The sequence below is a fragment of the Stutzerimonas stutzeri genome (genome assembly GCF_002909485.1).
In the GTDB taxonomy this organism is placed as follows: Bacteria; Pseudomonadota; Gammaproteobacteria; order Pseudomonadales; family Pseudomonadaceae; genus Stutzerimonas; species Stutzerimonas stutzeri_AH.
Window position 1 is genome coordinate 339,643 of the sequence record NZ_PPXG01000005.1, and the last position, 53,191, is coordinate 392,833.

At 60.4% G+C, this 53,191-nt stretch carries 61 protein-coding genes (1 of these 61 cut by a window edge); 29 read left to right on the plus strand and 32 right to left on the minus strand.

Annotated features, from left to right (window positions below; translation table 11 throughout):
• The 4 genes from kdsA to ispD all read left to right on the plus strand — a co-directional run.
• Positions 1-262 carry the final stretch of a 3-deoxy-8-phosphooctulonate synthase gene (gene kdsA, locus CXK91_RS14285; protein WP_103456781.1) on the plus strand. It extends 584 nt beyond the left edge of the window, so only the last 262 of its 846 coding nucleotides appear in the window; its start codon lies off the left edge, out of view; its stop codon occupies positions 260-262.
• Positions 263-295: 33 nt separating this feature from the next.
• Positions 296-1,585: a phosphopyruvate hydratase gene (gene eno, locus CXK91_RS14290; RefSeq protein WP_103456782.1), complete on the plus strand. Its 1,290-nt coding sequence runs from the start codon at positions 296-298 to the stop codon at positions 1,583-1,585.
• Between the two features lie 136 nt (positions 1,586-1,721).
• Positions 1,722-2,009 (plus strand): cell division protein FtsB, encoded by a 288-nt coding sequence (gene ftsB, locus CXK91_RS14295; protein WP_103456783.1) that lies wholly within the window; start codon positions 1,722-1,724, stop codon positions 2,007-2,009.
• Positions 2,006-2,722: a 2-C-methyl-D-erythritol 4-phosphate cytidylyltransferase gene (ispD, locus tag CXK91_RS14300; protein ID WP_103456784.1), complete on the plus strand. Its 717-nt coding sequence runs from the start codon at positions 2,006-2,008 to the stop codon at positions 2,720-2,722. The genes ftsB and ispD overlap by 4 nt, the downstream gene beginning before the upstream one ends.
• A 32-nt stretch (positions 2,723-2,754) precedes the next feature.
• On the opposite strand, the gene CXK91_RS14305 is transcribed toward ispD, so the two are convergent.
• From CXK91_RS14305 to CXK91_RS14315, 3 genes are all read right to left on the minus strand, one after another.
• A complete protein-coding gene (locus tag CXK91_RS14305) occupies positions 2,755-3,921 on the minus strand; it encodes a hypothetical protein (protein WP_103456785.1) in 1,167 nt (388 codons plus the stop codon).
• Between the two features lie 77 nt (positions 3,922-3,998).
• On the minus strand, positions 3,999-4,313 hold the full coding sequence (locus CXK91_RS14310) for an HPF/RaiA family ribosome-associated protein (protein ID WP_103456786.1): 315 nt from the start codon (positions 4,311-4,313) through the stop codon (positions 3,999-4,001).
• A 136-nt stretch (positions 4,314-4,449) separates the two neighbouring features.
• The gene (locus CXK91_RS14315; protein ID WP_103456787.1) at positions 4,450-5,349 is read right to left on the minus strand and encodes a LysR family transcriptional regulator; all 900 of its coding nucleotides are present in this window, start codon (positions 5,347-5,349) and stop codon (positions 4,450-4,452) included.
• A 166-nt stretch (positions 5,350-5,515) separates the two neighbouring features.
• Between CXK91_RS14315 and CXK91_RS14320 the strand changes: the two genes are divergently transcribed.
• Positions 5,516-6,631, plus strand: a complete 1,116-nt coding sequence (locus tag CXK91_RS14320) for an S-(hydroxymethyl)glutathione dehydrogenase/class III alcohol dehydrogenase (RefSeq protein ID WP_103456788.1) — start codon at positions 5,516-5,518, stop codon at positions 6,629-6,631.
• Between the two features lie 69 nt (positions 6,632-6,700).
• Positions 6,701-7,546, plus strand: coding sequence for an S-formylglutathione hydrolase (gene fghA, locus CXK91_RS14325; protein WP_103456789.1), 846 nt, complete (start codon positions 6,701-6,703; stop codon positions 7,544-7,546).
• Positions 7,547-7,687: 141 nt separating this feature from the next.
• Here the strand turns inward: fghA and CXK91_RS14330 are convergent, their stop codons facing one another.
• On the minus strand, positions 7,688-8,737 hold the full coding sequence (locus CXK91_RS14330) for an alkene reductase (protein ID WP_103456790.1): 1,050 nt from the start codon (positions 8,735-8,737) through the stop codon (positions 7,688-7,690).
• Between the two features lie 38 nt (positions 8,738-8,775).
• Positions 8,776-9,078: an ArsR/SmtB family transcription factor gene (locus CXK91_RS14335; RefSeq protein WP_103456791.1), complete on the minus strand. Its 303-nt coding sequence runs from the start codon at positions 9,076-9,078 to the stop codon at positions 8,776-8,778.
• Between the two features lie 186 nt (positions 9,079-9,264).
• Between CXK91_RS14335 and ispF the strand changes: the two genes are divergently transcribed.
• The 8 genes from ispF (at position 9,265) to CXK91_RS22735 (ending at position 15,817) form a co-directional block, all read left to right on the plus strand.
• Complete coding sequence (gene ispF / locus CXK91_RS14345; RefSeq protein WP_103456793.1) at positions 9,265-9,738, plus strand: 2-C-methyl-D-erythritol 2,4-cyclodiphosphate synthase; 474 nt, start codon at positions 9,265-9,267, stop codon at positions 9,736-9,738.
• Complete coding sequence (gene truD / locus CXK91_RS14350; RefSeq protein ID WP_103456794.1) at positions 9,735-10,775, plus strand: tRNA pseudouridine(13) synthase TruD; 1,041 nt, start codon at positions 9,735-9,737, stop codon at positions 10,773-10,775. The genes ispF and truD overlap by 4 nt, the downstream gene beginning before the upstream one ends.
• A complete protein-coding gene (surE, locus tag CXK91_RS14355; protein WP_103456795.1) occupies positions 10,775-11,524 on the plus strand; it encodes a 5'/3'-nucleotidase SurE in 750 nt (249 codons plus the stop codon). Before truD ends, surE begins: the two co-directional genes overlap by 1 nt.
• Positions 11,525-11,562: 38 nt before the next feature.
• On the plus strand, positions 11,563-12,198 hold the full coding sequence (locus CXK91_RS14360) for a protein-L-isoaspartate(D-aspartate) O-methyltransferase (RefSeq protein ID WP_103456906.1): 636 nt from the start codon (positions 11,563-11,565) through the stop codon (positions 12,196-12,198).
• A 19-nt stretch (positions 12,199-12,217) separates the two neighbouring features.
• Positions 12,218-13,153, plus strand: a complete 936-nt coding sequence (locus CXK91_RS14365; RefSeq protein ID WP_103456796.1) for a DUF368 domain-containing protein — start codon at positions 12,218-12,220, stop codon at positions 13,151-13,153.
• Between the two features lie 67 nt (positions 13,154-13,220).
• A complete protein-coding gene (locus tag CXK91_RS14370; RefSeq protein WP_103456797.1) occupies positions 13,221-14,033 on the plus strand; it encodes a peptidoglycan DD-metalloendopeptidase family protein in 813 nt (270 codons plus the stop codon).
• A 99-nt stretch (positions 14,034-14,132) separates the two neighbouring features.
• Positions 14,133-15,125, plus strand: coding sequence for an RNA polymerase sigma factor RpoS (rpoS, locus tag CXK91_RS14375; protein ID WP_103456798.1), 993 nt, complete (start codon positions 14,133-14,135; stop codon positions 15,123-15,125).
• A 554-nt stretch (positions 15,126-15,679) separates the two neighbouring features.
• Positions 15,680-15,817 (plus strand): hypothetical protein, encoded by a 138-nt coding sequence (locus tag CXK91_RS22735; RefSeq protein WP_181003955.1) that lies wholly within the window; start codon positions 15,680-15,682, stop codon positions 15,815-15,817.
• A gap of 9 nt (positions 15,818-15,826) precedes the next feature.
• Here the strand turns inward: CXK91_RS22735 and CXK91_RS14380 are convergent, their stop codons facing one another.
• Entirely contained in the window at positions 15,827-16,678 is an 852-nt protein-coding gene (locus CXK91_RS14380) for a GNAT family N-acetyltransferase (protein WP_103456799.1), read from the minus strand.
• A gap of 153 nt (positions 16,679-16,831) precedes the next feature.
• On the opposite strand from CXK91_RS14380, the gene CXK91_RS14385 reads away from it, so the two are divergent.
• On the plus strand, positions 16,832-18,766 hold the full coding sequence (locus CXK91_RS14385; RefSeq protein ID WP_103456800.1) for a sodium:solute symporter family protein: 1,935 nt from the start codon (positions 16,832-16,834) through the stop codon (positions 18,764-18,766).
• Between the two features lie 102 nt (positions 18,767-18,868).
• Here the strand turns inward: CXK91_RS14385 and CXK91_RS14390 are convergent, their stop codons facing one another.
• The 3 genes from CXK91_RS14390 to CXK91_RS14400 form a co-directional block, all read right to left on the minus strand.
• Entirely contained in the window at positions 18,869-19,660 is a 792-nt protein-coding gene (locus CXK91_RS14390; protein ID WP_103456801.1) for an SIR2 family protein, read from the minus strand.
• Positions 19,661-19,666: 6 nt separating this feature from the next.
• Entirely contained in the window at positions 19,667-20,215 is a 549-nt protein-coding gene (locus tag CXK91_RS14395; RefSeq protein WP_103456802.1) for a non-canonical purine NTP pyrophosphatase, read from the minus strand.
• 186 nt (positions 20,216-20,401) lie between these two features.
• Positions 20,402-20,842, minus strand: coding sequence for a group II truncated hemoglobin (locus CXK91_RS14400; RefSeq protein WP_103456803.1), 441 nt, complete (start codon positions 20,840-20,842; stop codon positions 20,402-20,404).
• 134 nt (positions 20,843-20,976) lie between these two features.
• Here CXK91_RS14400 and CXK91_RS14405 point away from each other — a divergent pair, with 134 nt between their 5' ends.
• A complete protein-coding gene (locus tag CXK91_RS14405) occupies positions 20,977-21,408 on the plus strand; it encodes a universal stress protein (protein WP_103456804.1) in 432 nt (143 codons plus the stop codon).
• 24 nt (positions 21,409-21,432) lie between these two features.
• On the opposite strand, the gene CXK91_RS14410 is transcribed toward CXK91_RS14405, so the two are convergent.
• Entirely contained in the window at positions 21,433-21,777 is a 345-nt protein-coding gene (locus CXK91_RS14410; protein ID WP_103456805.1) for a YajD family HNH nuclease, read from the minus strand.
• 48 nt (positions 21,778-21,825) lie between these two features.
• On the minus strand, positions 21,826-22,524 hold the full coding sequence (locus CXK91_RS14415) for a YebC/PmpR family DNA-binding transcriptional regulator (RefSeq protein ID WP_103456806.1): 699 nt from the start codon (positions 22,522-22,524) through the stop codon (positions 21,826-21,828).
• Positions 22,525-22,738: 214 nt separating this feature from the next.
• Between CXK91_RS14415 and CXK91_RS14420 the strand changes: the two genes are divergently transcribed.
• Positions 22,739-23,623: an EamA family transporter gene (locus CXK91_RS14420; RefSeq protein WP_103456807.1), complete on the plus strand. Its 885-nt coding sequence runs from the start codon at positions 22,739-22,741 to the stop codon at positions 23,621-23,623.
• Positions 23,624-23,660: 37 nt separating this feature from the next.
• Here the strand turns inward: CXK91_RS14420 and CXK91_RS22920 are convergent, their stop codons facing one another.
• From CXK91_RS22920 to CXK91_RS14430, 3 genes are all read right to left on the minus strand, one after another.
• Positions 23,661-23,795 (minus strand): hypothetical protein, encoded by a 135-nt coding sequence (locus CXK91_RS22920; RefSeq protein WP_256055732.1) that lies wholly within the window; start codon positions 23,793-23,795, stop codon positions 23,661-23,663.
• Between the two features lie 156 nt (positions 23,796-23,951).
• Positions 23,952-24,560, minus strand: a complete 609-nt coding sequence (locus CXK91_RS14425; protein ID WP_256055731.1) for an MOSC domain-containing protein — start codon at positions 24,558-24,560, stop codon at positions 23,952-23,954.
• Positions 24,561-24,661: 101 nt separating this feature from the next.
• Positions 24,662-24,859 (minus strand): hypothetical protein, encoded by a 198-nt coding sequence (locus CXK91_RS14430; RefSeq protein ID WP_103456809.1) that lies wholly within the window; start codon positions 24,857-24,859, stop codon positions 24,662-24,664.
• 107 nt (positions 24,860-24,966) lie between these two features.
• On the opposite strand from CXK91_RS14430, the gene dgt reads away from it, so the two are divergent.
• A complete protein-coding gene (dgt, locus tag CXK91_RS14435) occupies positions 24,967-26,463 on the plus strand; it encodes a dGTPase (RefSeq protein ID WP_103456810.1) in 1,497 nt (498 codons plus the stop codon).
• Positions 26,464-26,504: 41 nt separating this feature from the next.
• Here the strand turns inward: dgt and CXK91_RS14440 are convergent, their stop codons facing one another.
• Entirely contained in the window at positions 26,505-27,437 is a 933-nt protein-coding gene (locus CXK91_RS14440; protein WP_103456811.1) for a 2-hydroxyacid dehydrogenase, read from the minus strand.
• Positions 27,438-27,560: 123 nt separating this feature from the next.
• Here CXK91_RS14440 and CXK91_RS14445 point away from each other — a divergent pair, with 123 nt between their 5' ends.
• Positions 27,561-27,797, plus strand: a complete 237-nt coding sequence (locus CXK91_RS14445) for a DUF2789 domain-containing protein (protein ID WP_103456812.1) — start codon at positions 27,561-27,563, stop codon at positions 27,795-27,797.
• 82 nt (positions 27,798-27,879) lie between these two features.
• Here CXK91_RS14445 and CXK91_RS14450 read toward each other — a convergent pair whose 3' ends face one another.
• Positions 27,880-28,275, minus strand: coding sequence for a DUF3597 domain-containing protein (locus CXK91_RS14450; RefSeq protein ID WP_103456813.1), 396 nt, complete (start codon positions 28,273-28,275; stop codon positions 27,880-27,882).
• A 258-nt stretch (positions 28,276-28,533) separates the two neighbouring features.
• On the opposite strand from CXK91_RS14450, the gene CXK91_RS14455 reads away from it, so the two are divergent.
• The 3 genes from CXK91_RS14455 (at position 28,534) to CXK91_RS14465 (ending at position 30,537) form a co-directional block, all read left to right on the plus strand.
• On the plus strand, positions 28,534-29,352 hold the full coding sequence (locus CXK91_RS14455) for an inositol monophosphatase family protein (protein ID WP_103456814.1): 819 nt from the start codon (positions 28,534-28,536) through the stop codon (positions 29,350-29,352).
• Between the two features lie 185 nt (positions 29,353-29,537).
• On the plus strand, positions 29,538-29,798 hold the full coding sequence (locus CXK91_RS14460) for a hypothetical protein (RefSeq protein ID WP_103456907.1): 261 nt from the start codon (positions 29,538-29,540) through the stop codon (positions 29,796-29,798).
• 325 nt (positions 29,799-30,123) lie between these two features.
• A complete protein-coding gene (locus tag CXK91_RS14465; RefSeq protein ID WP_103456815.1) occupies positions 30,124-30,537 on the plus strand; it encodes an HPF/RaiA family ribosome-associated protein in 414 nt (137 codons plus the stop codon).
• Positions 30,538-30,580: 43 nt separating this feature from the next.
• On the opposite strand, the gene CXK91_RS14470 is transcribed toward CXK91_RS14465, so the two are convergent.
• Together CXK91_RS14470 and CXK91_RS14475 are read right to left on the minus strand one after the other, a co-directional pair.
• Positions 30,581-31,042, minus strand: a complete 462-nt coding sequence (locus CXK91_RS14470; RefSeq protein WP_103456816.1) for a DUF3597 domain-containing protein — start codon at positions 31,040-31,042, stop codon at positions 30,581-30,583.
• A 97-nt stretch (positions 31,043-31,139) separates the two neighbouring features.
• Positions 31,140-31,508: an STAS/SEC14 domain-containing protein gene (locus CXK91_RS14475; protein ID WP_103456817.1), complete on the minus strand. Its 369-nt coding sequence runs from the start codon at positions 31,506-31,508 to the stop codon at positions 31,140-31,142.
• Between the two features lie 294 nt (positions 31,509-31,802).
• Here CXK91_RS14475 and CXK91_RS14480 point away from each other — a divergent pair, with 294 nt between their 5' ends.
• Positions 31,803-33,398: a methyl-accepting chemotaxis protein gene (locus CXK91_RS14480; RefSeq protein ID WP_103456818.1), complete on the plus strand. Its 1,596-nt coding sequence runs from the start codon at positions 31,803-31,805 to the stop codon at positions 33,396-33,398.
• A 103-nt stretch (positions 33,399-33,501) separates the two neighbouring features.
• On the opposite strand, the gene CXK91_RS14485 is transcribed toward CXK91_RS14480, so the two are convergent.
• Entirely contained in the window at positions 33,502-33,783 is a 282-nt protein-coding gene (locus CXK91_RS14485; protein ID WP_103456819.1) for a peptidylprolyl isomerase, read from the minus strand.
• 208 nt (positions 33,784-33,991) lie between these two features.
• Between CXK91_RS14485 and ppk2 the strand changes: the two genes are divergently transcribed.
• The gene (gene ppk2 / locus CXK91_RS14490) at positions 33,992-34,906 is read left to right on the plus strand and encodes a polyphosphate kinase 2 (protein WP_423833968.1); all 915 of its coding nucleotides are present in this window, start codon (positions 33,992-33,994) and stop codon (positions 34,904-34,906) included.
• Between the two features lie 23 nt (positions 34,907-34,929).
• Here ppk2 and CXK91_RS14495 read toward each other — a convergent pair whose 3' ends face one another.
• The 9 genes from CXK91_RS14495 to CXK91_RS14535 form a co-directional block, all read right to left on the minus strand.
• On the minus strand, positions 34,930-35,892 hold the full coding sequence (locus CXK91_RS14495; RefSeq protein WP_103456821.1) for a PstS family phosphate ABC transporter substrate-binding protein: 963 nt from the start codon (positions 35,890-35,892) through the stop codon (positions 34,930-34,932).
• 20 nt (positions 35,893-35,912) lie between these two features.
• Entirely contained in the window at positions 35,913-36,140 is a 228-nt protein-coding gene (locus CXK91_RS14500; RefSeq protein ID WP_103456822.1) for a hypothetical protein, read from the minus strand.
• A 21-nt stretch (positions 36,141-36,161) separates the two neighbouring features.
• Positions 36,162-37,322, minus strand: coding sequence for a Na/Pi symporter (locus tag CXK91_RS14505; protein ID WP_103456823.1), 1,161 nt, complete (start codon positions 37,320-37,322; stop codon positions 36,162-36,164).
• A 187-nt stretch (positions 37,323-37,509) separates the two neighbouring features.
• The gene (glpD, locus tag CXK91_RS14510) at positions 37,510-39,045 is read right to left on the minus strand and encodes a glycerol-3-phosphate dehydrogenase (protein ID WP_103456824.1); all 1,536 of its coding nucleotides are present in this window, start codon (positions 39,043-39,045) and stop codon (positions 37,510-37,512) included.
• 354 nt (positions 39,046-39,399) lie between these two features.
• Positions 39,400-40,158 carry a DeoR family transcriptional regulator gene (locus CXK91_RS14515; RefSeq protein ID WP_103456825.1) on the minus strand — a complete coding sequence of 253 codons (759 nt, stop codon included), beginning with the start codon at positions 40,156-40,158 and terminating at the stop codon, positions 39,400-39,402.
• 133 nt (positions 40,159-40,291) lie between these two features.
• Entirely contained in the window at positions 40,292-41,800 is a 1,509-nt protein-coding gene (gene glpK / locus CXK91_RS14520) for a glycerol kinase GlpK (protein WP_041013583.1), read from the minus strand.
• Between the two features lie 12 nt (positions 41,801-41,812).
• Positions 41,813-42,694, minus strand: coding sequence for an MIP/aquaporin family protein (locus CXK91_RS14525; RefSeq protein WP_103456826.1), 882 nt, complete (start codon positions 42,692-42,694; stop codon positions 41,813-41,815).
• A gap of 226 nt (positions 42,695-42,920) precedes the next feature.
• A complete protein-coding gene (locus tag CXK91_RS14530) occupies positions 42,921-43,685 on the minus strand; it encodes a YoaK family protein (RefSeq protein ID WP_103456827.1) in 765 nt (254 codons plus the stop codon).
• Positions 43,686-43,752: 67 nt separating this feature from the next.
• Positions 43,753-46,113: an SUV3 family DEAD/DEAH box RNA helicase gene (locus CXK91_RS14535; protein WP_103456828.1), complete on the minus strand. Its 2,361-nt coding sequence runs from the start codon at positions 46,111-46,113 to the stop codon at positions 43,753-43,755.
• 284 nt (positions 46,114-46,397) lie between these two features.
• Here CXK91_RS14535 and CXK91_RS14540 point away from each other — a divergent pair, with 284 nt between their 5' ends.
• On the plus strand, positions 46,398-46,835 hold the full coding sequence (locus tag CXK91_RS14540; RefSeq protein ID WP_103456829.1) for a hypothetical protein: 438 nt from the start codon (positions 46,398-46,400) through the stop codon (positions 46,833-46,835).
• A gap of 48 nt (positions 46,836-46,883) precedes the next feature.
• Here CXK91_RS14540 and CXK91_RS14545 read toward each other — a convergent pair whose 3' ends face one another.
• Positions 46,884-47,672 carry an ion transporter gene (locus CXK91_RS14545; protein WP_103456830.1) on the minus strand — a complete coding sequence of 263 codons (789 nt, stop codon included), beginning with the start codon at positions 47,670-47,672 and terminating at the stop codon, positions 46,884-46,886.
• A 91-nt stretch (positions 47,673-47,763) separates the two neighbouring features.
• Between CXK91_RS14545 and CXK91_RS14550 the strand changes: the two genes are divergently transcribed.
• Entirely contained in the window at positions 47,764-48,495 is a 732-nt protein-coding gene (locus CXK91_RS14550) for a DUF72 domain-containing protein (protein WP_103456908.1), read from the plus strand.
• A 15-nt stretch (positions 48,496-48,510) separates the two neighbouring features.
• Here CXK91_RS14550 and CXK91_RS14555 read toward each other — a convergent pair whose 3' ends face one another.
• Both CXK91_RS14555 and CXK91_RS22615 read right to left on the minus strand, forming a co-directional pair.
• Positions 48,511-49,107 carry a hypothetical protein gene (locus tag CXK91_RS14555; protein WP_103456831.1) on the minus strand — a complete coding sequence of 199 codons (597 nt, stop codon included), beginning with the start codon at positions 49,105-49,107 and terminating at the stop codon, positions 48,511-48,513.
• Positions 49,108-49,111: 4 nt separating this feature from the next.
• Complete coding sequence (locus CXK91_RS22615; RefSeq protein ID WP_146048131.1) at positions 49,112-49,432, minus strand: hypothetical protein; 321 nt, start codon at positions 49,430-49,432, stop codon at positions 49,112-49,114.
• Between the two features lie 259 nt (positions 49,433-49,691).
• Between CXK91_RS22615 and CXK91_RS14560 the strand changes: the two genes are divergently transcribed.
• From CXK91_RS14560 to CXK91_RS14570, 3 genes are read left to right on the plus strand one after another with little or no spacing between them, the layout of a single operon-like run.
• Positions 49,692-51,221 carry a flavin monoamine oxidase family protein gene (locus CXK91_RS14560; RefSeq protein ID WP_103456832.1) on the plus strand — a complete coding sequence of 510 codons (1,530 nt, stop codon included), beginning with the start codon at positions 49,692-49,694 and terminating at the stop codon, positions 51,219-51,221.
• Between the two features lie 18 nt (positions 51,222-51,239).
• A complete protein-coding gene (locus tag CXK91_RS14565; protein WP_103456833.1) occupies positions 51,240-51,650 on the plus strand; it encodes a c-type cytochrome in 411 nt (136 codons plus the stop codon).
• 27 nt (positions 51,651-51,677) lie between these two features.
• Positions 51,678-52,148: a RidA family protein gene (locus CXK91_RS14570; protein WP_103456834.1), complete on the plus strand. Its 471-nt coding sequence runs from the start codon at positions 51,678-51,680 to the stop codon at positions 52,146-52,148.
• 52 nt (positions 52,149-52,200) lie between these two features.
• Here CXK91_RS14570 and CXK91_RS14575 read toward each other — a convergent pair whose 3' ends face one another.
• A complete protein-coding gene (locus CXK91_RS14575; RefSeq protein ID WP_103456835.1) occupies positions 52,201-53,064 on the minus strand; it encodes an SDR family oxidoreductase in 864 nt (287 codons plus the stop codon).
• Between the last annotated feature and the right edge of the window lie 127 nt (positions 53,065-53,191).

Here is a 53,191-nt window from a genome sequence, read left to right on the forward strand (position 1 = left end):
CTTCGACGTCACCCACGCCCTGCAGATGCCAGGAGGCCGGTCGGATTCAGCCGGTGGGCGTCGTGCCCAGGTCACCGATTTGGCCAAAGCTGGCCTTAGCCAAGGATTGGCTGGCTTGTTCCTCGAGGCGCATCCGGATCCGGACAACGCCAAGTGCGACGGCCCGTGCGCCCTGCGCCTGAACAAGCTCGAGCCTTTCCTTACCCAGCTCAAGCAGCTGGATGATCTCGTCAAGAATTTCCCGCCAATCGAAACTGCTTGAAGCCTTGCAGCTATCTACGGAGTGTTAACAACAATGGCAAAGATCGTCGACATCAAGGGGCGTGAAGTTCTGGACTCCCGTGGCAACCCGACCGTGGAAGCCGACGTGATCCTGGACAATGGCATCATCGGCAGCGCCTGTGCGCCGTCTGGTGCGTCCACAGGTTCCCGTGAGGCTCTGGAGCTGCGCGATGGCGACAAAAGCCGCTACCTGGGCAAGGGTGTACTCAAAGCCGTGGCCAACATCAACGGCCCGATTCGTGACCTGCTGCTAGGCAAGGACCCGCTCGATCAGAAAGCGCTGGACCACGCGATGATCGAGCTCGACGGTACTGAGAACAAAGGCAAGCTGGGCGCCAACGCAATCCTCGCCGTGTCCCTGGCCGCTGCCAAGGCCGCTGCACAGGATCAGGACCTGCCGCTGTACGCACATATCGCCAACCTCAACGGTACGCCGGGTCAGTACTCCATGCCGGTGCCGATGATGAACATCATCAACGGTGGCGAGCACGCCGACAACAACGTCGATATCCAGGAATTCATGATTCAGCCGGTCGGCGCCAAGACTTTCGCCGATGCTCTGCGCATGGGCGCGGAGATCTTCCACCACCTCAAGGCAGTGCTCAAGGCGCGTGGGCTGAGCACTTCGGTTGGAGACGAGGGTGGCTTCGCGCCAAACCTGGAGTCCAACGAGGATGCCCTGAGCGCGATTGCTGAAGCCGTCGCCAATGCTGGCTACACCTTGGGCGACGACGTCACTCTGGCGCTGGATTGCGCATCGAGCGAGTTCTACGCGGACGGCAAGTACGATCTGGCCGGTGAGGGCAAGGTGTTCGACGCCGCAGGCTTCAGCGACTACCTGGGCGGCCTCGCCGAGCGCTACCCGATCATCTCCATCGAAGATGGCATGGATGAATCCGACTGGGCTGGCTGGAAGGTGCAGACCGAAAAGCTCGGCGGCAAGATGCAACTGGTCGGTGACGACCTGTTCGTCACCAACACCAAGATCCTCAAGGAAGGCATCGACAAGGGCATCGCCAACTCGATCCTGATCAAATTCAACCAGATTGGCTCGCTGACCGAAACCTTGGAAGCCATTCAGATGGCCAAGGCTGCCGGTTACACCGCAGTCATCTCGCACCGTTCCGGTGAGACTGAAGACAGCACCATCGCTGATCTGGCTGTGGGTACTGCCGCTGGTCAGATCAAGACCGGTTCGCTGTGCCGCTCGGATCGCGTATCCAAGTACAACCAGCTGCTGCGTATCGAAGAGCAGCTGGGCGGCAAGGCTCCTTACAAGGGTCGTGCTGAATTCCGCGGCTGATTCTCGGCACTTAAAAAAGGGCGGCGCGAGTCGCCCTTTTTTGTTTCAATCGGCACCGTGCACCTGTGCAGTTGGTTAATCGCCCGTACATTGCTAGTGCTGTTTGCCCATACCGAACTATTGTCGAAGTCGTTTCATGCCTTCTACGCGTCGCCCCTACTGGTTGTTCATCGTGCTGATACTGCTTCTTGGCGGTCTGCAGTATCGTCTCTGGGTGGGCGAGGGCAGCCTGGCGCAGGTTAATGGCCTGAACAAGCAGATTGCCGATCAACAGGGCGAGAACGAGCGGCTTCTGGAGCGCAATCGAATTCTCGAAGCGGAGGTCCTGGAGCTCAAGCAGGGCATGGAGACCGTCGAGGAGCGTGCGCGACAGGAACTGGGCATGGTCAAAGAGGGCGAGACCCTCTATCAGCTGATCGAATGACCCCCCGCCAGCCGCCGTTGTTCTGGGTAGTCATCCCCGCTGCCGGCGTTGGCAGCCGCATGCGCGCCGATCGCCCCAAGCAGTACCTGCAGTTGGGCGAGCGCAGCATTATCGAGCACACGCTCGATTGTTTTCTGGATCATCCCGCACTGGCCGGGGTTGTGGTCTGCATTGCCCCTGATGATCCCTACTGGCCACGTCTACCCTGTGCGAGCAATGTCCGCATTCATCGTGCTGCGGGTGGTCGCGAGCGCTCCGATTCCGTGCTCAATGGCCTGCAGTGTCTCCACGAACTTGGCGCGGATGCCTGTGACTGGGTACTGGTGCATGACGCAGCCCGGCCCAATCTGGCGCGCGAGGATCTGGACAAATTGCTGCTGGAGCTGGCCGGCGACTCGGTCGGTGGTCTGCTGGCAGTTCCGGCGCGCGATACGCTAAAGCGCGTGGGGGCGGACGGGCGCGTGCTGGAGACGGTTGATCGCAGCGTGGTCTGGCAGGCTTTCACGCCGCAGATGTTCCGCCTCGGAATGTTGCGTGAGGCGCTTGAAGCGGCGCTCGAGACAGGTGTGCAGGTTACTGACGAAGCTTCGGCGATGGAGTGGGCTGGTCAATCACCCAGGGTGGTGGAAGGGCGGGCAGACAACCTCAAGGTGACTCGGCCTGAAGATCTGGAGTGGTTGGCGCAGCGTTGGCACGCTGATCGCACGCAATGAGATGCGGGCAGAGGGCTGCCCGCACTTGTTCGTCAGAAGCGATAGATCGCCGCCGCCCCGGTACCGGTCGGCATGCGTTCGGTTGGCACCACGACGACTTCTCCGCCTTGCTCGAGCGTCCAGATTGTTAGCTCGTCAAGCACGTCGGGCGTATTGACGTCGTCTTCGTTCGTGGGGGTTGCTGTTCCGTCAGCTTTGTCGACGTGTCCGGGGATTTGCCGCTCGGCCTCCACCAGCAGCGTGGCGACCCGGCCTTGGCGAGTGGCCTGGCCGATGTCTTCCAGGTGGTCGGATGCAAGCCCCTGCCCGTGGGATGCCCCAAACTGATTGAGCAGCCCTTCCAGTCGCTTGAGATAACGCGGCTGCATCACCATCCAGCTTTTTTCGCGCAGCTCGTTGACGTTCACGGCGCTCTGGCCGGTCTCAATGCCTTCTGGCAGCAGGCACTCGTTGTGGCTGAGCCGGCGGAAATGTGACTGTTGTTCCGGTAGCGCGGCGAGAATAAGGGGCAGGCCGGAGGGCTTGGAGTGGTGCTCGATGATGGCGCGATCCACTTCGCGGAAGTAGCGATCACGGTCGCGGTCGATCTCCGCCTGCTTGCCACTTCCACCAGACTCTACCTGCATCGGGTCACCCCGTTCGCTGGCCCGGCCGTAGCCTTGGGGAAAGCCACTCTGACCTTTCGCGGTCAGGTCGCTGCCCAGCGCGTCGGCAAGGGTTTTGGGCACTGCATCGTGCAGCCTGACCTCGTCCAGTGCATCGCGGTTGCCTTCGAACAGGCGTACCGAGTCGCGCGATAGGCAAAGAATCTGAAAGCGGTCGGCCGATTGCGCAATGCGTACCAGCGGCTTGAGGTGCATGCGTGCATTGGCTACGGCCATCTCTGGCACGCTGCGTTGCAGACGATAAACCTGGAAGTAGTCCTTTGCAGCGAACGCTGCCAGCCCATCGAGGCTGTGGTTCCAGAAGTCGCTGTTGTCGATCAGGGCATAAAATGGCTGGAGCAGGGCTGGCGCCTGGTCGGCGTGGCCTTGTCGCTTGAGGGAATCTTCCAATTGCTTGACCAGATGCTTGAAGCGAATTGGGTCTTGCTGACGTTCCGGGAAACTGCGATGAGTGGGTTGGTATACGGATAGACAGGGTCCATCGCGCTGTGACAGCAGTTTGGTCAGGGTTTCTCGATCGAGTAGTCGGTTCATGCGTGGCCTCCAGGTGGCTGTGGTTCGGTCCCTCGCAGAGATGTCGATGGCGCCCTCAATAGCCATCGGGGGCCAGGTCAGTGGCGGTTGAGTTTGTCCAGTGCGTGACCTAGTGCGTGGTTCAGCTTTTCCGCTGCGCCGTTGATTGCCAGATCAAGTGTTTCGGCCTTGTGGGTGGTCGAGATTGGGTCGTGGCCTTTAACGCGCGCTTCCATCTGGCAGCGCTTGTCCTGCGGCCCGCTCTTGTTGCTGTTTTCATCGTTGAGATGCACCTCGACTCGGGTCAGATGATCATCGAAACGCTCAAGCTCGGTCTCCACCGTCGCCTTTACCCGCTCTTCAAACTCACTGGTAACGCTGATGCTGTGGTTGCTGTTCACCAGAACCTGCATGGTTTCCTCCTGATTGCAGCGCCGCACCCTCCAGCACATTCGGCTCGTAGAGTTGCAGCTACACAAGGTACGACGTAGGGCGAGTCCGGCGGGTTCCTCCGCCTGAGCGGCCTCGGACGCGCGGTTCAAGTCCTGTTCAGCTTTGTCTGCCGGCGTATTCGTTGCGGATGGCAAGACCGGCCTTGAGGGCTTCGACGAGCAGGCGAACCTTCGGCAGCGGATAACGGCGTTGCGGGTACACCGCCCAGACGGCCGTGTCCGGCGGCTGATTGCTTTCCAGCAATGAAACCAGCTCGCCCCGCTGCAGCGGCCCTTGCACGTAGTAGTCCGGCAGCTGGCACAAACCAAAGCCACGCAGTGCGGCGTCCAGTACCGCCTCTCCGCTGTTGCAGCGCCAGTTGCCACTGGGTTTGAAATGCTGCTCGCGACCTTCGACCTGGAAGGACCAGACGTCGCTCGTGCCGATCAGGCAGTTATGCCGCGCCAGTTCCGACAAGGTGTGCGGTCGTCCGTAGCGCTCCAGATAGCTTGGGGCTGCACATAGGTACATGGCCCTCGGTGCGATGCGGGTGGCCACCAGACGTGATTCGCTCAGTTTTCCGAGGCGAATGGCCAAGTCATAGCCTTCCTGAACCAGATCGAGGGTGCGGTTGGATAACTCGATGTCCACGCGCAGTTGCGGGTGTCGGGCCATGAATTCGTTTACCAATGGCACAATGAAGCGTTCGCCATAAGCCACCGCTGCGGTCATGCGCAACAGCCCCGTGGGCGCGCTGTGCAGGTCGCTGATGGCGAGGAATGCTTCGTCGCGCTCTTCGATCAGCCGCTGACAGCGCGCAAAGAACGTATGGCCAGCCTCGGTGAGCGAGACTCGACGGGTGGTGCGATAGAGCAGCCGCGCCTGCAGGCGCTCTTCGAGACGAGCGACCTGGCGGCTGACATGCGAGGAGGAGACACGCAGGCGCTCAGCAGCACGCATGAAACTCCCGCATTCGGCCACAGCCACGAATTCATCGAGACCTTCCCAGCGGTTCATTCGATCTCCGGTTTCAGGGTGTAGGTGGCGTTGATACGGACATCATTGTAGCGGCCTGCCTGATTATTGTCCCCGTATGGCAATAATGTTTTCCAAAGGTGGTCATTAATCCCATTTTGACGATGAATTACACTGTCGCTTTCCCATTACATCGAGAGAGCCGTCCATGACTATCAAGTCGCGTGCCGCCGTTGCCTTCGGCCCCAATCAGCCCCTGCAGATCGTGGAAGTGGATGTTGCGCCGCCAAAGGCCGGTGAGGTGCTGATCCGAATCGTCGCCACAGGTGTCTGCCACACCGACGCCTATACGCTCTCCGGCGAGGACTCCGAAGGCGTATTCCCGTGCATCCTCGGTCACGAGGGCGGCGGCATCGTCGAAGCAGTGGGTGAAGGCGTTACCTCGGTCGCCATTGGCGATCACGTGATTCCGCTCTATACCGCCGAATGCGGTCAGTGCAAATTCTGCAAGTCTCAGAAGACCAACCTTTGCAGCTCCGTTCGCGCCACCCAGGGCAAGGGTCTGATGCCGGATGGCACCTCGCGTTTCAGCTATCAAGGCGAGCCGATCTATCACTACATGGGTTGCTCGACCTTCTCCGAATACACCGTGCTGCCGGAGGTCTCGGTGGCGAAGATTCCGAAGGAGGCACCGCTGGAAAAGGTCTGCCTGCTGGGTTGCGGTGTCACCACCGGCATCGGCGCAGTGCTGAACACCGCCAAGGTCGAGGAAGGTGCGACCGTGGCGATCTTCGGCTTGGGTGGTATCGGCCTGGCAGCTATCATCGGAGCGAAGATGGCCAAGGCCAGCCGGATCATCGCTGTCGATATCAACCCGAGCAAGTTCGCCATCGCCGAAGAACTGGGTGCCACCGACTTCGTCAATCCGAAGGAGTACGACAGGCCGATTCAAGAGGTTATTGTCGAGATGACCGATGGCGGCGTCGACTATTCGTTTGAATGTGTTGGCAACGTACAGCTGATGCGCGCCGCTCTAGAGTGCTGCCACAAGGGCTGGGGCGAGTCGACCATCATCGGCGTCGCTGGCGCAGGTCAGGAAATCAGCACCCGTCCATTCCAGTTGGTCACTGGGCGCGTCTGGCGCGGCTCGGCGTTCGGTGGCGTTAAGGGTCGTACCGAGCTGCCGAGCTATGTGGAGAAGGCGCAAAGCGGCGAGATTCCTCTGGACACGTTCATTACCCACAATCTTCCGCTGGACAAGATCAACGAAGCTTTCGATCTGATGCACGAAGGCAAGAGCATTCGTACCGTCATCCATTTCTAAGCCAGTAGCCGCAAGCCATAGCATGTCGGGCAAGTCCCGCCTGTGGCTTTGCGGTTGCCTGGAGGGCCTATGAGTCTCGAAATCGTTTCCAGCAACAAGAGCTTTGGCGGCTGGCACAAGCGCTACCGCCACCGTTCCGTCAGCCTTAACTGCGACATGGTGTTCGCTGTGTACCTGCCACCCCAGGCGGAGCAGGGCGAAAAGCTGCCGGTGCTGTACTGGCTATCAGGCCTGACGTGCACGGACGAGAACTTCATGCAAAAGGCCGGAGCGCTGCGTCTGGCTGCGGAACTCGGCCTGATCATCGTCGCCCCGGATACCAGTCCGCGAGGGGCAGGTGTGCCGGACGATCCCGAGGGTGCTTGGGATTTCGGCCTTGGCGCGGGCTTCTACCTTAATGCCACTCAGGAACCCTGGGCGCAGCACTATCGAATGTACGACTACGTAGTGGATGAGCTGCCGGCATTGATCGAGGCGAACTTTCCCGTCTCCGACCGGCGCGGTATCAGCGGACACTCCATGGGCGGTCACGGCGCACTGATCTGCGCGCTGAAGAATCCCGGGCGCTATCACTCGCTGTCGGCTTTCGCACCTATCAGCAACCCGCTCAACTGCCCATGGGGTGAAAAGGCATTCAGCGGTTATCTAGGCGAAGATCGTTCCCGCTGGCGCGAATGGGATGCCTGCGTGCTGATCGCTGAGGCGCGCGAGCAGCTGCCAATGCTGGTCGATCAGGGTGATCGCGATGACTTCATGGAGGGCCAGCTCAAGCCTCAAGCGCTGCGAGCGGCGGCGGATGCTACCAATCATCCGCTGACCCTGCGAATCCAGCCAGGGTATGACCACAGCTACTACTTCATCGCCAGCTTCATCGATGAACACCTTCGCCACCATGCCGAGGCGTTGAGGCGTTGATGTTTACGGAACGGGCACGGCAGTGTCGCGTTATCCGCCGTTGGGTGGCGGGCTGAAGCCCGCCCTACGCGGCGGAGTGACGCCGGGCAGCAATAAAAAAGGCCCGACCGGTCACCCAGTCGGGCCTTCCGTCGCAAGGAGCTAGAGCGACGGATAATCGGTATAGCCAACCGGACCCTGGGCATAGAACAGCTCGGGTTTGGGTTCGTTTAGTGGAGCGCCCTGGCGTAGCCGCGCGACCAGATCCGGGTTGGCGATGTAAGGAATCCCGAACGCGACTGCATCGGCTTTGCCTTCTGCCAGCCAGGCGCTGGCCTGTTCCTTGGTAAAGCGTTCGTTGGCGATGTATACGCCTCCGAAGATCTGCTTCAGCTGCGGGCCCAGGCTGTCTTCGCCGACCTTCTCACGAGTGCAGATGAACGCTACACCGCGCTTGCCCAGCTCGCGGGCGACATAGCCAAAGGTCTCTGCACGGTTGGAGTCGCCCATGTCATGGGAGTCGGCACGTGGAGCCAGGTGCATGCCAACCCGGCCAGCCCCCCACACCGAAATGGCGGCGTCGGTAACTTCCAGCATCAGCCGTGCGCGGTTCTCAAGCGAGCCACCGTAGGCATCGGTGCGCTTGTTGGTGCTGTCTTGCAGGAACTGGTCAAGCAAGTAGCCGTTGGCGCCGTGTATTTCCACGCCGTCGAAACCGGCTTCCTTGGCGTTCTCAGCACCCTTGCGATAGGCCTCGATAATGCCTGGTATCTCATCGGTCTTCAGCGCCCGCGGTGTTTCGTAATCCTTCATCGGTCGAACCAGGCTGACATGGCCGGCTGGCCTGATGGCGCTGGGTGCGACCGGCAGTTCACCATCCAGATAGATCGGATCGGAGATTCGGCCGACATGCCACAGCTGCAAGACGATCTTGCCGCCCTTGGCGTGTACCGCGTCGGTGACCTTCTTCCAGCCCTGAACCTGTTCGGCGGACCAGATACCGGGGGTGTCCGGATAGCCGACGCCCATCGGGGCTACAGAAGTAGCTTCGCTGATGATCAGGCCAGCGTCGGCGCGCTGTGCGTAATACTCGGCAATCAGCTCGCCGGGCACGCGGCCGGGTTCTGCGCGGCAGCGGGTCAGCGGCGCCATGATGACGCGATTGTTCAGTTCCAGGTCGCCGATCTTGATCGGGTCGAAGAGTGTGGGCATAGCGATACCGCTCCTGTACGGGTGGTGCAAGAAAGGGTTCAGAGTTCCTGGCCGATGCGTTCGACGAACGTCTGGATGACTGCGTCGTTGCGCTTGAAAAAATGCCATTGGCCGACCTTTTGGCTGGTAATCAGCCCGGCCTTTTGTAGGGTCGCCAGATGGGCCGATACGGTTGATTGCGACAGGCCGGCGCGTTGGTCTAGCTGCCCAGCACATACGCCGTTTTCCAGCGAGTGGTGCTGCTCGGCGAAATAGCGCTGCGGCTCCTTGAGCCAGCGCAGGATGTCGCGGCGCAGTGGATGGGCGAGGGCCTTGATGATGTCGTCGAAATCGTCCGGCATTGGCGGCCCTGAATGATGTATATCGGAATGAGGCGAACTATATATCGCCATTTTGCGATATGAGATCGATTCGGCTGATGGTGCTTATCGTCGGTGTCGATGATCGAGTGACATCGTGCGGACCCCTCACGCCGTGGCCGGCTCCTGTAGAATCGCCAGCTCAAGATTTTCCAGGGTTTTTCATCTATGCGTATCGGCCACGGTTACGACGTGCACCGCTTCGGCGATGGCGATCACATCACGCTTGGCGGCGTTCGGATTCCACACAGACTCGGGCTGCTGGCGCATTCAGACGGTGATGTGCTGCTGCATGCGTTGAGCGACGCGCTGCTTGGGGCGGCGGCGCTGGGCGATATCGGCAAGCACTTCCCGGATACCGATCCGCAGTTCAAGGGTGCCGACAGCCGTGTGCTGCTGCGTCATGTTCTTGCGCAGGTAAGGGCCAAGGGTTGGCAGGTCGGTAATGTCGACGCCACGATCATTGCCCAGGCGCCGAAGATGGCACCGCACATCGACAGCATGCGTGCGCTGATTGCTGCGGACCTGCAGGTCGAGCTGGACCAAGTCAATGTCAAGGCCACCACGACCGAGAAGCTTGGTTTCACCGGACGTGAGGAGGGGATCGCCGTTCACGCGGTTGCCTTGCTGGTCCGCGCATGACTGAAGACGAGCTGCTCGGGCCGCGCGCCCATGGCGAGCCCTGTGGCAGTGCGGTGCTGAAAGCGGTTGCCGAGGATTTCCAGGTCGATGAAGTGCTCGACATTCCGCTGTCCGGCGAGGGCGAGCACCTATGGCTGTGGGTGGAAAAACGTAACCTGAATACCGAGGAAGCCGCCAAGCGGATCGCCCGCGCTGCCGGCGTGCCGTTGAAGATGATCAGCTATGCCGGGCTGAAGGATCGCCAGGCCCTGACTCGTCAGTGGTTCAGCCTGCATCTTCCGGGTAAGGCCGATCCCGATCTCTCTGCCGCCGAAAATGAAAGCCTGACGATCCTCATGCGCACCCGGCATCAGCGCAAGCTGCAGCGTGGCGCGCACTCGGCCAATGGCTTCCGCCTGCGCCTGACGGAGCTACGCGGCGAGCCTGCCGCGCTCGATGCGCGACTGGAGCAGATCAAAGCGCTCGGCGTGCCGAACTACTTTGGGCTGCAGCGTTTCGGCTATGAAGGCGGCAACCTGCACGGCGCAAGGCACTACGCGACGAAGGGTGAGCTTCCGGAGCAACGCAACCTGCGCTCGCGCCTGCTGTCGGCAGGCCGTAGCTACCTGTTCAATTGCGTACTCGCCGAGCGAGTAGCCGATGGGAGCTGGAACCAGGCGCACGTGGGCGATCTGTTGGCGTTTACCGACAGCCGCAGCTTTTTCCCAGCTGGGCAAGCTGAGTGCAGCGACCCACGCCTGGCCATTCTCGACCTGCATCCGACTGGGCCATTGTGGGGCATTGACGGCTCGCCAGCAGGTGACGAAATTCAGGCACTGGAGACTGCTGTCGCCGAAACTGAACCAGCGATCGTCAATTGGTTGGCACAAGCTGGAATGAAGCACGAACGGCGCATTCTTCGCCTCCCCATCGGCGGTTTGTCGTGGCATTATCCCGAGCCTGACATTCTGCAACTGGAATTCGTCCTGCCGACCGGATGCTTTGCCACCGCCATGGTGCGTGAGCTGGTCAGCCTGGCAGGGCAGACGGACATCTGATGCGTATTCTGATCGCCAACGACGACGGGGTGTATGCGCCCGGGCTCGCCGCGCTTTATGACGCGCTGGCCGACTATGCCGAGTGCAAGGTGGTAGCCCCGATTCAGGACATGAGTGGCGCAAGCAGCGCCCTCACCCTGGACCGCCCGCTTCATCCGATAAGCATGCCAAACGGCTTCATTGGCCTGAACGGCTCGCCCACCGATTGCGTGCACCTGGGCCTAAATGGTCTGCTTGAGATTGCGCCGGACATGGTGGTTTCGGGTATCAATCTCGGCGCCAATCTGGGGGACGACGTGCTCTATTCCGGCACGGTCGCGGCGGCCATCGAAGGGCGCTTCACCGGGCGCCCGGCTTTCGCTTTTTCGCTGGTTTCGCGCTCGACGGAAAACCTGCCCACCGCCGCGCATATCGCGCGCATGCTGGTCGAGAAACACGATCAGCTCGAGGTGCCGCCGCGGACCGTACTCAGCGTCAACGTGCCCAATCTGCCGCTCGACCATATTCGTGGCATCCGCCTCACTCGCCTGGGCCATCGCAGCCGCGCCAAACCGCCGGTCAAGCAGGCCAATCCGCGAGGGAAGGAGGGCTACTGGATATCGGTTGCCGGCGACGTCGAAGACGGCGGGCCGGGCACCGACTTCCATGCCGTGATGCAGGGTTACGTGTCGATCACCCCGTTGCAGCTTGATAGAACCTTCCGTGAGGCCTTCAGTGGTCTCGAAAGCTGGGTGGAGAACGTGCTGTGAGACATCGCGGACAAGACAACCTGCTGCATGGCTCGGGAATGACCTCACAGCGCACCCGTGACCGCCTGATCCAGCGCCTCTATGAGGAAGGGCTGTCCAGCGCACAAGTGCTGGAAGTCATTCGTCGCACGCCGCGTCATCTGTTCGTCGACGAAGCTCTGGCGCACCGTGCCTACGAAGACACGGCCCTGCCCATCGGGCACAACCAGACCATTTCCCAGCCGTTCATGGTTGCACGCATGAGCGAATTGCTGCTTGCCGCCGGACCGTTGGACAAGGTGCTCGAAATCGGCACCGGTTCCGGTTACCAGACTGCCGTGCTGGCTCAGTTGGTCGAGCGGGTGTTCTCGGTCGAGCGAATTCAGGCGCTGCAGGACCGGGCCAAGGAACGTTTGGCAGAACTCAAGCTGCGCAATGTGGTCTTTCGCTGGGGCGATGGTTGGGAGGGCTGGCCTGCATTGGCGCCTTACAATGGCATCATCGTCACCGCGGCGGCAGCCGATGTGCCGCAGGCCTTGCTCGGTCAGCTGGCGCCCGGTGGGCGCCTGGTGATTCCGGTGGGTGCCGGCGAGGTCCAGCAACTCATGCTGATCATTCGAGAGGAGAACGGCTTTTCGCGCCATCTTCTGGATACCGTACGTTTCGTGCCGCTGCTAAATGGACCCGTGATTTGATCATTCAGCGGAAGGAAGCATGAAGAACGCTTTATTGTTGTACGCCAAGGGCATGGCCATGGGCGCGGCAGATGTGGTGCCCGGCGTCTCGGGCGGTACCGTGGCTTTCATCACGGGTATCTACGATGAACTGCTGCGTTCGATCAGTGCGGTGCCTTACGCCGCTCGCCCGCTTCTGCGGGGGCGTATCGGCGAAGCGTGGAAGACCGCCAACGCCAATTTCCTGTTGGTCCTATTCGCTGGTGTGCTCACCAGCATCCTCAGCCTGGCCAGGTTGATCACCTATCTGCTGGAAGAGCATCCAATTCCTGTCTGGTCATTTTTCTTCGGCCTTATCCTTGTGTCTGTGCACTTGGTGGGCAAGGAAATCCAGCGGCGCAATCTGACGCGGCTGGTGAGTTTCTGCCTGGGTATAGGTTTCGCCTACTGGATCACCGTGGCAGCTCCCATGCAGTGGGGCAGTGGTAGCGTGAGCCTGTTCTTCGCGGGCGCCATCGCCATTTGCGCGATGATCCTGCCAGGTATTTCCGGCAGCTTCATCCTCGTCCTGCTCGGGTTGTACCAAGTGGTTCTGGGCGCCGTGAAAAGCTTGGACGTGGGCGTGATGCTGACGTTCGCGGCAGGCTGCGTGGTGGGCCTGCTTAGCTTCGCTCGGCTACTGAGCTGGTTGCTCAAGCGTTGGCGCGATCTGACGCTGGCGTTTCTTACCGGGTTGATGCTCGGCTCGCTGAACAAGGTCTGGCCTTGGAAGGAGACTCTGACCTGGCGTACCAACTCCAGCGGTGAGAACGTTCCGGTGCTGCAGCAGAATCTTATGCCTGGCGCTTATGGCGATCTGACCGGTCAGGATCCTCAATTGCTACTGGCCGTGCTGTTGGCGGTTGGCGGTATCGTTCTGGTCCTGGGACTCGAGTGGTTTGCCGGTCGACGCCAGCCGATGACGGACGGCGTTTGACGCATTTGTCTATGAAAGGGAGCGGGCATTGAGGCTCACAGCAGTACGGCGGTGGATTCGCGGTCCCGTGATCCGTTCGGTGCTCGGCACTTTGATGATTGCCGGAACACTGGTCGGTTGCGCTTCTTCGCCTCAGGGCGGAGGTGTGCAGGTCGTTGACCGCAATCAGCGTGATCGGGTCACCAGCGGGCAGTACGTTGTGCGCCGCGGCGACACGCTCTGGTCCATTGCCTTCCGCTTCGGTTGGGATTGGCGCGAGCTCGCTCGGGTAAATGGCATTCAGCCGCCCCACGTAATCTACCCAGGGCAAAAAATCCGCTTCGATGGCGGTTCCTCGCGCGTTGCATCTGCCGCACCAAGACCCACACCGCAACCTGCACCGCCGTCCGCGCCGTCGACGTCGGTGGTAGTTACCAATCCGGTGCCCCGTCAGCCCGCAATCACCACGCAGCCGACCCCGCCGGCGAGCCAGCCAGCGCGCACTCCGGTTACGCCAGTGACGCGCTCTGCAAGCGGCTGGGCATGGCCGGCGAACGGTACGATCATCGGTCGATTTTCCTCAAACGGTAGTTTGAATAAAGGAATTGATATCGCTGGGGAATTAGGACAGCCTGTCCTGGCTGCTTCTGATGGGACTGTTGTGTACGCCGGTAGTGGATTACGGGGTTACGGCGAACTTGTGATCATCAAGCATAGCGATACCTATGTAAGCGCCTACGGTCATAACCGCAGGCTGCTGGTGCGGGAGGGCCAACAAGTCAAGGCTGGGCAAAGCATTGCCGAGATGGGATCGACGGGAACCGACCGGGTGAAGCTGCATTTTGAAATTCGTCGCCAGGGTAAACCCGTAGACCCGCTGCAATATCTGCCAAGACGTTGACCTGTCGCCTGCCTGTTCCAGCACTAGGTTCGGCTTGAGCGTAGCAAGGGACCCGCGTCGCTTGGGCCTGTGTCGAACTCGGAACAGGACAAGAATAAAATGGCACTTAAAGACCAAGCGCTGGAGTTTGACGTCGACGATGCGGTTCTGCTCATGGAAACGCCTATCCACTTCGACCAGAAGAACAAAGTGACCAAGGCTGCCGCAGGCAGACCCAAGGCCGCATCCAGCAAACAGCACAAATTCATCGATTACAACCGAGCGTTAGATGCAACCCAGTTGTATCTCAACGAAATCGGTTTCTCCCCTCTCCTGACCCCCGAAGAAGAAGTGCATTTTGCGCGCCTTGCGCAGAAGGGCGATCCGGCGGGACGCAAGCGAATGATTGAAAGCAACCTGCGATTGGTGGTCAAGATCGCACGGCGATACGTCAACCGCGGGCTGTCGTTGCTCGATCTGGTCGAGGAGGGCAATCTCGGCTTGATCCGTGCAGTCGAAAAATTCGACCCCGAGCGCGGCTTTCGTTTCTCCACCTACGCGACCTGGTGGATCCGACAGACCATCGAGCGGGCGATCATGAATCAGACCCGCACGATTCGACTGCCGATTCATGTAGTCAAGGAGTTGAACGTCTACCTCCGGGCAGCGCGGGAGCTCACCCAGAAACTCGATCACGAGCCAAGTCCGGAAGAGATAGCACATCTGCTCGAAAAGCCCGTTGGGGAAGTCAAGCGCATGCTTGGTCTTAACGAGCGGGTCACGTCTGTCGATGTATCACTCGGCCCGGATACGGACAAGACACTGCTCGATACGCTTACTGACGACCGCCAAAACGATCCGTGCGAGTTGCTGCTCGATGATGACCTGTCTGCCAGCATCGACCAGTGGCTGTCGGATCTTTCCGAGAAGCAACGTGAAGTCGTCATCCGACGCTTTGGCTTGCGCAGCCACGAAGCATCTACGCTGGAAGAGGTTGGTCAGGAGATTGGTCTGACGCGCGAGCGCGTTCGGCAGATTCAGGTGGAGGCACTACGGCGTCTTCGCGAGATCCTGGAGCGCAACGGCCTATCCAGCGACGCGCTATTCCAATAAAGCGGACCATTTGCCAGGCCTGATTGTTTGGGGCCTGGCAAATGTTGATTGCCGCAAGTCCCTTACCGAGCAAGCTGAGTTGCGTTGTGCTGCATTCGGTCATTCCATCGAATTAATGCACTCTGACCAAATCTTCACTTTCTCCCGTCGCTTTGTAAGCTTTTGCTTACGGATGCTGTAAGCAAACTATGCGCGGAGTTAGTGTTAAAGGGCGATTTTTGCCGTCTTTTAATTTTCAACTTATTGATCTACAAATATTTTTATAGGTCTTTGCCAATAAATTGGCGAGTCTTTTCCTGAAGGGTGCTGCTTGTTGCCCGACCGGCCATCATTAATATCGCACCCGTGCTCAGGGATTAGCACGGCCTTCAGGATGAAGGTCAGGGATCATCGCAGGAGGCGATGCCATCCAGGAAGATGAGAAGGGATACAGGGAGCAAGGAAGAAGGTGGGCGGGGTCAACCCCGCCCCTTTTTTTTGTTCGCGAAAAACTCCGCTGAACCGAGTGGTCGGGGCAAGGCCTAAGGTAAACAGCCCACCAGTGGAGATAGATCATGAATGGCGACCAGCACAACGACCAGCCAGCCGAAGAGCGCGACGACGTCGCCCGACGTCCGGATGAGGCTGATGAAGATCAGCTCGATGAAGCGATCGAAGAAACCTTTCCTGCTAGCGATCCCATCTCACCCTGATTCCCCTTGTTACGAGGCAACGTCGCAGCTGGGCTCGTGTCCTGCTGCGGCCTTTGCCAACAGTGCCGGCATTACCTGCCTTCGCAGCAGTGGCGCGACGTCCTCTCGTATGCAGGGCGCCACCTCCAGCCATCCCAACTCTTCCAGCTCGGCCTGAGCGCTGACGGTGTGGGGAAGCCGCGCCATGAACACCTCAGCTTTCACCTGATGGCCCGGTTCGTTTGCAGCAGGGGCCTGAAAATGGCCAAGCGGCTTAAAGTCGCGACCCTCCATCGTCAAGCCGAGCTCTTCGTGAAGTTCGCGGATTAGCGTCTGTAAGGCGGTCTCGCCAACTTCCGCCTTGCCACCGGGAAGCATGAAAAAGTGCGTTCCGCGCTTGCGTACGATCAGAATGCGCCCGCTGTCATCGAACAGGCAGGCGATTGAGATCGTCAGTGTGGGGCCTTGCATGGACGTCCCTCGATCGTTGAACAGTGCAATCAGTGTCTTGTTTTGGCGATAGCGCGCGAGACGGTCGGCCAACGTCTCCGGCAGATGGTCTGTCACCGTAAATCCCAGTGCCGCGTAGAAGTCCCGGAGTTCTGGTTTGCAGAACAGCCAGACCGGGCCTTGGACGGAGGCGAGTGCCTCTCGCACCAGTTGTGCACCAACACCTCGGTTTCTCTCGGCAGGGGCCACCAACAAGCCGGTGAGAAAATGCCCCTGCGCGACCGGTGTCAGACATAACCCCGCCACGATGTCGCCGCGACGGGCAATCCAGCATGTCGCCTCGTGGCGTACGCGATTACGGCTGTTATGGGACCTGTAAAACCTGACCAGCAAAGGCTGATGGGCTTTGGACAGCTGCGAGTATTCGTGCATGGCATTTGAGGCGATTTCGAAGGCGACAGTCTAGCGCCTGCCACGTCATCGCCAAAACCCCTGCCCAAGCGGGTGCCGTTCATCCGTTCGCTGCATCTTTTCTGCCGTCTAGGCGCTCTCACCCTTAGCGTTTCCAACGACAGGAATAACAACATGTTGGATTTACTGATCGTACTTGCATTCGTTCTCTATGGTCTCTCGGCGGGGATGCGTGCTCGTGGCAAAGCTTCCCAGAGCCTCGACGAGTACTTCCTTGCCGGGCGAACCATCAAGGGCTGGCGCGCCGGTGTTTCGATGTCGGCCACGCAGTTCGCTGCCGATACGCCGCTTTTGGTCAGCGGTCTGGTAGCTACTGCTGGCGTGTTTGCGCTTTGGCGACTTTGGATCTACGGCCTGGCGTTCCTGTTGCTGGCATGGATATTCGCTTCGGGCTGGCGCCGTGCCGGGGTGCTGACCGATGCCGAGCTGACCCGTGTGCGTTACAGCGGGCCTGCCGTAGTGCCGCTGCGGCTATTCAAGGCGATCTATTACGGCACGGTGATCAACTGCGTGGTGCTGGCGATGGTCCTGGTGGCGGCCATTCGTATTGCGGAGGTTTTCCTGCCATGGCACGAGTGGCTGCCGGGCGGCGTCTATGAGGTGATCCTCGGTGCGGTACAGGCCAGTGGGATTCGGCTGGGGGAGAGCATCAGTGGGCTGGATCAGCTGACGACCAGCACCAATAACCTCATTTCGATTCTGCTGATTCTCGCGTTCACCGCCATGTATTCGATCACTGGTGGTCTACGAGCGGTGGTGCAGACCGATGTCATGCAGTTCAGCGTGGCCATGTTGGGCACGCTGGTGTACGCCTGGTTCGTGGTAGATGCAGCAGGCGGCTTGGGCGGACTGACGGATCGAATCGTCGAGTTGTATGGCAGTGAGCAGGCGGCCAAGATGCTTTCCTTCTCACCACCGAGTAACGCCGGTGAGGCGCTCATGCCGTTCCTGTTGATCGTAGGTTTGCAGTGGCTGTTCCAGATGAATTCCGATGGCACTGGCTATCTGGCGCAGCGCAGCATGGCGTGCCCGACGGATCGAGAGGCACGTATTGCCGGTCTGGTATTCACGTGGCTACAGATCTTCCTGCGTAGCCTGTTCTGGCTGGCGATCGCCATCGGCTTGCTGGTGCTGTATCCGTTCAGTCCGGAGGAGATGAGCGGCGAAGGGTTCACCGCCGCGCGTGAGGCATTGTTCGTTACCGGTATAGACGAGCTGTTACCGCCGGGTTTCCGCGGCCTGATGCTGGTTGGGCTGCTCGCAGCGTTGGCGTCGACCGTGGATACGCATCTGAACTGGGGCGCTTCGTACTGGAGTAATGATGTCTACGGTGGCGTCGTCGCGCCGAAGTTGCTCAAGCGCAAGCCGAAGGACAAGGAGCTGGTGTTGGTTGCACGGCTGTCCAACATCCTCATCCTGTTCATCGCGATGGTGATCATGGCCAACCTAGGATCGATCCAGACAGCCTGGTTCATTTCGCTGCTGTTCGGCGCTGGCATGGGTTCGGTGCTGGTGCTGCGTTGGCTCTGGGAGCGGATCAACCTTTATTCCGAGCTGACGGCAATGGTCGTTTCGCTGATTACCGCTCCGTTGCTGCTCTATTTTCTCGGCACTGACCCTGAGCGGGAGTGGATACGCCTGGGCATCATGTCGCTGGTGACCTGTAGCGCCGCGATTCTCGTCAGCTACATTACTCCGCCAACGGACGAGCAGACGCTGGACCGCTTTTACCGTCGGGTGCGGCCGTTCGGTTTTTGGGGCAAGACCGCTACGCGCTGTGGTGTGACGCGTAGCGAATCACTCAGGGCGCTGGGCGCGCGTTTGTTCGCGGTCGTGGTGACTGCGTTGTCTGTCTACACCCTGCTCGTAGGGGTCGGGCGCCTACTGTTCCCGCAGCCCGGCAGCAGCTCGACGTTTGCCTGGCTGTGCGTCGTCATTGGTATCGCGCTAACGCCCGTCTGGATGTATCTGGCGTTCAGTCGCTACTTCGATGATGAGCATGAAAAAGAGTTAGGCCTGCAGGCAGATGTGGTTGAACCGGAAAGATAGCGGTTCGCCTATGCGCGTGCGAGGTAGGCGCGGACAGCCGAAAGCAGGCTCATCCGCGCCTAGACGCCTTAATATCTGTCAGGCCGCTCGTGCTTGGTGTGATCAGGTCACGACAAGTTGCTGTAGAAAGTTCTTCAGCGCCGGACCCGGCTCGTCGTCCTCGGACGCGATCATGCGGATTCCCCACTGCCGCAGCACTTCTTCCTGAACCGGGTTGGGTTTGTGCGAGAAGACATAGGAAATGGGGCGAACGCCGAGGGTTTCGTGTTCATTCCAGATTTTCGAAAGCTTGTGAAAGAGCAGTCGGATATTGGTATCCGAAAGGCTGTAGCCGATAAACAGGACGGCCTTGCTCAGCGTGTCGGCGCGTAATTTGATGTCCAGGGGCGTTTCGAACTGCAGACGCTGGTAGTAGCTGGTTTCATCAAGAACGATCGACGCGTCATCGTCGAAGTCGCCATGGAACTTGACGATCTGTCTGACACCATCGCGGGCCTTGGTGAGGTCGCTGGCATTGGCGATCTTGATGTAATCGACGGCATGGGCATCGTGGGCGTACTCAAGCCATCGGTCGTAATTGGTGGTGTAGATCGCAGGAAAGCGACCGCGCACGATCAGGCGGTGAATCTCCGAGTCACGTATTTCGATGTTGCGATGCCACTCGCGGTCCATCCAGCTACGCAATGGGCCGATGCTGCCTTTCTTGATCCGGTAATACTCGGCCAGCGCAAGGAAGTTGCCATAGGTGTTGAATACTTCCGGGTCGTAATCGAGCTGAACCGCGATCTCGTCGATCAGCTCTTTCCAGGGAGGCAGGCCGATATTGGCGGAAACCCCGGAGCCGACGAAGAGGATCAGACGATTGTTTCGGTACGCTTCGCGGAGCTGGTCCATGAGAGGTCAGGACTCCCGCAAAAACGTTACGAATGCGTCTAGCGCACGCCGGCGCATGGACAGGCCGTTCTTCTGCGTGCCCAGCTGCGCAAATGTCTGGTTTTGGCCTTCGGGAATGAATACGTCATCCCATTCGAATCCTCCATGTCCGACGGGAGACGGGGCAATGCGTCCCGGCACCACACCCTCGAAGAAATGCCGTTTGCGGCCATCGCAATAGCCGATCAGGGTTCGCGCTTCGGCTGCAGGATCATCCAGACGCCCGATCAGCTCCGAGAACCGCTTGGCCTGTAGTCGGTCCCAAAATATCTGAGTCAGGCCGCCGGGAAAGCCGTTGAGGCTGTTGATGAACAGCCCGGTGTGTTCGACGAAAACTGGCTTTCCGATCATCTTGAACGCAACCAGCAGCTTGTCGCTCACCAACTGATACAGGTCCTCGGTGCGCAGTTCCTCGATACGGATCGGAAAGGGTTTTACCTCGATCCCACTGGGCTGGAGGATCTCGCGGACCTCAAGGATCTTCTGCGGATTGATGGACGCGAAGCGGATTTTCATGGAACGAGCCAGCTCCGTTTTCGACGGATGAATGCTGCCGCTGCGACGGCCGCCCTTGTCTGTATGACGCAGGGTGAGTGGCTCGGTTCTGCTGGCCAGCGGATTAATCGATCAGGCGCACCGCCTCGTGCGCCTTAGGGCGATGCATCCCCGCGCCTGGAGCGAAGGGACTGGGGGGAGGGTGCTTCAACGCCGACCCGGACGCATCGGGCAGGCCGCCTGCACCTGGCGGATCCGCTCGGCGGGGACGCGCAGCTGTCGCAGCAGATACTCGGCAAATTCTGGCGTATATGGCTGACGGGCAATGGCCTGTTCCATGCAGAACAGCCAGGCGTCTCGCTCCGCCTCGCCGACCTGCCAGCGAGTATGGAATTGCGGGATGCTGATGCTGCCGTACTTCTCGGCGTAGCGCTTCGGGCCTCCGAGCCAGCCGCTAAGAAAGCACGCGAGCCGATCCTGTGCCTCGCTCACATCTGGCGGGTACATGGCGCGGACGCCTATGGCCTGTGGCGCTTCATCCATGACCTTGTAGAAGTCCGCGACTAGCTGTTGCAGCCCGGGCTCGCCGCCCGCTGCTCGGAAAGACGCGTCGTCGACGCCGAAAGCAGGAGGTTGATCGAGGTTCATCAGCTCGCCTCTGGCTCATTGAAGTGGCGCCGGATGATGCGCGCTTGTGCCAGATCAAAACAAGTGCAAGCAGCACCGACAGCGGGGTGAGAGCTGGTCTAAGCTAAAGACCCATACAAGAGCGGAGAGAGCAAATGCGCAAGCTTCTGGTTGCATACGACGGTTCGGAAAACTCCAAGCGCGCCCTGCAGTATGTCGTCGACCTGGCGCGCGATACCGGCCTTACGCCGCAGGTCCACGTGGTCAATGTCCAGCATGAGCCGGTCATCTACGGCGAATATTTCACCGCGGCGATGTACGACGAGCTCAATAAAAGCATCATTGCCAAGGGACGTACTGTTCTCGACGAGGCGGCTGCCGTGCTTCAGGCCACTGGCCTGAGCTGCGAGACCCATGCGCTCATGGGCAACGTCGCTGAACAGGTCGCCGATGCGGTCAAGCGTCTTGGGTGCGACACCGTAGTGATGGGCACCCGCGGTCTTGGTAGCTTCACCGGACTGCTACTGGGTTCGGTGGCGAACCGGGTGATCCATGAGGTATCGGTCCCGGTTCTGCTGGTCAAATGAGCTGAACCTGCCAGCCCTGGTCGATCAGTCCTGTTTGCCCTTGAGCAGGTCGGCCAGGTTGGCGAAGGCTTTGAAGGTTTCCTTCGGGCCCAGATCGCTACCGGGCCGGGCTTCGGCGTGGTACTGGTTATCGGTGTAGCGGGAGTGTTCGTTGTCGTGGCAGTACAGGCAGAGCAGCTCCCAGTTCGAGCCATCCTCGGGGTTGTTGTCGTGATTGTGGTCCTTGTGGTGGACCGTCAGTTCACTCAGGCGTTTGCCGGAAAACTCCCGCGCGCAACGCCCGCAGACCCAGGGGTACATCTTCAATGCCTTTTCCCGATAGCCTTGTTCGCGCTGGCTATAGGGTGTGGAGGGCTTGCTGGTGCTCATCTTGAATGCTCGCCGGATTACAGTGCTCGTTAGTAAAGCCGATGGTGATCAGCCAGCCAAGCCGACGTAGACGTTTTGCACGTCATCGTGGGCGTCGATGGCTTCGAGAAAGGCTTCGACTTCTTCCAGTTCGGCGCCCGACAGGCTGACCGGGTTCTTCGGGCGATAGCCTAGTTGCGCGGACTGAACCGTGAAGCCAAATTCCGGCAGGGCCTTGCAGACGGCGTCGAGATCAGTCGGTTCGGTGATGAACAGCGAAGCGCCTTCTTCTGCCGCTTCGAAATCCTGAGCGCCGGCTTCGATCGCAGCCATTTCTGCATCGGCACCGCCTTCAGGTGCGGCTTCGATCATGCCGACATGGTCGAAGTCCCAACTCACCGAACCGGAGGAACCCAACTGGCCCTTACGGAACAGCACGCGGATTTCGGCGACGGTGCGGTTCACGTTGTCGGTCAGGCACTCGACGATGAGCGGAACCTGATGTGGAGCGAAGCCTTCGTATAGGGTGCGTTCGTAGTGAACTACCTCGCCGCTCAGGCCGGCGCCTTTCTTGATGGCGCGTTCCAGGGTGTCCTTGGGCATCGAGGCCTTCTTCGCCTGTTCGACCACAAGGCGCAGGCGCGGATTCATGTCGGGGTCGGCACCGCTGCGGGCTGCAATCATGATTTCTTTCGACAGTTTGCCGAAGACCCTGCCTTTGGCGTTCGCCGCTGCTTCCTTATGTTTAGCTTTCCACTGTGCGCCCATGCTCGTCCCCGTCTGATGTGATGAAGCCAGGGGCGAATTCTATAGCGTATTTCGCGTTCACGTCGCCGGTGGTAGTCAAGGAAGGCAAGGTGCCTATAACAGGCCGATCAGCGGCGGGGCGGTGACTGTGCCGCTCAATATTGTCGCCACTGTATGGATCGGCCATCAGAGGCCGAGGATCTAATGGCTTTTTCGGTAACCAAGGTGCGTCACCATGTCGCCTCGGGATCTGCTGCTTGCATTGGTAGTCATCGTTGTCTGGGGCATGAACTTCGTGGTCATCATGGTCGGCCTGCACGATGTTCCGCCGATGTTGCTAGGGGCACTGCGCTTCATGCTGGCGGCGGTGCCGGCAGTGTTCTTCATCAGGCGTCCGCAAGTGCCGTTGCGCTGGATGCTGGCTTATGGGCTGACTATCTCCCTGGGGCAGTTCGCCTTTTTATTCACCGCCATGAAGCACGGTATGCCGGCGGGACTGGCCTCACTGGTACTGCAGTCGCAGGCCTTCTTCACACTGTTCTTCGCGGCGCTGTTTCTCGGTGAGCGGTTGCGCGCGGCCAACCTCCTCGGGTTGGTGATTGCTGCCTGCGGCCTTGCGCTGATCGGCGCTCAGAGCGGGCTGGGCATGACGTTGAGCGGATTCGTGCTGACCATCTGTGCGGCGTCGATGTGGGCGCTGGGCAATATCGTCACGCGCAAGGTCGGCAAGGTGAATCTTGTCGGATTGGTGGTATGGGGCAGCTTGGTACCGCCGCTGCCGTTCCTGGCGCTGTCGCTGTGGCTGGAGGGGCCGGTGGTGATCGAGGCGGCGCTGCGAGGTATCGGTTGGCAGACGATTCTGGTGCTCGCCTATCTGGCATTTGGCGCAACGATTCTCGGCTATGGGCTTTGGAGTCGGTTGCTTTCACGCTACCCGGCCAGCCAGGTGGCGCCGTTCTCGCTGCTGGTGCCAGTGGTCGGGCTGACGTCGGCAAGCTTGCTGCTAGGCGAGCGACTAGGTTCGCTGCAGCTGGGCGGTGCGTTGTTGGTGATGGTCGGGTTGGGCGTGAATGTCTGCGGCGGCTGGCTGGTTGGCCGTTTGCGCTTGGTCAGAGTCTGAAACGCCCGGCGTTGGACCGGGCGTAGCAGTGATTGCTTCAATGAGTCGCGGCGTGGGCGCCGAGCAGCGAAGTGCCCCCGTCTTTCTTGTCGCGCTTGGCCATGCGTTTTTCTTGTGCGGTTTTCAACGGTTTTTTCTTGCCGTCCTTTTTCGCGTCCATTCCCTTGCTCATGGTGTTCACCTCTGATTGCGTGGCTGGACATGTCCTGATGTGCAAAGGCCTGACTGTCGCTGCTGGAGCGAAGACTGTTTCCCGGCCTGGTGTCTTCCATGACCGCTGCAGTATGGCATTGCTGCGGTACTTTGCACGCAATGCTTTGATGGCGATTCAGCCGAACAGGCTGTGCTGGTCGCGCTGACGACGGCCGGCGTCATAACGCTGGCGGAAGGCAGCCTGGAAGTGAAGGACAAGGCGTGGCAATTCGGCCAAGCGCAGCAGCGTTTCTTCATCAAGCGACGGGTTTAGGAAGCAGCGCCACAGGTGCGCAACGCTGATATCGGGATGTGGGCGCTCGAGCAACTGCATACCGTCGCCGGGGTGCACTATGCCTTCCTCGATGGTCCGATAGAGCCAGCCGGTGCGGCCGCTCAATGACAGCTCGCGGGCCAGGCCGCGTATGCCAAGTCGATTGTCCAGCTTTACGCAAGGTGAACGCGGTTGGCTCACTTCGATTACAGCGTCGCCCCAGCGCAGTCGGTCGCCGATACACAGGCGCTCCTCGTTCAGCGATTCGCTGCCAAGGTTTTCACCGAAAGCGCCAAGGCCAAACTGCGTGCGCAGCTGCGGGAAACGCTGCGCCCAATAAGCGTAGTGCTGCGTCGGGTAATGGCACAGGGTGCGGTCCGGCCCACCATGAAAGCGCCGGTCGGCGATTTGATCGCCTTGTAAACTGTCCATACCCAGCCACAGCGGGCCTTCGCTCAGCTGCTTGACCATCGCAGTGGCCTTGCTGCCGCCGGGTAGGGCGAGGAGGCGTCGACACAACAGCGGGCCGAGGACTGTCCAACTGTTTTGCGGCGTGGGTGCGGAGCTGTCGCTCAAGATTGCTGCGCCTGGTGGAGCCGCTCCAGCTCGCGGCGCACCATCGCGGTGTACTCGGGCGGGCTGAGTCGATACAGCTCGGTGGCGACCCATGCCAACCAGCGGGGGCCGAGCAGCGCTTGCTGATCCAGCAGCCGCTGGGCTTCGACAATGGCGCGCTCGGTGTTGCGTTGATGGAAATCTGCACGACTCACGAATCTTCTCCGTCGCAGTGGTATGAGTGGTTAAAGTTGGGCGATGGTAAACCCAGAGCGGTCGCGTTAGGCTCGATGGATCTTTTTTCGCGCCACGAGAACGACGCATGCCGGTGTCCGTGAACTTCAAGCACAAGATCTCCCGCCAGCGCCCCTATGGCAAGGCTGAGGCGGGTCTGCGAGCCAGCGACGGCAATCTGGAGGCGGTGGTCGACCAGCTGGAGAGCGACCGCGGACGGATCATCAATTCAGCTGCGGTGCGCCGCCTGCAACAGAAGACCCAAGTCTTTCCGCTCGAGCGCAATGCGGCGGTGCGTAGCCGTCTGACGCATTCGCTGGAGGTTCAGCAGACCGGCCGTTTCATCATCCGCACGCTTTACAAACAGCTTGGCAGCAGGGCAGTGGAATTCGGTCTGGACGGCCTCGAGCATGCTCTGGAGAGCCTGGTGGAGATGACCTGCCTGATGCACGACATCGGCAACCCGCCGTTCGGTCATTTCGGTGAATACGCCATTGGCGAGTGGTTCGAGCGCAATCTCGACGCGCTGTTTATCGCCGCCGTGGTGCCGGGGCTTGGCGATGCAGAGCTGCGCAAGCGAATGCTGGTCGATCTCAAACAGTTCGAGGGCAATGCCCAGGCGGTCCGGTTGGTGGTTTCGCTGCAGCGTCTCAACCTGACCTATACCCAGACCGCCGGGCTGCTCAAATATGTTCGCCCCGCCTATCAAGCCAAGCCCGCGAAAGGTACGCCGGGCGCCTATCTGCTGAAAAAGCCCGGTTTCTATCTATCCGAGGAGCCCTTCGTGCGCGCGCTGCAGGCGGCGCTCGATCTGCAGCCGTGCACGCGTCATCCGCTGGCCTACGTGATGGAAGCCGCCGATGACATCGCCTACTGTCTGGCCGACATCGAGGATTCGGTGGAGAAGGGCATATTCAGCGTCGAACGGTTGGCGCAGCTGCTACTCGCCAAGTTCGCCCTGCATGGATCAGTCGATGCCCTGGTACCGGGACCAGAGCGCAGCTTCCGCAGCATGGTCGACTATGCACTTGAGCGGGCGCACAAGGAGCCGATCAACAAGGCGGGCGAGTTCTTCATATGGCTGCGGGTGAACATGATCCATCCATTGGTGCAGCATGCCGCGCGACAGTTCATCGACAACATCGAGACGGTCTACCAAGGCACGTTGGATAGGGCGCTGCTGGAAGATGACAGCCTGCCTAACGCCATCGTGCAGACCTTCAAGGATGTGGCGATGGATCACGTGTTTTGCCACCGCGAGGTGGAAACGCTGCAGCTGCAGGGTTATCGAATTCTTCAGGGTTTGCTGGAGTTTTACGCGCCGCTGCTGCGCGTGCCAGCCCCGGTCTTCGATGCGCTCACCCTTGGGACCTGCCGCAGCGAACCGCATCTCCAAATGCTCGCCCGGCGGTTGCCCAATCAACTGGTCAAGGCTTACCACGAGGCGCTCAAGGGGCACGAAGAGGGTTCGACGGACCGGCCGTTATGGGAGTTCTATTACCGCAACCGGATGCTGCAGGACTACATCAGCGGCATGACCGACCAACTGGCCCAGGATGAATACCGCGCACTTTCGGCGTTGTGATCAGCGGGCGTCTCCTTGGTGTATCGAGGCGCTGTCGTACCTCAATAACCGCGGCTGAGGTCCGCCAGATCACTTAGCGGCTGACCATCGAGCAGCGCCTGCAGGTTTCGCGCGACGATTCGCGCCGCACTGCGCGTGTCCGTTACTGCTGCTACGTGTGGCAATACGGTCACCCGAGGGTGGCGCCAGAACGAGTGGTCCGCCGGTAGCGGTTCGCTGCGAAACACGTCAAGCACGGCATGGCCGACCTGACCGCTGTCGAGAGCATGCAACAGATCGGCCTCCACGACATGCCCGCCGCGCGCCAGATTGACCAATCCGGCACCGGCCTGAAGGGTATCGAAGAAGCGTCGGTCCAGCAGGGCGGCGGTTTGCGCGGTCAAGGGCAGCAGGTTGATCACGACGTCGCTGCGTGCCAGCAGTGGCCACAGCGCGTCCATGCCGTGCTCCAGCGGGATGCCTTCGACGGTACCGCCATGCAGCTTCCAACCCGTCACCCGGTAGCCCTGTGCAAGCAATCGGCTGGCGCACGCGCGGCCCATTTGGCCCATGCCCAGAAGCGTCACCTGAATCTCGTCGGCGCGTCGCTGCGGTAACGGCTGCCAGGTGCAGTTCAGTTGCTGCTGCGCATAGTCATAGAACCTTCGATGCAGAGACAGCGTTGCCCACAGCGCGGTTTCCGCCATGGCCGCGCTCATTGCCGGGTCTACCATGCGTGCAACGGGCACATCCGGCAAGGTCGGGTCGAGCAGCAGCCGATCCACGCCGGCCCACAACGATTGGATCAGGCGCAGCTTGGGCAGGCCCTGTAATGAGCCCAGAGCCGGATTGGCCACCACTGCCACATCGATCCGCTCAGCGTTTTGCGCTGTGCGTGTCAGATGCCAGTCGGCGTTGGGAAAGGCGTCTCGCAGTTCCTTGAGCCAGGCATCGCGCTCACCATCGTCGAAGTTGCCACTGAGCAGTATATCCATGCGGGTAGTTGCCTCGTTTCGTCCTGCGCGGAACTGTACCTAGTTGCACAGCCTCTGAATATGCAAGTAGCGGAGCACGCTCGGGCGTGATTCCGGCCTGTTCACAAGCCTAAGGAGAACATCATGGAATTGCCCAATAAAGACCTCGGCACCCTGTTCGAGCAGCTCGGCCTGGAGTCCGATCCGGCCAGTATTGACGCCTTCATCGGCAAGCATGGCCCATTGCCGGACGATGTTCGCTTGGCAGATGCGCCATTCTGGAGTGAGTCGCAGCGCGCGCTGCTGCGCGACGAGTGGGCGGAAGATGCGGAGTGGGCGCCAATCGTCGATGAACTGAACGTGCGCATGCACGAAAGCTGATCACCTGCACGGGCTGCGGCGCTCGCCGCAGGCCGCTGTCTCGTAAGCTTTCGAGGTTTGAAAGCTAATGGTACTGGCTAGATCAGTCGAGCAAGTCAGCCGGTACATCCCCGCCGTTTTCGGCGAGCTTCTTCAGCACTGTCTTGTGCAGCCACATGTTCATTTGTGCGGAATCGCCCATCTTTTCTGCCGGGCAGCCCAGTTCCGTGGCGAGTTCCTTGCGCGCTGTCAGGCTGCTATCCAGACCCAGCAATTTCAACAGGTCGACGATCGATGTACGCCAGTTGAGTTTTTCCGGGTGGTTGCCAGCCATGCCGTCGAGTTTGGCCGCTACATCTACCTGATCGACGGCCGGCGCCGCTGGCGCGCCTGCTCCGCCTGTCGATGCCTCCGGTGGGGTAGTGGGAGCGGTGGTGTCGGCAGCCGCGTGCGCGCTGCCGAGGCCGATCTTTTCAAGAATCGAGTTGAACAAGCCCATGGAAGTCTCCTGTCTGCATGAATGATGAGCCGTGGCCCACAGATTAGGACCGCTGGCGTCTTTATTCGTCGCGTGCCCAGCGACTACTGATCCACCGGTTGCCAGGCCTTCAGTCGGTTACGCCGCAGGTCTGGTGACCAACCACATAGACGGACTCCATCATGCGATGCACTTGAATATGGCGAGCCTTGTGCCCGGCGTCCCTCGTGCTGTAACCGAGGCATGTCTAAAATGCCGCTTTTGCCTCAGGAGGCCATCATGAGCGAGCCGACCTACCACGACCTCGATATCGACGCCCGCTATGCCTGCGCCAAAACCCTCGCACTGGAAGCCGCTCAGCTGGGCATGGAGTTCTACCGGCAGCGCGAGACGCTGAATGTGGAGCACAAGGGCAACGACCGTCAGGACGTGGTCAGCATCGCCGACAAGAGCATTGAGGATTTCATTCGTGTGCGTCTGGCAGAACAGTTCCCTCAGGATGGTTTTCTCGGGGAGGAGAGTGGCTCGACTGACCTCAAGGCTCGTTGCGTCTGGGTGATTGATCCCATCGACGGCACCGCCTGCTTCGTCAATGGCTTGCACAACTGGTGCGTGTCCATAGGCCTACTGGTCGACGGTGAGCCTCATGTCGGCGCGATCGCTGACCCGAACCATGACGAGCTGTTCCACGGCTGCCGGGGACGGGGCGCTTACGTCAACGAGAAACCACTCAAGGCCAGCGCTGCACTGCATGTTCGCGAAGGGCTGACCGGTGCGGGCACCTTTCATCCGCGCGGCAAGGAGCATTTCATTCCGTTTCTGCAGAAGCTTCTTGACGAAGGCGGCATGTTTATTCGCAATGGCTCGGGGGCGCTGATGACAGCCTACGTCGCTGCAGGTCGGCTGATTGGTTATTACGAAACCGAGCTCAAAAGCTGGGACTGTCTGGCCGGGCTGGTGCTGGTGGCCGAGGCGGGCGGGCTGCGCAATGATTTCTTCCGCAACGACGGGTTGCTCAAGGGCAACCCCTATCTGGTGGCTGCGCCCGGTGTATACCGGCAGTTGGCAGGGTTGATCGGCCCCTCGCTGGATACCTGAGCCTTTGCGTTCGTCGATCAGCGTGGACCGGTCGCTACGTGAGGCGCAGCCTGTGCTATACCGTTCTGACGCACTGGGGCCGATGAAGCGGCTCGCATTTACAGGGGAGGGAAACAATCGGCTGAACATCAGGCTGGAGCCATCTGCTCGATCTGATGCGGCCCGCACAGAGAGAGGTAACGACGATGACCATGATGCAATGCACCCACCGCGACCACCTCATAACCGCTGAGGTGATGGAATATCCCGGCACCCCTACACCCTGGGCGGGTGGCTGTCGGATCACTGACCCCGCCGGGCAGGTGACCCGCCGCATGCCACTTCCGCTCGAGCACGCCTTCATGGCCGAGCTGGAAAAGGCTCAGCGATTGTCCATCGCCCACGGCAAATGGCTGGTGGATCAGCATCTCGACCATGGGCGACAGCTTTTTCAGCAAGCGGCGTAGCGATACCTGATGTCTTCTCTATTTATATTGCGCCGGGTGTTTTCACCCGGCGCCTTTTAGTTCGGCCCGGCTGTATCGGTCACCTGCATACAAGTAGTAGGTCCCATCGCGTAAAAACTCATTTTTCGGCCGCGCACAGATCTATCCAGCTTCACGTCGGCAACGGTAGCGATCCGGCTAAGTTTCGGATAGCAAAGCGAAAATTACGCGCTGCAAAGACAACTTCGGCGACATCTTGCCCGTTGCTTAATAAGTAAAAGGGTGGCATAGCTATCGGCAAGCCACCCGAAAGGGCGGTGCTCATAAGCGGAAGTAAGGACGACTTATGCAAATCCAGGTTCATAGCGATAACCACATCGAAGGCAGTGCCCGTCTGGCTGATTGGGTCAGTGCCAGTGTCGCCAGCAAGCTGGACCGGTACGACGACGAGCTGACTCGTGTGGTCGTACATCTCAACGACGAAAATGGCGACAAGGCCGGCGCTCAAGACAAGCGCTGCCAGATCGAGGCGCGGCCGAAGGGCCTGCAGCCGATCTCCGTCACTCACAAGGCCGAATCGCTGGAATTGGCCGTCGATGGCGCAGTCGAAAAACTGAACAATGCGCTTGCTCACCAGTTCGGCAAGTTGCGTAGCAAGCGCCCGGGCGCTCAGCCGCAAATGATCGACGGCGCCGTAGCGGGTCGCGATGCGCTGCTTGAGGAAGATTTCCTGGCGGACGAGCAGGTTCGCAACTCATAAGCCTTCGGCAAGGGCTTTCCGAAAGGAAGGCCCTTCGCGCACATCAGTGCAGCAGTTCCGGCGGAATGCTGCCTCCGTTCTCAGCTAATTTCTTCATTACCGCCCGGTGCAGCCACATGTTCATCTGCGCCGAGTCCGCCATATCTGTAGCTGGGCAACCAAGCTCCGTAGCAAGCTCTCGCCGCGCTTCCATGCTGCTGTCCAGTCCAAGCAGTTTCAGTAAATCGACGATCGAGGTGCGCCAGTTGAGCGCCTCCGGGTGCTGCGCAGCCTTGGCCTCCAATTGTGCCACTACGTCGACGCCGCCTGCAGTGGTCGCCGATTGATTCAGGTCCTTATGTGGCGCGATGGTTGCGTTATCGGTGGTGGTGGGCCTGTCGCTCAGGGTGATGCCTTCGGCGCTCGAATGCGTGGCGTCAGCCGGAGGTACATCGGCTTTGCGTTGCGCCTCGTTGGAGACATCGCTCAAACCGAGCTTGGCCTTGATCGAATCGAAAAGTCCCATGTCCTTTCTCCGTGCTGTGGATGTATTTGTTCGACAGCACCGCATAACAGACCATTCGCTTCCGCATGTCGGGTCGTCAGGCATTACAGCTTGGACATCAGCCGTTTTCCAGCCAGGTGCTTGCCTCAGTTTCCTGATGCAGATCGAAGGCCTTGATAGTCAGCCCGGGGATCAGTGCACCTTCTACTTCACTGGCCTTGCGCAGCCACTCCTTGCCGGCGACCACCGCGCAGCGGTCGAAGCGTCGAATGAAACGGAACAGTTGTGGTAACCGGGACAGCTCAACACCGACTGCGCCGAGCGTAGGCAGATCGAAGTCGCCGATTCGGTAAAGCATTCGGCCATGGCTGATGCCTTCGGACTTGAACAGCAGGTCATCCAGCGCCGCGCGCATGGCTTGGCTGTCCAGCTTGCCGGAAAAGTCGATATCGATGCGGTTTTCGCCTCTGCGCGATACCTGGAACATGAGCAGACCCTCGTTTGGTCGGTTTTTGCGAGCGGCTCCTCGCGTTCACCTGACCATAGCCGTTGCGTCGCGCTCCAGCCAAAAAATGGTCGTTTCCTCAGTTTTTTTTGATCTGCATCAGCATGTGACTTGCATGTCCGTGTGCAATGAAAAACTGCGTGGGACCTCGTAATTGCTGAGTTTCGCCATAGGTGATCAGCGGTATCAAGTTGCACTGGCTGCCGCCGAGAACAGAGCAAGTGCAGCGCCATCCTGCGGTGGCAACGCTTTCTTTTCCTGCAGTTGGATACCTCAATGACCAGCACCTTGGCGAATGTCATCCAGTCCATATTGCGCGGACTGGGTCTGCGTACCATCAACCAGCAATTCTTTTTTTCCTACAGTCTTATCTTCTTTTGCGCTGCGCTCACAGCCGGCGTGCTGTTCATGTCCGCCAAGGATGCCAGCCAGATCGACATGGCCGGCGCACAGCGCATGCTCAGCCAGAAAATGATGAAGGAAGCACTTCTGGCGGCTGAAGGCATCGGTGGCCCGGCGGAGGTCGACAAAACTATCCAGCGCTTCGAGCAGTCGCACCGCTTGTTGATGGTCGGTGATCGTGCACAGGGCATTGCCCCGATGGAACTGGCCAGCGCCAAGCCGCACCTGCAGCGTGTCGATCAGATCTGGCAGCGCTATCGTCCCGCCGTGCAGGCGCTGGCCGCAGGCCAGAACGCCGATCTGAAGGCAATTGCCAACGACTCCAACGACATTCTCGCTGCCGCCAACGAAGTGGTGTCGCTGATCTCTGCCGAGACAAACCGCAGCGCTTCCCAGCAGCTCTGGGTCGCCTTGGGCTCGACCCTGTGCATTCTGCTGCTGGTCATTCTTGGTCGCATTGCCGGTATGAACTGGCTGATGGTGCAAATTGACGAGCTGCGTGGTCGGCTGGAAAAAGTCAGTCAGGGCGATTTCTCCTCACCGTTGCAGGTGCGTCACGCCGATGATGAGATGGGCATGATCACCCTGGCCTACAACCGCCTGCTGGGGCAGGTCGGGGAGATGATCAAGGGCGTTCGCCTGGCCGCTGACGAAGCCGACGTCCAGTGCGTTCGCATGGCGAGTCTGGCTGGAGACAGTGCACGTAACGTGGAAGGGCAGCAGGCTGAGATCGATCAGGTGGCGACCGCCATGAACGAAATGCTCGCTACTTCCCAGGAGGTGGCGCGTAGCACCGTGGAGGCAGCCAATGCGGCGGATGTCGCCGAACAGGAAACCAACTCCGGCAGCGCTGTGATGAACGATTCGGTCGGTGCTATCCGAACCCTGAGTGGTCATGTGGACAGCCTCTCCGATGTCATGCAGCAGCTGGTGCAGGACAGCCATGAGATCGGCAAGGTGCTCAACGTGATCAGCGGCATCGCCGAGCAGACCAATCTGCTGGCACTCAATGCGGCCATCGAAGCAGCCCGCGCTGGCGAGCAGGGCCGCGGTTTCGCGGTGGTTGCCGACGAAGTACGCAGCCTGGCCAGCCGCACTCAGAGTTCGGCCAAGGAAGTCAGCGTTCTGGTCGAGCGCCTGCAGACTCAGGCCGGACGCGCAGGTGAGGCCATGGATGCGTCGCGCCAGAGCAGCTCGATTACGCTCACCCAGATCGAAGCGGCCCAGCACGCGTTGGGCCAGATCGTGGGGGCGGTGCAGACCATTCGCGGCATGACCAATCAGATCGCCACCGCTGCCGAAGAACAGTCGCACGTTGCCGAGGACATGAACCAGTCGCTGACGCGCATCGCTCAGGTCGCCGATCAGGCCGCCGGTGTAACTCAGGACACGGCAGCGTCGGGCAATACCATCATGCAGAGCATGAAAGGCCTCAAGTCACTGACCGGGCGTTTTCGTCTCGAAGCGTGATCAGTCGGGGGATGATTCGGGAAGGTGCTGCTGGTAGAGAGCGCCTGCTCGGCATGGAGAGAGGGCTGCGCGTCCCCGCACAATGAGTGCGGGGACGGAGGGATCAGTCCTGGCGGCTGGTTACTTCCAGCAGGTGATAACCGAACTGCGTCTTTACCGGACCCTGCACGACATTGATCGGGGCGCTGAACACGACAGTGTCGAATTCCTTGACCATCTGGCCGGGGCCGAACGAACCCAGGTCGCCGCCCTGACGGCTGGACGGACAGGTGGAGTTATCCTTGGCAACCTGAGCGAAGTCAGCGCCGCCTTCGATGGCCGATTTCAGTTCGTTGCACTTTTCTTCGGTGGGAACCAGGATGTGGCGGGCAGTGGCTCGAGCCATGGGGTGTACTCCTCTGGGAAAGCTGCGAGCCTACCGGAATTGCTCTGCGATTCAAACGCTGCTGGTGCCCGCTTATCCTGGCTGCGGTCTTCTTTCTCTCGTACTGATTCGGTCATGATCCCGTCATCGCCACTGGCTAGCGTGAGCCAGAGCCACCCATGTGCGTGGCATTTCTCCCGCCTACCGGAAGCCCGCGATGACCGACGATATGCGCAGCTCGCACGATGTCTACCAACACCTGCTGCACGAGTTTCAGGACAGCCTTGACGAAGAGCTGGAAATGGAACTGGACGACGCGCGTATGGATGCGCTGATCCCGCACGAAAGCGTGCCGCAGCCCTCCGAGTCGGGCCTTTCGCGGCGGGCCTACTTCTCCGAACTGCTACGCCTGCAGGGTGAGCTGGTCAAACTGCAGGACTGGATCGTGCACAACAAGCTGCGCGTGGTCGTGCTCTTCGAGGGGCGCGATGCGGCGGGGAAGGGCGGTGTCATCAAGCGCGTCACTCAGCGTCTCAATCCGCGCATCTGCAGGGTGTCGGCCTTGCCTGCACCGAATGACCGCGAGCGCACCCAATGGTATTTCCAGCGCTACGTCTCGCATCTGCCAGCCGCCGGTGAGATGGTCCTGTTCGACCGTAGCTGGTACAACCGCGCCGGTGTCGAAAAGGTGATGGGTTTCTGCACCGATGACGAATACGAGGAGTTCTTCCGCTCGGCTCCGGAGTTCGAGCGGATGCTGGTGCGCTCGGGAATCATCCTGATCAAGTACTGGTTCTCCATCTCTGACGAGGAGCAGAACCGGCGCTTCCTGGCGCGCATTCACGATCCGCTCAAGCAGTGGAAGCTAAGTCCAATGGACCTCGAATCCCGCCGCCGCTGGGAGGCATATACTCGCGCCAAGGAGATCATGCTCGAGCGCACGCATAACGCTGATGCACCCTGGTGGATCGTCGAGGCGGACGACAAGAAGCGCGCACGCCTCAATTGCATCACCCATCTGCTGAGCCAGCTGCCCTACGGGGAGGTGGAACGCGCCCCGGTGAAGCTGCCTGAGCGCGTCTACAACGCCGATTACCTACGTAATCCAGTGCCGAACACGATGATCGTACCGGCGATCTACTAAACGGCCAGCTGGAGCGCTTCGCGTTAATCGGGTTCGGACGGATTCGCTGGCGGCGTTAGCTTCAAGGCCGCCAGGCTTTCGCGATAGCGCTCGCTGTCGAGGGGCATGAAGCCGGTGAAGTGAATCCAGCCGGGCAAGCCTTCCAGATAGTGTTCGACGAAAGCCTCGGTGACGGGTTTACGCAGCAGGCTCTGCTCGTTCACATAGAGGAACAGCGGGCGCGTCAGGGGCTGGTACTGCGCTTGGCTGACGGTGGCAAGGGTGGGGTAGACCGGGCCTTTGCCATTATCCACGGCGAGCAACTTCAGTTCGTCCCAGTGCCGGTGGTAGGCGCCGATGCCGAAGAAGCCAAGCGCGTCGGATTCGCTGGCGATGCCGGCGGCCAGTTCCTCTTCGTTCTCACTGGCGGTGTAGTCCTGGCGGCTGCGGTGGGTCGTGCCGACGATCTCTCTGGTAAAGACGTCATAGGTGCCCGAGTCCTGCCCGCGGCCGAACAGCTTCACCGGACGATCGGGCCACTCTGGGCGTATCTGGTTCCATCGAGTGATCTTGCTTTCTGCGGCAGGCGCCCAGAGCTTTTTCAGTTCGTCGACCGAGATGTCCTTCGCCCAGTCATTGCGCGGGTGCGCCACTACGGCAATGGCGTCCATCGCCAGTGGTATCTCGCGGTAGCGGACCCCGTTCTTCGCGCACAGCGCCTGTTCATTCTCGTTTATCACGCGGGATGCATCGTTTATATCCGTCTCGCCAGCACAGAAGCGGCGAAAGCCCGCAGTCGTTCCCGAGAAGGCAACATCAATCGGGTGGCCCTGGCGGGCACGTAGAAACCGTCGTACCGCTTCCTGCGTCAACGGATAGACGGTGCTGGAACCGTCGATAAGCAGCCCACTGCTTGTCGCCTCATCCGCGTGCACGAACGGGCTGAGGGCAAGCTGCAAGCCGAGTGCGATGCGCAGTAGCAGATGAGGCTGGGGTTTGACGTGCATGCTGCGTTCCTCTGCTTGGCTCAAGGCTTTGGTTTCAACCATTCATGTTTTAGCGAGTTCCAGAACACTTGCAGGCTGTTGAAGCGGGTGTCGACGGCATTGATGTAGTCATCCAGTCGATCGATTTCCCGGTGCTGCGCTTTCTGCTCCTGTGCATCTATCTGGTTGAGTTGAGCTTCGAGCTCGTTGAGCGATTCGCGCAGTTCGCGGATGCGGTTTTCGGTCTGGACACGACGTTCTCTATGCATGGGATGGCCCTCCGGGCTGGGTCAGAGTTGGCTACCACCGATCATCAGCAGAGGCAGGCCGAAGAACACGCCGCCAATGTACGCGCCGACATACAGTTTGCTGCGCTGCGCAAGGTCCGCGAGGTGCGTAGCGATGGCTGGTGGAATTCCACGCAGAAAGGGCACCACATAGATGAAGAAAATGCCGAACAGGTTGAACAGCAGATGCACCAGCGCGATCTGCATGGCCAGTTCTGCGGTGGGGCCGGAGATCGCCGTAGCAGCCAGCAGGGCCGTGACGCAGGTGCCGATGTTGGTGCCCAGTGTGAACGGATAGACCTGCTTGAGGGTGAAGACGCCGGTGCCTGCAAGCGGCACGATCAAAGCGGTTGTGGTCGAGGAAGACTGAACCAATACCGTGATGATGGCTCCCGATGCAATGCCCGAAACCGGGCCACGCCCAACGCTGGCGTGCATGATGTCTTTGGCGCGGCCGACCATGACCTTGCGCAGCACCTTGCCGATCGCCTGCACGACGAAGAGGATCAGGCCGATCCCAATGATGATCAGCGCGACGCCTGCCCAAACCTTACTCGGCAGCCAGGCGACACTGGATTCGAGCAGCTCGCTGGCCGGTGAGAGCAGGGTCTTCATGAAGTTCACGCTCTTCATATCGACACTGGTGCTGTCACTAACAAGCACCCCGGCGAGGGCCTCGGACAGGCGCTGCAGCGGATGGAACAGCAGTTCCAGCGGCAGCAGGATGGCCACCGCAGTAATGTTGAAGGCGTCGTGCACGGTCGCCGCGGCGAACGCTCGATGAAACTCCGTGCCGCTGCGGATGTGACCCAGGCTGACGATGGTACTGGTCAACGAGGTGCCGATATTGGCGCCCATGATCAGCGGGATCGCGATAGGAATCGGCAGCCCACCCGCGACCATGCCCACGATGATCGATGTCACGGTGCTCGAACTCTGGATCAGCGCGGTGGCTGCGAGCCCGATCATCAGACCCACGAATGGGTTGGTGGCAAAGGCGAACAGCTCTTTCGCGTTGTCACCGGTGGCAGCCTTGAAGCCGTCGCCGATTGCGCCCACCGCTGCCAATAGCAGGTAGATCAGCGTGACCACCAATAGCCAGGACATCCATTGGCGTGTAACGGGTGTGGATTTGTCGGCTAGGGCACCGGTATTGATCGTCATCAGGCAACTCCCGCAAGCATGTCAGTCGCTCGACGGTGTGCTTCAGCTGTGAATGCTTGATGACCGCAGCGGTGACAGCGGACGAATGGCGCCCCGGGCTTAGTCGATGCGCACTCCACGGGACGTGTCGAGATGGCCCTGAGCTGATGACCAGAGCCCGCCAGAGACGGGCTTGTATTTGTAGGCTTTAGGCGGCGTCGCTGCTGTGTTCTGGCTCGGCGACGGGGCGCTCTTCCAGATAGCGTTGCAGGCCCGCTATTTCAGGTTCGCTGAACGCCAGGCCCAGCTTGGTGCGGCGCCAGAGGATGTCATCCACCCGAGTTGCCCACTCCTCGCGACGCAGGTACTCCACCTCCTGCGCATACAGCTGCTGCCCAAGGTCTTCGCCCAGTGCCTCGAGTGAGCGCGCGTCGCCCAGCATGCGCCATACACGATTGCCGTAGAGGGTTGCCCAGCGCTTGGCCAGCGGCAGTTTGAGTCCCTGTATTTTGGCCACCAGTTCTTCGGCGAGTGCATCGGCGGTACTCATGCCCTCGCCGCCGGGTAGCGCAGCTTGCGCCGTCCAGCTATCTCCCATGCCTGGAAAGAATGGCTTGAGCTGCGCCATCGCTGATTCAGCCAGCTTGCGGTAGGTGGTCAGCTTGCCGCCAAATACCGAGAGCAGCGGCGCCTGTTTTTCTTCCGCCGCCAACGACAGCGTGTAGTCCCGGGTGACTGCGGAGGGGTTGTCCGACTCGTCGTCACACAACGGCCTGACGCCGGCAAAGGTATGCACGATATCCCGGGGGGCGAGCTGCTTGCGGAAGTGGGTGTTGGAGACTCCCAGCACATAGGCAATCTCTTCTTCGCTGATGCTTACCTTGGCAGGGTCACCGTGATATTCGCGGTCCGTAGTGCCGATCATGGTGTAGCGATCCAGATAGGGGATGGCGAAGACGATGCGCCGATCCTCGTTCTGCATGATGTAGGCCTGCTCACCTTCGTACAGCTTGGGCACGATGATGTGGCTGCCCTGGATCAGGCGGATGCCGTAGGGTGAGCGCTGCTGCAGATTTTCCCCAATGAACTGCGCTACCCACGGCCCGGCCGCGTTGACCAGCGCCTTGGCACGCAGTGAGAACCGACTGCCATCTTCGCGCTGCAGTTCAACATGCCAGATGCCGCCAGCGCGCTTGGCGCTGAGGCATTGCGTGCGCGTATGGATATGCGCACCTTTTTCCCGTGCGGCCATGGCGTTGAGCACCACCAGCCGGGCGTCGTCGACCCAGCAATCTGAGTACTCGAATCCACGAGTGATCGCGGGTTTGAGCGGGCTCTCCTTGCCGAAGCGCAGGCCCCGGGACGCTGGTAGCTTCTTGCGCATACCCAGGTTGTCGTAGAGAAACAGACCGGCACGGATCATCCAGGCCGGGCGCAGGTGAGGGCGGTGGGGCAGTACGAAGCGCATCGGCTTGACGATATGCGGCGCCTTGGCCAGTAGCACTTCTCGCTCGGCGAGTGCTTCGCGGACGAGGCGGAATTCGTAGTGTTCCAGATAGCGCAGCCCACCATGGATGAGCTTGCTGCTGGCTGATGACGTGTGGCTGGCCAGATCGTCACGTTCGCAAAGGAACACCGACAAACCGCGACCGGCTGCGTCGGCCGCGATACCGACACCATTGATACCGCCGCCGATTACGGCGACGTCATAAAGCTCGGAGACGGGCTGGGCAGAATGGGGCACGGGCTTCTCCTCAGAAACGAAGGGTATGTTCGGTTTTGAACATGCTATTCGTAAAAGAATCCATGCGAAAGCAAAAATGTTCGAAAATAGCTAAAAAAGAAAATATTCGAACTTTGCGTGCTGCTGATTGATTGCCGCTGTTTGGCTGCAGTGTCGGTTCTCATAACGCCGTCCGGCCAGGTTTCGTCTGCCCGGAAGCGGCCGAATTCGTTACAGGCGGCTTTCGTCGCGAAAAATGTAGAAGCGGTGCCCAGACTGAATCGCGGTCAAGACTCGACGCTCCGCGAGCGTCCCTGCAGGTTCGGCACGATCTAGTGTGGGAGCGGACTTGTCCGCGAATAACGCGCCGCCAGATTACTCGGCGATCTCCAGCTGCACCTTGTGGTGGGCGAGCAGCTCGGAGAAGACCTCCGATGGCGGCGAGTCGGTGAACAGGCAGTCGATCTGCTCCAGTGAACCCAGGCGCGTCATGGCGCTGCGGCCGAACTTGCTGGAGTCTGCAGCCAGGAAAACCTTGCGCGCGTTGTGGATGATTGCCTGGGAGACCCGTACTTCCTGGTAGTCGAAGTCGAGCAGGGTGCCGTCCTCGTCGATACCGCTGATGCCGATCAATGCGAAGTCGACCTTGAACTGGCTGATGAAGTCGGCGGTGGCCTGACCCACCACGCCACCATCGCTGCGCACGTTGCCGCCGGCGATCAGCACGTCGAAGTCTTCCTTGGTACTGAGAATGCTCGCCACGTGCAGATCGTTGGTGATGATCTTCAGGTCGCGATGGTTGAGCAGGGCCTGGGCAATCGCCTCGGTGGTGGTGCCGATGTTGATGAACAGCGAAGCCTGATCGGGAATCCGCGCTGCCATCGCCGCTGCGATGCGCAGCTTCTCGTCGCGCATCTGATGTGCACGCTGGCTGTAGGCGGTGTTCTGTACGCTGGAGTCGTATGCCGCGCCACCGTGGTACCGCCGGAGCAGGCCGGCGTCGCCGAGCTGGTTGATATCCCGGCGGATGGTTTGCGGGGTGACGGCGAAATGCCGGGCAAGCTCATCGATGCTGACATAACCGCGCTCGCGCACGAGTTCCAGAATGTTCTGCTGTCGGGGCGCCAGGCTCATGAGGCTTCCTTATTCGCTGTTGTGCGGGAAGCATGCCGTAGTCTGGCGTTCGATTAAAGCGCCGATTGTTCGAATTCGCGCATGCCGCGCCCGCTTCCGAATGATCGGATGGGCGGGCGCTGGCCGCTTTCGATCAGTCCTCAGCCCAGTTGCGCGTGCGGTCGACAGCCTTCTGCCAGCCCCGATAGAGCGCTTCGCGCTGTTCGCTTCCGCACGCCGGTTCGAATACGCGCTCGATGCTGCTCTTGCTGCGCAGCTCGTCGAGATCGCTCCAGAAACCGGTCGCCAATCCTGCCAGGTACGCGGCGCCCAGCGCGGTGGTTTCCTTCATCTGCGGGCGTTCGACCTGGGTGCCGAGCATATCGGCCTGGAATTGCATGAGGAAGTTGTTGGCCACCGCACCGCCATCCACGCGCAAGGCGCGCAGCCGCTCGCCGGCGTCCTGCTGCATGGCATCGAGCACGTCGCGAGTCTGGTAAGCGATGGATTCCAGCGCCGCACGGATCAGGTGATCGACCTTGACCCCGCGGGTCAGGCCGAACAGCGCGCCGCGGGCGCGAGGGTCCCAATAGGGTGCGCCAAGACCGGTAAATGCCGGCACCAGATAGATGCCGTTGCTGTCCGGCACTTTGGTGGCGAAGTACTCCGAATCCAGTGATTCGTTGAGCACCTTGAGCTCGTCGCGCAACCACTGCACGGTGGAGCCGCCATTGAAGATGGCGCCTTCCAGCGCGTAGTTCACTTCGCCACGCGGGCCGCAGGCGATGGTGGTCAGCAGCCCATGTTCGGATTGCACGGCCTTGGTGCCGGTGTTCATCAACAGGAAGCAGCCGGTGCCGTAGGTGTTCTTCGCCTGGCCTGGCTCGACACACATCTGGCCGAACAGAGCAGCTTGCTGGTCCCCGGCGATACCGGCGATGGGGATGCCGGTGCTCTGGCCCGAGCCCAGGTAGGCGTGACCATAAACCTCGGAGGACGAGCGCACCTCCGGCAGCATCTCGCGTGGGATATCCAGGGTTTCCAGCATCACCGGGTCCCAGTCCAGCTTGTGGATATCGAACAGCATGGTGCGCGAGGCGTTGGTGTAGTCGGTGACATGGGCCTTGCCCTGGGTCATCTTCCAGATCAGCCAGCAGTCGACGGTGCCGAACAGCAGTTCGCCGCGGCGGGCACGTTCACGGCTGCCCTCGACGTGGTCGAGAATCCACTTGATCTTGGTGCCGGAGAAGTAGGGGTCGATCACCAGGCCCGTCGTTTTGCGGATGTGATCTTCCATGCCGTCGCGCTTGAGCTGATCGCAGATCGGCGTGCTCTGGCGGCTCTGCCAGACGATGGCGTTATAGATCGGTCGGCCGGTGATCTTGTCCCAGACGATGGCCGTTTCGCGCTGGTTGGTGATGCCGATCGCCGCCACCTGCTCGTTGGTGATGCCAGCCTGGGCCAGGGCTTCGACGAATACACCGCTCTGGGTGGCCCAGATCTCCATGGGGTCATGCTCGACCCAGCTCGGCTGCGGATAGATTTGCGCGAACTCACGCTGGGCGATGGTTACCACGTTGGCATTGCGATCCAGCACGATGGCGCGGGAGCTGGTGGTGCCCTGGTCGAGGGCGACGATGAATTGCTTGTTCTGATTGCTCATGACGACGTTTCCTTAGCGAACTTTACTGACATCGGGCTGGGCGGAGCCCATTTCGGCAGTGGCCTTTCCCTTGGGTTGCGGTGCATCGCAGGCGGCCGAGCCAACTCCGGGCAAATGCCGGCAGATCAGCGCCTTGTAACCTGCAGCGCCCAGACAGGCGCCGAGAATCGGGGCAAAAATCGGAACCAGAAAATACGGAATGTCCTTCCCGCCAGTGAAGGCCACGTCGCCCCAGCCTGCAAAGAAGGTCATCAGCTTAGGCCCGAAATCCCGAGCTGGATTCATCGCGAAGCCGGTTAGCGGGCCCATCGCACCACCGATGACGGCGATCAGCAGGCCGATCAGTAGGGGGGCCAGCGGGCCGCTTGGCAAGCCGTTGCCGTCGTCGGTGATGGCCATGATCATCGCCAGCAGGATCGCCGTGATCACCACCTCCACCAGGAATGCCTGGCCGAACGACAGCGAAGCGTGCGGGTAGGTGGAGAAGATCGAAGCGAGTTCGAGGCTTTCAACGCTGCCGCGAACCATCTGCTGAGCCTGTTCGAAATCGAAGAACAGGCTGCTATACAGCCCGTATACCAGTGCGGCAGAACAGAAGGCGCCGGCCACCTGCGCCAGGATGTAGGCCGGCACACGGTGCCGTTCGAAGGTGCCGAACAGCCACAATGCGATGGTGACAGCCGGGTTCAGATGCGCACCGGATACGCCGGCGGCAAGGTACACCGCCATCGAAACGCCGATGCCCCAGATGATGCTGATTTCCCATAGCCCCAGATCGGCACCGCCGAGCTTGAGCGCTGCAACGCAGCCGGTGCCGAAGAAGATGAGAAGGGCAGTGCCGAGAAATTCGGCGATGCACTGTCCCTTGAGCGTAGGGACGATGGGCGTACTCATGCGCGGAGCCTCGTTCGTTTGTTTTTGTTTTATTCCGAGCACTGCATTCGTTCGGAATTGTTCGGAAACGAAAACTTAGAGGCAAAAAAAGCAACTGTCAAAGTAAAAATTCGAACATTTTGCCGAGCATCAAGCGGAACAAACTGCGCCGAGCGCTGTCTGGCAATGGCCGGAATACTATGTTCGTCGACCGGCAGGAGCGCCTCACAGGCCGCCGTACGAGGGCCTAGCGCCGACGTCGCCAAAGGCGCCAGCCGAGCAGCAGGTCGTCAGCCATGGGCACGAGCGCCAGTGCCAGTAGCAGCGCGGCTAGCGGGACGGTGGAGAGAGAGCCGAAGTGTTTGAAGCCGACCGCGCCGGTCAATCCGCCAATGAAGAAGCTCGTCACCATCATCAGGTTGATACGCAGGCGCTGCCGGTTGGCTCGGACCGGTGGCATGTCGTCATGACGACTGCGGTTGAAGTAGATCAGGCGCCCCAGTTCGATACCGATGTCGGTCACCATCCCGGTGATGTGGGTGGTGCGGACCTCGGCGTTGGAGAGCTTGGTGATGATCGCGTTCTGCAGACCCATGATGAAACACAGCAGCACCACGGTCAGCGGCACGAAGAAACCCTGGACGCTCATCAGGCGTGCACCGAGGATGCCGAACAACAGCAACAGTGCAGCTTCCAGGGCCAGCGGAAGCGCGTACTGGCTGTGCAGCCGCCGACGGCGGGAGAAGTTGATCATCAACGTCGAACACATTGCGCCGAGGATGAACGAGAGCAGCGCGCCGAAACCGGCGAGCACCAGGTCAGTGGCGCCCATGGCCAGATTGTCGGCCATTGCCGAAACGATGCCGGTCATGTGCGAGGTGTATTGCTGAATCGCGAGATACCCGCCGGCATTGGCTGCCCCGGCAATGAATGCCAGACAGACGCCCAGCTGGCGGTTGCTTTGCGTGGAGCGTCGGCGATCAGTCAGGCGGCGGGCGTAGTTGATCGGCATGGTTGGCTCGTGCTCGGAAGCAAAGCGGCGATTATGAGCGCAAGGCGCCGCTGAAACCTACATGCACTCAGCGTCGCCGGACAGCCTTGCGACCGCTGTTGCGTCGCGCTACCTGCGGCTTGCGTTGGCGCGATAGCTCGCGGGTGATGGCGTCGTTGAGCAGCTTGCGCGCCGCCTCGCCATCGTCGTGCTCCGGGAAGTGCTCGGGCAGGCTGCGGGCCAGGTGCAGATAGGTTTCCACCACGTGCAAGGTGCTTTCCAGGCTGGCCAGATCAGCGCCGAGCAGAAGCTTGGGCATCGGGATGGCGTGACCTTCGGCGACTCGCTTGATCCAGCGCTGGGCATGTTGACTGGCCGGACTGTCGAAGCCGCCGCGGATCGGCGTGCAGGCGAACGTCCAGCGCAGCCAGAGCGGAATCTTCGGGTCGTCGATCAGCTCGATCCATTCGGCCAGTTCGTCTGGCAGTACCGAGATGAATGCCTCGCCGTAGTTTATGTTGCGGTTGAAGGTCAGCCAGGCACGCAGCAGGCTCGGCTCGCCCATCAGTTCGGAAATCGCCGAGAGATGGTCGATCGATGGGCGCACCTGGAACTGGCTCAGGTCCACGGGGGCATCCGGGCTGTGGAACAGACGCCGGATGGACTTGAGCGTCTGTGGATCGAGCGCGGTGATCTCACCGCTGTCGTGATGGCCGAAGCGCCCGGCGCGGCCACCGATCTGCTTGACCTCCTGTACCTTGAGCTGACGATTCTGGATGCCGTCGTACTTTTCGTCCGTATAGAAGCACAGCGTATGCGCCGGCAGGTTGAGGCCCATGCCGACCGCGTCGGTGGCAACCATGATGTCCGCCTCGCCTTCGCGAAAGCGCCGCGCCTGTTCGCGGCGCACCTCGGGCGAGAGCGCGCCGTAGACCACCGACACGCTTTTACCGGCGCCTTCGAGCATGCCCTTGAGTTCCAGCACCAGCTTGCGACTGAAGGCCACAAGCAGCGAGCCGGGTTCCAGATGCGCAAGCGTTGTGGCGTGGCGGGCAACCTCCACAGGCGAAAGACGCTTGGTGCGCTGCACCACCAGCCTGTCCTCACACAGGTCGCAAAGGGTACGCAGCGAGGGTTCGATCAGCGCTGGCCCGGTCATCATCAGCTGCGGCGTGTGCGCGCTGACCAGGGCATCGACCCAGGCCCAGCCGCGTTGCGGGTCAGCCATCATCTGCACTTCATCTACCACCACCACATCCCAATGCTGATGGCGGAAACGGGCGAACTCTTCCACGGTGCAGCAGAAGTGCGTGGCGCCTTCGCGGATGATTTCCTCCTCGCCGGTCACAAGTGAGCAGGGCACGCCCATCGCCTCGATGCGCTCCTGGTTTTCCAACGCCATCAGGCGCAGCGGCGATAGGTAGATGCCATGCTCGGCCGCAGCCATCGCCTCGATGGAGCGGTGTGTTTTGCCGCTGTTGGTGGGGCCGAGCAGGGCGGTCCAGCGTCGTGTCAGGCGGCGGGCAGGGTAAAGCTTGTGGTAGTGGACGAAGCGCGGGTTGTTTTCCAGGAGCACGGCAAACGCCATTTTCTCCTCGTGCTCGCGGCGGGCAGCACGGATTGCCTTGCGCATGCGTCCAGGCTCGAGGGTAAGCAGTTCGGTAAGGCGCTTATGCCCGAGCTGCTGCAGGTCGAAATCGTCGGCGAGCTCGAGCATGCGGTCAAATGTGGCCTGCAGCTCTTCGCGATCCTTTCGTTTCCATGCCTCGACTTCGGCATTCGTGAGCAGGTGATCCTGGCCTGCGGGGATGCGCCGCTGCAATTCGAGCGTCAGACTGCCGTGCTGCAACGGCACCACGTAGCGCAACTCGTGGCGGATCTCGTTGAGCGTCGCAACGGCATGCGGCAGAAACTCATCGACCCGCGACAGCTCCGGTCGGATGCGCGCCAGGCAGCGTTGTCGATCGTCTTCATCCATTTCGGCGAAGGAGCGCTCGAGCACCTGCAAGCGAGCGCGGATATAGGCCTGTACCGCCTGTCTCAGATTGCCAGCGAAGTCGTCGCGCTGCGGACTATCTTCCAGACGCATCGCCCAGTCAGGTTCCAGAAGATGGAGCGGCGAGCCCAGGCTGAAGGTCTTCTCGCTGCCGAACACATCCACGCTGCAGTGGATCTCGCCGAGGTCACGACTGACAACTCGATCGACCAGATCGTCGGCGGCAGGCGCGGCCAGCAATTCGTCCACCGCCGCCTCATGCAGCCCCAGCCAGAATGCTTTCGCCGCGCGCCCGAGCCCCGGGACGGGGTAGCCGGTATAGGGGGTGAACCACTTTTCCTGATGGTGTTTCTTGGCGATGAAATCCGGATACCGGGCCGTCGCCCAGTCGATAAAGCGCGCCAGACGCTCAAGCCTGACGGATTTGAATTGCTTGCCCCCAGCCTTTGCCATGATCGACGCCTTTGCTGATCAGTATTCTTTTACGACTCGCTAGGCGGCCATTTGCTCGGTCGCCCGCTTGAATGGTCGGTGATTATAGGGGGTGGCGTCGTGGTTTCGCGTCGACCTGGGAGTCGAGCGTGACGGCAATCAAGAAAGTACCCTGTTCGCTTTTATGGCTGTTGGCCATTACCCATTGATGCCCTATAGTGCGCGCCGCAATGGATGGCCAACAGCCCGGTAGTACGGGCTGGATGAGAGCTATCGATTTTCGATGGGCAACAAGGGATCTACAAATGAACGCCAAACACTTACTGGCCGTAACCGTTACTGCCGCACTGCTTTCCGCCTGCACCGCGACCACCTCGCTGCGCTCCACCGATCCGGAGCTGGCAATCAAGATCAACCAGGACGCGCCGCTGGTCCTTAAGAATCCCGTCAGCAAGACCTACAAGGCCACCAGCTTCGGCCAGTACCGCTTCCGTGCCGAGAAGCCGGGCATGGAGCCGATGTATGGTCTGATTCCGCTCAAGTTCAACAGCGGCTACCTGGTTGCAGACATCCTGTTCTTCGCTCCTGCAGCGTTCTACAACCTGCGTGAGGTTTACCCGTTCTACGAATTCGACGTAGAGAAAAACGAGGTTCGCTACAAGAAGAATGCGGCTGACCAGTGGACCGTGTACAAGCCGACGCCAGCAGAAGTCGCTCGCGCTCAGGCGTATTTCGCCAACTGATAGCACCCCGGCAGCCTTTGCGCCCGACGGCGTAAAGGCCCGCTGTATTCAACGTCCGCGCTCTACCGCATCACTGTCGCCCTCGCGACTGTCCTCCAGCCGCAACTTCAGGCTGCGCACTTCATCGGTAAGCATCTCCACCTGTATCAGCAGCCGCTGTAACGTTTCGCGGTCGGCGAGTTGCCCACGGTTGTCTTCTTCATTCCTGTCGGCGACGAACAGCGAGCCGATATACGCCGCGAAACTGCCGAACAGACCGACCCCGGAGACCATCAACAGCACCGCGACGATACGGCCCTGAGTGGTGACCGGGTAGAAGTCGCCATAGCCGACCGTGGTCACGGTGACGAATGCCCACCACAGCGCTTCTTCCGGGGTGTTGATCGAACTCTCGGGGTTGGGCGCTTCCACCAGCAACATGGTGAGTGCGCCGAACGCCACAAGCAGCATGGTCGCCGTGGCAGCGGAGGCGACGATACGTTCGGCGCGGTTGCGGAACAGGATTCGCCATATCAGCCGCAGCGATTTTATCGCCCGCAGCACCCGCAAGATCTGAAAAGCGCGGAACAGCTTGGCTGCCTGCAACCCACTGGCCGGGACACTGGCCAGCAGGTCGATCCAGCCCCAGCGCATGAATCGCAGCTTGTTTTCGGCCTGTTGCAGGCGCATCCAGAAATCGATGAAGAAAAAGACGCACACAATGTTGTCCAGATACCCGAGTAGTGTCGATATGTCTTCGGGAAGGTCGAGCACCAGATCGGCCACCAACGCACCGATCACATAAGCGGACAACACAAGAATGAGTATCTGAAACGGCGTGACGGAGCGTTGCTTCATGGATGGACCGTGCGTGCTTGGGGTACGGGCAGCGCGCAAGTCTAAAGCACATGGCCAGCTTGTGCTGACAGCCTGAGTGAAGGGGATGCCGATGAAGTCCAGTCAGAGCATTGCCGTTGGTTGCGCAGGGTGGAGTTTGCCGCGTGAATCATGGCCGGCGTTCCCGCGTGAGGGCACGCACCTGCAACGCTACGGTAATCAATTTTCTGCAGTGGAAATCAATACCTCGTTCTATCGCCCCCATCGTCCGGCAACCTATCGCAGGTGGGCCGCGAGCGTGCCCGACGGCTTCGGTTTCTGCGTCAAGCTGCCCCGGCAGATCAGCCATGAACAGCGACTGCGTGAGTGCGACGAGGCGCTCGACCGTTTTCTTGGCGAAGCGGGCGAGCTTGGCGACAAGCTCGGGTGCCTGTTGCTGCAGTTGCCGCCATCGCTGGCCTTCGACTCGGCGGTGACGGAGGACTTCTTCATGGCTGTGCGCAAGCGCTACGACGGCGCACTGGTACTCGAACCACGGCATGCCAGCTGGCTGGATGCCGATCAGCAGCTCGAGCGCTGGCGTGTCGCACGGGTGGCGGCGGACCCTTCGCCGATTCCGGGAGGTGACCGGCCGGGTGGTTGGGCGGGTATGCGTTACTACCGGCTGCACGGCTCGCCACGTATCTACCATTCGGCCTATTCGACCGAATGGCTGGGGCGCTTGGCCGAGCAACTGCGCGGGTGCGTGCTGTCAGGTACGCGGTGCTGGTGCATCTTCGACAACACCGCCAGCGGCGCTGCAACCGAAAACGCACTGGCGTTGCAGGCGATGTTGGGTGATTGAGATGGCCGCCTCGGCTCAGCGCGGGATGATGCGCACTCGGCCTGCAGTGTTGTCGCGCCGCGCGGCTTTTTCGTTTTCGGCTCGGCCAGGAATCGAGCCTGCATCCTGGCCGCGATCCGGCGTCGCGCTGCCGTCCAGTTCGCGCTCATCGACGCTGATTGAAGTGGCATCCGGGTAGCCGGTGGTCAACGTCTCGGTGCTGGCGGTCACCGGCGTGGCATCGTCGTCGCCCCACTTGGCACTGCGCTCGTCGATATCGATGGCACCGTTGCGCTCCATGACTCGTTCGACGGTGGATACCCGGCTGTCGTCTTCAAGCGTTACGGTCACGATGGTCGACCCGCGGCGGGCCGCTTCGGGGTACCGGCCGGCATGCTTGCTTGATCCGTCGCCGAAGACCTTGTGAAAGAAGCTGCCGATCTTGTCCGCCACCGTTGCATCTTCATCCGGCTCCTCGCCGGCCACTTCCACGCGGCTGCTGTCGACGGTTTCGGTGTTGAAGGATGCCGATATCTGGATGTCATCGCTGGACACCCCTTCGCCCACGAGTTCGGCTTTGACTTGCTCTGCTTCGGCGTAGCGGTCAAAGGCCGCAATGAGAATCTGGGTCATGACTTCACCTTTTCATATGCAGACTGGCTGCGGTGGGTGTGCGTGGCGGGCGCCTGGACCGGTAGCGGTCAACGCATAGGTACTGACTGTTTGGCGTGACAACCTTGGCGATGGTTCCGTGCGCGCTCATTTCCCGATGCTTCAGGCCGGGGTGGGCAAGTTCGAATTTCAGTGAAATACCTGCTGCGATTGAGCCGATTGATAATGCTCTTTTGAAGTGCTTATTTAAGTGGAATGCACCACTTGCTTGCGTGGCACTAATAGTTGCACTGAAAACACTTTTTAACTGTGCCGGTACAATTCGAACTGTTCCGTTAATTTCCATCGTTATTTCGTTTTGGTGTAATTGGATAGTTGCTTCGTTGGTCTTGAAATGCCCGTTCCAGAGCTTCTGGCGCGCTGATTGCTAAGTACGAATTGCCTAGGTAAACCGGAAGTGAGATCCGCTTCCATCCCCCTGCTGTTTGATCAACAGTCGGCACGCTTAGTTATGCAGATTTCAAGGATTTAACATCGTGGAAAGTTACGCTGTAAGCAGACGTACACTTTTGCAGTGGATTGGCAAGACGGCAGGTGCGGCTACCATGTACCAGGCAATGACCTCGCTTGGCTTTGCCGCCGAAACCCATCACAACGAGCAGTTCGCCCTCAGCGGCGCACCAAAGGGCGCGTCTGTACTTGTGCTGGGCGCCGGACTCGCTGGAATGACGGCGGCTTACGAGCTTCGCCGTGCCGGCTACAAGGTCAAGGTGCTTGAGTACAACGCCAAGGCTGGCGGGCGCTGCTGGTCCCTGCGCGGAGGCGACCGTTACACCGAGCTGGGTGGTGCGACCCAGGAATGCCGTTTCGATGAAGGCAACTACCTAAATCCCGGTCCCTGGCGCATTCCTTATCACCATCATGCTGTTCTGGCTTACTGCAAGCGTTTCGGGGTGAAGCTCGAACCCTTCATTCAGGTCAATTACAACGCGCTGGTGCACTCCACCGACGCCTTCGGCGGCAAGCCGAAGCGTCACCGCGAAGTGCAGGCCGATTTTCAGGGACATGTCGCTGAGCTGTTGGGCAAGGCTGTCAATCAGGGCGCGTTGGACCAGAGCCTGACCGTGGAAGATCGCGAGAAGCTATTCGAGTCGCTGCGCGCGTGGGGTGCGCTCGACCACGACGGCAATTACCGAAAAAATATGGAATCGAGCCTGCGCCGCGGCTTTGCAGTCGATGCAGGGGGCGGGTTGATGCCATTGGCCGAGCCATCGGAGCCTATCGACCGGCAGGCGCTGATCGATTCTGGGCTGTGGAAAAAACTGATCGACGGGCAGGAATACGAGTATCAGAGCAGCATCTTCCAGCCGGTCGGTGGCATGGACATGATTGCCAAGGCCTTCGAGCGTGAAACGGGGGAGATGATTCGCTACGGTTCCAAGGTCACGCGCATCGACCAGAACGAGCAGGGCGTTACCGTGACCTACAAGAACAGCCACGGCAGCGGCGAAACGATGCAGGACAAAGCCGACTGGTGCGTTTGCACACTGCCGCTGTCGATCCTGAGCCAGATCCCCGTAAGCGTCAGCCAATCCATGCAGGATGCGATCCGCGCCGTGCCCTATGACTCCTCCGTAAAGATCGGCTTGCAGTTCAATCGTCGGTTCTGGGAAGAAGACGAGCACATTTACGGTGGCATCAGCTACACCAACACCCCCATCGAGAAGATCAGCTATCCCAGCACCGACTACGGGAAAAGTGGCAAGGCAGTGCTACTGGGCGCCTATGTCTGGGGCCCCAATGCCTACGAATTCACCGCTATGTCTCCTGAACAGCGTGTGAAAAAAGCCGTCGAGTACGGCGCACTGCTGCACGCGCAATATCCCGATGAGTTCGATAACGGCATCGCCGTTGGCTGGCACCGCGTGCCTTGGGCGCAGGGATGCTACGGCATGTGGAGCGAAGACAGCCGTGAGAAGCATTACCGCAATCTGTGCCAGATCGATGGCCGCATCGTTCTGGCCGGTGAGCATGCGTCCTACATCCCGGCGTGGATGGAAGGGGCGATTCTGTCCTCGCTCGATGCAATCAAGCGCCTTCACACCCACGCCGTCGCCACGCAGCGAGCTGCCTGAGCCATGAGGAGAAGCATCATGTCGATATTCAACCCAGGCCTGGTGGCAGCGATCAGCCTTCTGGCTGCGACCGTCGCGACGGCTCCCGCTTCGGCGGCGAATCCGCCACCTTTTTCCAAGGGCGAAACCTTCGAGGAGACAACCGGGGAGGATCTGTTCAACGGTATCTGCCAGGGCTGTCACATGGAAGGCGGACAGGGCGCGATGGGAGCTGGTGCCTACCCTGCGCTCAAAGGCAATCCGCGCGTCGCGTCAGCGGCCTACCCGATCTACATGGTGGTGAACGGCCAGGGCGGTATGCCCAGCTTCAAGGACTATCTCAGTGATCAGCAGATCGCCGAGGTGGTGAATTATGTCCGTACTCACTTCGACAACAACTTCCCCGACGCCGTCAGCGTCGAGGACGTGCGCAAGATCAGCCTGCGCTAGAGCCCGAATATCAACCAGGAGAAATCGATGACCCGTAAATTGCTAACTGCCGCCACGCTGCTGTCCTCCGCTCTGTTCGTGAGCCATGTCCAGGCAGCCGATGGCGTAATTCGCCACAAGATCCCCGATTCGGATTTCCCGATTTCGCTGGCGGTAGAGATCCCCGCGAGCGCGACCGTGGTCAACCTTAGTGGCGCTGTGCCGAAGATAAGCGACGGGGATACCGAAGCGCAGACAGTCAGTGTGCTGCAGAGCATCGAGGCAACGCTCAAGAGCCTGAATCTAGCAATGAAGGATGTGATCAAGATGCAGGTATTTCTGGTCGGCGACTCGGCCAAGGCCGGCAAGATGGATTTCGAGGGGTTCATGAAGGGCTATACACAGTTCTTCGGCACCGAAGACCAGCCCAATCTTCCGACCCGGTCTGTTTTTCAGGTTGCAGGCTTGGCCAATCCCGATTGGCTTGTCGAGATCGAAGTCACCGCCGTTCGGCCTTGACCACCAGGGCCGCGCCTGTCCGGCGCGGCTTGGGTTGCGGGTTCATAGCAGGTCAGCCGTTGACCACCTTGCCGCCATTGATATGAATGGTCTGGCCGCTGACATATGACGAGTCTTCGCAGGCGAGGTAGACATAAGCCGGGCCTAGTTCGGATGGCTGGCCGCAGCGCCCCATGGGCATCTGGCTGCCAAAGTCTTCGAGCATCTGCGGATCGTGCTTGCCGAGCGAAGGCGGCTGCAGGGGCGTCCAGATCGGGCCAGGCGCGATCTGGTTGACGCGGATCTCGCGCTCGATCAACTGCTGCGACAGGGCTCGGGTAAAGCCATCAATTGCGCCCTTGGTCGATGTGTAGTCGACCAGCAGCGGGTGGCCAATGAAGGAGTTGATCGAGGTGGTATTGATGATCGAGGCGCCGGCCTTCAGATGGGGCAGGGCGGCTCGTGTGAGATAGAAATAACCGTGGATATTGGTGGCGAAGGTTTTCTCCCACTGCTCGTCGGTGATGTCCTCCAGACGTGTCTGGACTTCCTGGCGACCGGCGTTGTTGACCAGCACATCCAGCCGGCCAAATGCTTTCACGGTTTGCTCTACTGCATCGTTGCAATGGGCGCTGTCGCGGATATCGCCAGGTAGCAGCAGGCAGCGCCTACCTTCACCTTCAACCATGCGCTTGGCGTTTTCGGCGTCCTCGTGCTCGTCAAGGTACATGATGGCGACGTCCGCACCTTCACGGGCAAAATGCACCGCCGCGGCGCGACCGATGCCGCTGTCGCCGCCACTGATCAATGCCACCTTGCCGGCTAGCTTGCCGCTGCCCTTGTAGCTATCACGTATGAATTCGGCCTGCGGGTGCATTTCAGTTTCGCGACCGGGCAAGCGATCCTGCTGCTGGGCAGGTATCTTCGGGTAAGCCATAGGTTCTCCAGACATGTGAATGGGTTCTGTAGATACGGCTGATGCTCGTCTGGAAAGTTTCGGCAGCACGCCGAACGGAGGTCTGTTACCGGTGGCAGGAATAACCAAATCCAGCTCGCTGGCCCGC

What these genes read in the sequence shown, in the direction of transcription:
- glpK (WP_041013583.1), bottom strand. Translation starts at nt 41,800, where the DNA reads ATGAGCAATCAGAACAAGCAATTCATCGTCGCCCTCGACCAGGGCACC.
- CXK91_RS14310 (WP_103456786.1), bottom strand. Translation starts at nt 4,313, where the DNA reads ATGCAGGTTCTGGTGAACAGCAACCACAGCATCAGCGTTACCAGTGAG.
- CXK91_RS14525 (WP_103456826.1), bottom strand. Translation starts at nt 42,694, where the DNA reads ATGAGTACGCCCATCGTCCCTACGCTCAAGGGACAGTGCATCGCCGAA.
- CXK91_RS14545 (WP_103456830.1), bottom strand. Translation starts at nt 47,672, where the DNA reads ATGAAGCAACGCTCCGTCACGCCGTTTCAGATACTCATTCTTGTGTTG.
- CXK91_RS14450 (WP_103456813.1), bottom strand. Translation starts at nt 28,275, where the DNA reads ATGGGCTTGTTCAACTCGATTCTTGAAAAGATCGGCCTCGGCAGCGCG.
- CXK91_RS14330 (WP_103456790.1), bottom strand. Translation starts at nt 8,737, where the DNA reads ATGCCCACACTCTTCGACCCGATCAAGATCGGCGACCTGGAACTGAAC.
- CXK91_RS14305 (WP_103456785.1), bottom strand. Translation starts at nt 3,921, where the DNA reads ATGAACCGACTACTCGATCGAGAAACCCTGACCAAACTGCTGTCACAG.
- CXK91_RS14440 (WP_103456811.1), bottom strand. Translation starts at nt 27,437, where the DNA reads ATGGATATACTGCTCAGTGGCAACTTCGACGATGGTGAGCGCGATGCC.
- CXK91_RS14560 (WP_103456832.1), top strand. Translation starts at nt 49,692, where the DNA reads ATGTACCAGGCAATGACCTCGCTTGGCTTTGCCGCCGAAACCCATCAC.
- fghA (WP_103456789.1), top strand. Translation starts at nt 6,701, where the DNA reads ATGAGTCTCGAAATCGTTTCCAGCAACAAGAGCTTTGGCGGCTGGCAC.
- dgt (WP_103456810.1), top strand. Translation starts at nt 24,967, where the DNA reads ATGCCGGTGTCCGTGAACTTCAAGCACAAGATCTCCCGCCAGCGCCCC.
- eno (WP_103456782.1), top strand. Translation starts at nt 296, where the DNA reads ATGGCAAAGATCGTCGACATCAAGGGGCGTGAAGTTCTGGACTCCCGT.
- CXK91_RS22920 (WP_256055732.1), bottom strand. Translation starts at nt 23,795, where the DNA reads ATGAGCAAGGGAATGGACGCGAAAAAGGACGGCAAGAAAAAACCGTTG.
- CXK91_RS14505 (WP_103456823.1), bottom strand. Translation starts at nt 37,322, where the DNA reads ATGACGATCAATACCGGTGCCCTAGCCGACAAATCCACACCCGTTACA.
- CXK91_RS14555 (WP_103456831.1), bottom strand. Translation starts at nt 49,107, where the DNA reads ATGACCCAGATTCTCATTGCGGCCTTTGACCGCTACGCCGAAGCAGAG.
- truD (WP_103456794.1), top strand. Translation starts at nt 9,735, where the DNA reads ATGACTGAAGACGAGCTGCTCGGGCCGCGCGCCCATGGCGAGCCCTGT.
- CXK91_RS14315 (WP_103456787.1), bottom strand. Translation starts at nt 5,349, where the DNA reads ATGAACCGCTGGGAAGGTCTCGATGAATTCGTGGCTGTGGCCGAATGC.
- CXK91_RS14415 (WP_103456806.1), bottom strand. Translation starts at nt 22,524, where the DNA reads ATGGGCGCACAGTGGAAAGCTAAACATAAGGAAGCAGCGGCGAACGCC.
- CXK91_RS14405 (WP_103456804.1), top strand. Translation starts at nt 20,977, where the DNA reads ATGCGCAAGCTTCTGGTTGCATACGACGGTTCGGAAAACTCCAAGCGC.
- CXK91_RS14410 (WP_103456805.1), bottom strand. Translation starts at nt 21,777, where the DNA reads ATGAGCACCAGCAAGCCCTCCACACCCTATAGCCAGCGCGAACAAGGC.
- CXK91_RS14570 (WP_103456834.1), top strand. Translation starts at nt 51,678, where the DNA reads ATGACCCGTAAATTGCTAACTGCCGCCACGCTGCTGTCCTCCGCTCTG.
- CXK91_RS14495 (WP_103456821.1), bottom strand. Translation starts at nt 35,892, where the DNA reads ATGCACGTCAAACCCCAGCCTCATCTGCTACTGCGCATCGCACTCGGC.
- CXK91_RS22615 (WP_146048131.1), bottom strand. Translation starts at nt 49,432, where the DNA reads ATGGAAATTAACGGAACAGTTCGAATTGTACCGGCACAGTTAAAAAGT.
- surE (WP_103456795.1), top strand. Translation starts at nt 10,775, where the DNA reads ATGCGTATTCTGATCGCCAACGACGACGGGGTGTATGCGCCCGGGCTC.
- CXK91_RS14540 (WP_103456829.1), top strand. Translation starts at nt 46,398, where the DNA reads ATGAACGCCAAACACTTACTGGCCGTAACCGTTACTGCCGCACTGCTT.
- CXK91_RS14395 (WP_103456802.1), bottom strand. Translation starts at nt 20,215, where the DNA reads ATGAAAATCCGCTTCGCGTCCATCAATCCGCAGAAGATCCTTGAGGTC.
- CXK91_RS14380 (WP_103456799.1), bottom strand. Translation starts at nt 16,678, where the DNA reads ATGCACGAATACTCGCAGCTGTCCAAAGCCCATCAGCCTTTGCTGGTC.
- CXK91_RS14480 (WP_103456818.1), top strand. Translation starts at nt 31,803, where the DNA reads ATGACCAGCACCTTGGCGAATGTCATCCAGTCCATATTGCGCGGACTG.
- CXK91_RS14465 (WP_103456815.1), top strand. Translation starts at nt 30,124, where the DNA reads ATGCAAATCCAGGTTCATAGCGATAACCACATCGAAGGCAGTGCCCGT.
- ftsB (WP_103456783.1), top strand. Translation starts at nt 1,722, where the DNA reads ATGCCTTCTACGCGTCGCCCCTACTGGTTGTTCATCGTGCTGATACTG.
- ispD (WP_103456784.1), top strand. Translation starts at nt 2,006, where the DNA reads ATGACCCCCCGCCAGCCGCCGTTGTTCTGGGTAGTCATCCCCGCTGCC.
- CXK91_RS14575 (WP_103456835.1), bottom strand. Translation starts at nt 53,064, where the DNA reads ATGGCTTACCCGAAGATACCTGCCCAGCAGCAGGATCGCTTGCCCGGT.
- CXK91_RS14530 (WP_103456827.1), bottom strand. Translation starts at nt 43,685, where the DNA reads ATGCCGATCAACTACGCCCGCCGCCTGACTGATCGCCGACGCTCCACG.
- CXK91_RS14445 (WP_103456812.1), top strand. Translation starts at nt 27,561, where the DNA reads ATGGAATTGCCCAATAAAGACCTCGGCACCCTGTTCGAGCAGCTCGGC.
- CXK91_RS14360 (WP_103456906.1), top strand. Translation starts at nt 11,563, where the DNA reads ATGACCTCACAGCGCACCCGTGACCGCCTGATCCAGCGCCTCTATGAG.
- CXK91_RS14365 (WP_103456796.1), top strand. Translation starts at nt 12,218, where the DNA reads ATGAAGAACGCTTTATTGTTGTACGCCAAGGGCATGGCCATGGGCGCG.
- CXK91_RS14500 (WP_103456822.1), bottom strand. Translation starts at nt 36,140, where the DNA reads ATGCATAGAGAACGTCGTGTCCAGACCGAAAACCGCATCCGCGAACTG.
- CXK91_RS14565 (WP_103456833.1), top strand. Translation starts at nt 51,240, where the DNA reads ATGTCGATATTCAACCCAGGCCTGGTGGCAGCGATCAGCCTTCTGGCT.
- CXK91_RS14460 (WP_103456907.1), top strand. Translation starts at nt 29,538, where the DNA reads ATGACCATGATGCAATGCACCCACCGCGACCACCTCATAACCGCTGAG.
- CXK91_RS14470 (WP_103456816.1), bottom strand. Translation starts at nt 31,042, where the DNA reads ATGGGACTTTTCGATTCGATCAAGGCCAAGCTCGGTTTGAGCGATGTC.
- CXK91_RS14425 (WP_256055731.1), bottom strand. Translation starts at nt 24,560, where the DNA reads ATGGTCAAGCAGCTGAGCGAAGGCCCGCTGTGGCTGGGTATGGACAGT.
- CXK91_RS14420 (WP_103456807.1), top strand. Translation starts at nt 22,739, where the DNA reads ATGTCGCCTCGGGATCTGCTGCTTGCATTGGTAGTCATCGTTGTCTGG.
- CXK91_RS22735 (WP_181003955.1), top strand. Translation starts at nt 15,680, where the DNA reads ATGAATGGCGACCAGCACAACGACCAGCCAGCCGAAGAGCGCGACGAC.
- CXK91_RS14485 (WP_103456819.1), bottom strand. Translation starts at nt 33,783, where the DNA reads ATGGCTCGAGCCACTGCCCGCCACATCCTGGTTCCCACCGAAGAAAAG.
- CXK91_RS14515 (WP_103456825.1), bottom strand. Translation starts at nt 40,158, where the DNA reads ATGAGCCTGGCGCCCCGACAGCAGAACATTCTGGAACTCGTGCGCGAG.
- CXK91_RS14320 (WP_103456788.1), top strand. Translation starts at nt 5,516, where the DNA reads ATGACTATCAAGTCGCGTGCCGCCGTTGCCTTCGGCCCCAATCAGCCC.
- CXK91_RS14335 (WP_103456791.1), bottom strand. Translation starts at nt 9,078, where the DNA reads ATGCCGGACGATTTCGACGACATCATCAAGGCCCTCGCCCATCCACTG.
- CXK91_RS14400 (WP_103456803.1), bottom strand. Translation starts at nt 20,842, where the DNA reads ATGAACCTCGATCAACCTCCTGCTTTCGGCGTCGACGACGCGTCTTTC.
- CXK91_RS14550 (WP_103456908.1), top strand. Translation starts at nt 47,764, where the DNA reads ATGAAGTCCAGTCAGAGCATTGCCGTTGGTTGCGCAGGGTGGAGTTTG.
- CXK91_RS14385 (WP_103456800.1), top strand. Translation starts at nt 16,832, where the DNA reads ATGTTGGATTTACTGATCGTACTTGCATTCGTTCTCTATGGTCTCTCG.
- rpoS (WP_103456798.1), top strand. Translation starts at nt 14,133, where the DNA reads ATGGCACTTAAAGACCAAGCGCTGGAGTTTGACGTCGACGATGCGGTT.
- CXK91_RS14390 (WP_103456801.1), bottom strand. Translation starts at nt 19,660, where the DNA reads ATGGACCAGCTCCGCGAAGCGTACCGAAACAATCGTCTGATCCTCTTC.
- CXK91_RS14455 (WP_103456814.1), top strand. Translation starts at nt 28,534, where the DNA reads ATGAGCGAGCCGACCTACCACGACCTCGATATCGACGCCCGCTATGCC.
- ispF (WP_103456793.1), top strand. Translation starts at nt 9,265, where the DNA reads ATGCGTATCGGCCACGGTTACGACGTGCACCGCTTCGGCGATGGCGAT.
- CXK91_RS14535 (WP_103456828.1), bottom strand. Translation starts at nt 46,113, where the DNA reads ATGGCAAAGGCTGGGGGCAAGCAATTCAAATCCGTCAGGCTTGAGCGT.
- CXK91_RS14475 (WP_103456817.1), bottom strand. Translation starts at nt 31,508, where the DNA reads ATGTTCCAGGTATCGCGCAGAGGCGAAAACCGCATCGATATCGACTTT.
- ppk2 (WP_423833968.1), top strand. Translation starts at nt 33,992, where the DNA reads ATGCGCAGCTCGCACGATGTCTACCAACACCTGCTGCACGAGTTTCAG.